The following is a 56,404-nucleotide window of genomic DNA, read 5'->3' as shown; positions in this document are numbered from 1 at the left end:
CCCCGTCGACCTCTGCCACGCCCACACCGTCGGCCTCGCCCTCACCCTCCGAGGATGACACCACCCCTGCCACGACCCCGACCGATGCCATCGGCCCCGTCTCCTGGTTCCTCGTGGCCTCCGTCGTGGTGGGCGGGTCCGCCCTCATCGCCACGGCGGTCATGGTCTTCCGTGGCGCGAAGGCCTCTCGACTCGGGGACGACGAGGGCACCTCCATCGACTTCCTCGACGACACGCTGAGCCAGACCGAGACGCTGCACGGGATGCTCGGCCCCGATCCGGCCGGCGAGGCGCCCCGGGGTCAACGGCCGGCGCGGGCCATGCCGGACGACATCTAGGCTCGGGCGGCCATCGCCTTCTCGACGGTGAGGAAGGAGCCGCAGCGGTCGCGCAGCATGGACAACGAGCCGCCGCTCACGGCGTCGCCCAGCAGCGCGGTGTCCACGCACGCCGCTGCCGACCCGGCCTTGCCCCACTCCCCCGCCGCGTAGGCGCCGAGCCCGCCGAGCGGAATCACGCGGCTCGCCATCCCCAACTCGGCCAATCGCGGCGCCATGGCGTGCCCGATCACGTCAGCGGGATACAGGAGCACTCCGGTGGCCGAGGTGTCCAGCGCCGCCCGCACCTCCGTCGGCGTCATCGCGCTGAGGTAGCAGGGCAGCTCCAGGGCCGACGCCGCGTCCGCGATCCGCCCTGAGGCCACGTCGCTGAAGACGAAGCGCGCGCCCGCGGCGGAGGCCGCCGTGACCTGGTCCACCGACGCCACCCTGAGCGCCCCCAGCGTGGCGCGCTCGCCGAAGATGGCCACCATGTCGTCGAAGGCGCCGGCCCCCACCGGGAGCGCGAAGAAGGAGAAGCCCTCCTCGATGAGGACCTCCACGACGCCGACGAGGTCGTCGGTTGGGGCGTCGGGCAGGCAGACGATGAGGCCGCGGAGGGTGAGCATGGCCCAATTCTGCCCCACCGCCCGCCGCGCGGGATCACGCCCGGCCGCGGCCGCACACCAGGGTCCCGCGCTCCCTAGACTGCGGGCATGTCTGGTCTCCTCACCCGCACGCAACGCCTCGACGAGCTGCCCTACACCCGGAAGCACAACAAGCTCCTCTTCGGCTCCGGCGTCGGATGGGCGCTCGACGCGATGGACATCGGACTGATCTCCTTCATCATGGCCGCGCTGGCCCAGGAGTGGAGCCTCACCGGCGGGGAGCTGTCGCTGCTGGGATCGGTGGGGTTCGTCGGCATGGCGTTCGGCGCCTCGCTCGGAGGGCTGCTCGCGGACCGCATCGGCCGCAGGCAGGTTTTCGCTCTGACCCTGCTCGTCTACGGCGTGGCCACCGGCCTCTCCGCACTCTCCGGCGGGCTGGCCGCGCTGATCATCTTCCGGTTCATCGTCGGCCTCGGCCTGGGCGCCGAGCTGCCGGTGGCCTCCACCCTGGTCAGCGAGTTCGCGCCCCGCAGGATCCGCGGGCGCGTGGTGGTGGCGCTGGAGTCGTTCTGGGCCGTCGGTTGGCTGGCCGCGGCCACCATCGGCTTCTTCGTGGTGCCCAACGAGAACGGCTGGCGGTGGGCGTTGGCGTTCGGCGCCATCCCGGCCGCCTACTCCCTCGTGGTCCGCTACGGCCTGCCCGAGTCCGTCCGATTCCTGGAGGGCAAGGGCCGCCACGCCGAGGCCGAGGCCGTCGTCGCGGACTTCGAGCGCGAGGCGGGCGTCACCGTCCCGGAGGACGCGAAGGCCCCCGACGTCACCCTCCAGGTGGTCGTCGTCGACAAGAGCGAGCTGTGGGGGGACAGGTTCAAGCGCCGCACCGTCGCATTGTGGCTGACCTGGTTCGGGATCAACTTCGCCTACTACGGCGCGTTCATCTGGCTGCCCACGCTGCTCTACGACGGCGGCATGACGCTGGTGAAGTCGTTTGAGTTCACGCTGTACATGACGCTGGCCCAGCTGCCTGGCTACGCGGTCGCGGCGGTGCTGGTGGAGGTGTGGGGCCGCCGGCCCACGCTGGTGACGTTCCTCGGCGGCTCCGTGGTGGGCGCCCTCGCGTTCGGCATGGCCCCGCAGGTGGCCGAGTCCGTGGCTCCAGGCTCGGAGTCCGCGGCCTTCGCCATCACGCTGGCGGCCGGCTGCATCCTGTCGTTCTTCAACCTGGGTGCCTGGGGCGCCCTCTACGCCATCACCCCCGAGGTGTACCCGACCGCGATGCGCGCCTCCGGGGCCGGGGCCGCGACGGCCTTCGGCCGGATCGCGGCGATGCTGGCTCCGCTACTGGTCCCGTGGATCGTGGCCGGCTTCGGCCGCCCCGCGCTCTTCGCCCTCTTCGGCGTGATGTTCAGCATGGCGATGGTTGCCGCCTGGTTCCTTCCGGAGTACACCGACCGGGCGCTCGACGAGACCTGACCCATCCGCCGCGGCCCTGTTCACGGCGGCGCCGGCGAGGGCGCCCAAGGCAGCGCCGAGGGTGTTGAAGGCCAGGTCGTGGCCGCTTGCGTCGCGGTCGGTGAAGTACTGAACCGTCTCGATCGCCACCGAGGCCCCCGCCCCGAGCGCCACCCAGACCCACCACCGCACGCGCGGCAGCCAAAGCGAGGCGAAGAAGGCCGACGGGAGCAGCATCAGGGTGTTGAGGACGCCGTCGGTCTGCTCCGGTGTGAGGTCCGCGCCCAACGCCACGGCCCGGCTCCAGATGTCCACCACGAGCCTATTGATCGTCCAGCCGTCGGCCACGAACACCAGCCATCCGATGGGGACGGCGGGTGCGACGGCGAGCCCGAGGGCCCACCAGCGGCGGCGCGGCGGGCGGCTCACTCCTCTGGGTCGACCTCGGCCACCTCGCCCAACGACCCGTCGAGGTTCGCGGCGTGGTACTCGTCCATGGTGTCCTCGGCGAGGGCCCGCGACAGCTCGGCCAGGCCGTCGTCATCCACGACCACCACCGACTGGCTGCCCACCATGCCCGTGCCGGAAACAGGCGCCTGCAGCATGCCGATCGAACCCGTCCCGGTGAGCCGCATGGACAGCGCGAGATCGGTGACGAACTGGTTGGTCATGCCGTCATCGACGGTCATGGTGTCCGCCATCTGGCCCACCACGTTGGAGAAGGTGACGGGGTTGGCCAGCGTGGCAGGCGTCATGATCTCGCGGATGATGGCCTTGACGACGGTGCGCTGCCGGTAGGCGCGGTCCAGGTCGCCGTTGGGGAGCGGGTAGCGCTCGCGGACGTAGACCAGAGCGCGCTCGCCGTCGAGGTGGATCTCACCCTCCTCGAACCGGGTGCCGGGGTTCTGCTCGGTGGCCCACGGGTTGTAGACGTTGATGCCGCCGACGGAGTCGACGAGCTGGATGAAGCCCTCGAAGTCGATCAGGACCGTGTGATCCATCCGGACCCCGGTGAGTTGCTCCAGGGTGCGGACGGTCAGCTGGGGGCCGCCGAAGGAGTAGGCCCAGTTGATCTTGCCCTTGCCGTGTCCGGGGATGTCCACCCACATGTCGCGGGGGAAGGACACCAGGTAGACGGCCTGCCGGTCGCCGGTGACGTGGGCGATCATGAGCGAGTCGCTTCGGCCCTCCTCGATGTCGCCGCGTGAGTCACTGGCCATGAGGACGAAGTTGAGGGGGGCCTCGGTCTGGGCCTCGCCCGACGCGGCGGGCGCGGGGGTGGCCGCCTCCGGGCGTCCCTCGTAGTCCTGGGGCGTCAGCTGCTGGTCGCGGTCGATGGAGTCCAGGGCCGAAAGGCCCCGGACCGCGTAGTACCCGGCGACGCCCAGCGCGAGCACCAGCACCCCGATGCAGGCCATGAGAAGCGCGAACATGGGGCCGCGGCGGCGCTTGTGCCTAGGCGGGGTGCCGTCGTCCAAGACGTCGAGTCCCTGCTCGTCTGCTGCTCTCTTCATGGGGCCATTGTCCACTGTCGCGGAATGCGGACCAACACGGGCGGGTCCTCGGCCGGATCGCGGGCGGCGGGGTGTTCCTTCTCGACGTGGTCCCGACTACCCTTTCTGCATGCTGGATACCGTGCTGGGCCTGCCTCTCCATCCGCTGGTGGTGCACGCGGTGGTGGTACTCCTGCCGCTCGTCGCGCTGGGTGTGATCGCCCTGGCCGCGGTCCCGAGGTGGCGTCCACGGTTTGCACTGGTGCTGCTCGGCCTGCTGGCTGTGGGGTCGGCTTCGGCGGTGGTGGCGATGCTCGCCGGCAACGCGCTGGCCGAGCGCGTGGGCTTGCCTGCCACGCATCAGACCTGGGGCACGGCGCTGGCGTTCACCTCCGTGGCCTACCTCGTCCTCGCCGGGGGGTGGCTGTGGTGGGTCCACAGTGACGAGGAGGAGCCGACGGCGGCGCAGGGCGCACTGGGGTGGGTCGCGGCGGTGCTGTCGGTGGTGATCCTGGTGCTCACCGTGGGCGCCGGCCATTCGGGCGCGACGGCGGTGTGGGGCGGGGTCGTGGCGTCGCCGGCCGCGACTGTGTCGCCGAGCGCGTCAGCCTCTGTGCCCTCAGTGACGCCGTCAATATCCTCCGCGCCGGCGGTGACCAGCGCCTCCCCTGCGAGCACGCCAGCGCCGGAGCCCAGCTCAACGCCGTCGCGGATCGGCACGCCGCCGGCCACCAGCACGTTCGTGCCCGAGGAGGGCTACTCGATGGCGACGGTCGAGGCGAACAACACGGCGGAGTCGTGCTGGGTGGCGGTCAACGGGTTCGTCTACGACGTGACGGACTGGATCCCGCAGCACCCCGGTGGTCCGGAGCGGATCATCCCGCTCTGCGGAACCGACGCCACGACGGCCTTCGGGACCCAGCACGGCGACGCGGACCTGCCGAACCAGCGACTCAGTCAGTTCCTCCTCGGCCCCCTCGCCTGACGATGGGTCAGGACGCCGCGACCCGCTCCAACGCCGCCTTGAGGCCGGCCCGGACCTCGAGCGCCACGGCTTCCATCTCCGGGTTTCCGGTCAGGGTCACCATCGTCTCCGGGTCGATCGTCTCCACCACCGTGACGCCGGCGCTGTGCCGGACCACCACGTTGCAGGGCAACAGCAACCCGAGCGACGGCTCCACCTGAATGCCGCGGTAGGCGAAGCGCGGGTTGCAGGCGCCGAGGATCACCTGGTCCTCGATGTCGACGTCGATCTTGTTCTTCAGGGTCTTCTTCAGATCGATCTCGGTGAGGATCCCGAACCCGCTCTCGGCGAGCGACTCCTTGATCATGGCCACGGCCTCGTCGAACGGGCGCTCCAGGTCGATTCGCAGTGCATAGCTCATGGGGTGCACCTCCTGAGACAGATCATGCCCGCCCAGCCGCGAACGCGCGGCGGGCGGGCATGATTCGTGCGGGTCAGGCGCGCTGTGCCTCGTCGAGCTGGGCCTCGGCGGCCTGTGCCTCGTCGAGCTGGCGGCGGACGTCGTCCATGTCGAGCGCCTCGATGGCGTCGATGACCTCTTCGAGGGCCTTCGCCGGCAGGGCGCCGGACTGGCGGAACACGAGGATCCCGTCACGGAAGGCCATCAGGGTGGGGATGGCGGAGATCTCCGCGGCGCCGGCGAGCGAGCGCTCGGCCTCGGTGTCCACCTTGCCGAAGCGGACATCGGGGTGGGCGTCGGCGGCCTTCTCGAAGACGGGGGCGAAGGCGCGGCAGGGCATGCACCAGTCGGCCCAGAAGTCGACGAAGGTGATCCCCTCGCTGGTCACGGTGGATTCGAAGTTCTCGGAGGTCAGTTCAAGAGTGGGCATGGGGGTTCCTTTCGAGGGGATTGATCAGCAGGATGCGTGGTCGGTGATGCGCTTGGCGGCGGCCATGCCGTAGCAGGCCAGGAGCACCACCATCGGGAACAGGGTGGCCGGGGCCTGAGCGAGCATGACCGGAGCCAGCAGGGTGGCCGCGGCCGGGATGATCCCGCATGAGCCGCCCGTGAGGTGCTCGCGTGCGGCAACCCCGACAGGCGGAATGTAGGTGGCCAGCGTGACAGCGCCGATCAGCGCGGCCAGCGACAGGCCGATCAGGTCCAGTGCGCCGGGCAGGGCATCAACACCCAGCGCATTCTGACGGGCAGAGATCAAGGCCACGAACAGGGCCGTGGCCGAGGCGAGCGCCGCCACCGTGTGACGCCGCGACCAGGCCGCCCGCCAATAGGCCGGCCCGCTGGCCGCGACCGTCACGTCGCCCAGAACCTGGTGCGTCCGGGGCGCGATGTCGTGTCCTGAAGTACTCACACCACCAGTATGCCATACCCCAGGGGGTATCCAAATCGTCGGTCTGAGGTCATGGCCACCCCGGGGCTGGGACCACCTTGCAGAGTGTGGGACCAAGGACGGTCTACCCTCCCCCAATCCCCACTCAAGAAAGGGGTGCCGTGCGGGGTCCGGATCCCGGGTCTAGCTCGAGGCCACCAGCCCGGTCTCGTAGGCGATGATGACCGCCTGGACCCGGTCCCGCACTCCGAGTTTGGTCAGAATGCTGCCGACGTGGGTCTTGACCGTGGCCGGGGAGACGCCGAGGTGTGACGCTATCTCGGCGTTCGTCAGGCCTCGCGCCACGTGGGCCAGGACGTCGAACTCGCGCTCGGTGAGACTGGCCAGGCGCGGATGTCGACGTGTCTGGTCCCTGTCCGCGCTGGGGAGTGGGAGCTGCTGGGCGTACTTCTCCAGGAGTCGCTTGGTGATCCGCGGCGCGAGGACGGCATCGCCGGCGGCGACGGCACGGACGGCTGAGATCATCTCTGCGGGCAGGGCGTCCTTGAGCAGGAATCCACTGGCGCCCGCCCGCAACGCCGCGTAGACGTACTCGTCCAGGTCGAACGTGGTGAGGATCAGCACTCGCGAGGCAGGGACCTGTTCGGTGATCAACGCGGTGGCCTGGATCCCGTCGCGTCCCGGCATCTGTACATCAAGGAGGACAACGTCTGGACCGAGCTGGTGGGCGAGGGCGACCGCGGTGTCGCCGTCACCAGCTTCACCTACCACCTCGAGATCCTGCTGCGACTCCAGCACAAGACGGAAACCCATCCGGACGAGCGCCTGGTCGTCGACCAGCAGCACCCGGATGGGGTCGGGGACGGGACGTGATGCGGGGTCGGAATGGTCGTTCATCAGCTCTCCTCCTCGTAGTGCAGCGTGGTGGTGACCTGCCAGCCTGCCGACGTCGGCCCTGTGGTCACCGTCCCACGGAAGGCGGCCGCCCTCTCCCGGATCCCCGCCAGGCCGTACCCGGCACCGGTGGGCTCCGTCTCGCCGCGGCCCCGTGCATTGACGACCACGATCGTCACATGATCCTGCGCCCTGTCCAGACGAACCTGGACGCTTCCGCTGTCAGGGGCATGCCGCAGCACGTTGGTGAGGCACTCCTGGACAACCCTGAAGACCGCGTGGCGGAGGTGCGGGTCCTTCGGGAGCGCCGGACCCCGCTCCACGAGAACGACCGGCAACCCTGCCTTGTCGAACGTCTCCACCAGGGCGGCAACGGTGTCAGCGGCGGGTCGCTCGTGGGCGGTGCCCGCCGCGCCAGCCCCCGGCGGAGCGGACTGCTCGTCGCGCAGCAGGCCGACGATGCGCCTCATGTCGGCCAATGCCGCCCGGCCCGTGCTGCTGAGTTCGTCCAGGGCCTCGCGCGCCCGGTCCGGGCGGTTGTCGAAGGACGCGGCTGCACCGTGGGCGAGAGCCACCATCACCGCCACCGAGTGCGCAACGACGTCGTGCATCTCCCGGGCCATCCGGGTACGCTCGGCCGCCGCGGCCAGCTGCTCGCGCTGCTCCTGCTCAAGCGCTAGTTGCCGGGCCCGCTCCTCCAGGGCAGCCACCTGTTCCCGGTGCCCCCTCACGGTGAGCCCCAGTGCAAGGGCGACGACCGTCACCAGCACCAGTCCCAACATCGTCGTCAGCAACAGCTCCAACGAGCCTGGAGGCTCAACGCCGACGGGTGGCCGCAGCGTCGCCAGGTAGGTCAGGAAGGCCGCCCCGAGGGCGACCGCCCACGCCGCCCAGGTCACGGCCGGTGGGCGTTGCGTCGCGACGCCGTAGACCGCGAAGGCCACGCCGAGCTCCGAGGCGACCGGATCACCGGTCACGACAGCCGTCACCACGAGCACCGCGACACTCACCGCGAGCACGACGATCGGGGCGCGGCGGCGGAAGAGGAGGGCCGCCGACTGGATGACGGATCCGGCCACCGCGACCGTCAACTCAGTGGCGGACAGGTCGACCCCGGGCGCGGTGCTGGTCACGGCGGCCAGCACCAGCAGCGTGCCGGCGCTCAGCAGGTCCATCCGTCGCGGGGAGGCGGTCAGCCAGGCGCGCGGCCGCGCCGTCGTCGGGCTGGACGCCGTCGATTCGGTCATGACAAGCCTTGCGGTGGGTGCGGGTCGATTCGGGAGCTGTCCCCAACCATCCTCTCAGACCGTTCCGGGGCGGGCGGGGTCCGACGGGGAACCGGCCTGGAGGGGTACCCCCGTCAAGCCCGCGTCCACCTGCAGGCGGAGACCCTGGCCCGGGAGGCGTAGGTGCGGCCGGGTGAAGCACGGCCCCCGGGGCGATGTGTGCCGGGGGGCCGTCGCCGTAGCGTCGAAGTACACGGTGGCCGCCCCCTGCGGCACCCGGTTTCCGCGAAGGAGAATGATGATCGAAGCGCGAGGGCTCACCAAACGCTACGGGGACAAGACGGCTGTCGACGGTGTGTCGTTCCAGGTGCGGCCGGGGACGGTGACCGGCTTCCTGGGCCCCAACGGCGCGGGCAAATCAACGACGATGCGCATGATCGTGGGCCTCGACCGGCCGACGGCGGGTTCAGTCACCGTCAACGGCAAGCCCTACGCCGCCCACGCGGCTCCACTGCGGGAGGTGGGGGTGCTGCTCGACGCCAGAGCCGTGGACACCGGGCGAAGCGCCTACCACCACCTGCGCGCCATGGCCGCCACCCACGCCATCCCGTCACGTCGCGTCCGCGAGGTGATCGGGATGACCGGGCTCGACGCCGTGGCCGACAAGCGCGTGGGCGGTTTCTCCCTGGGCATGGGTCAGCGGCTGGGGATCGCCGCCGCCCTGCTGGGCGACCCGGAGACGCTCATCCTCGACGAGCCGGTCAACGGACTCGACCCCGAGGGCGTGAAGTGGGTCCGCACGATGGTGCGGCAACTGGCAGCTGAAGGACGGACGGTCTTCATCTCGTCGCACCTGATGAGCGAGATGTCCCAGACCGCCGATGAACTCCTCGTGATCGGCCGCGGGAGGATCATCGCCTCCGGCCCCATCCGCGACGTGATCGCGTCGGCAACCCAGACCGTCGTCCGGGTGGTCGCCCCTCGCGGGGCGAACGTCGCAGAACTCCTCGCCACGAACGGGGCGACCGTCACCACACTGGGCCCCACCCAGCTGTCCGTCGAGGGGCTGAGTTGCGCGCAGATCGGCGACCTCGCCGCAGGTCAGGGACTGGCCCTGCACGAACTGACACCCCAACATCCCTCACTCGAGGACGCCTACCTCTCCCTCACCCGCGACGAGGTCGAGTACCAGACAACGACCACGAAGGAACTCCGATGAACACCGACCTCATCAGCCGCTCCGATTCCACCTCACGGGTGCCGGTCAAACCGGTCTCGTTCATCCGGGTGCTGCACTCGGAGTGGATCAAGATGTGGAGCCTGCGCTCCACCTACTGGACGGTGGCCGCCACGCTGGTGGCCATGGTGCTGATGGCCGTCCTGACGGGGTTCGCCGCCACGATGGCCGAGGGCCACGGGGGCCCGGACGGGCGGATGGCGATCGGCATGGGCTACACGTTCGCCCAGGTCGTCGTCGCTGTGCTCGGAGTGCTGACGATCACCGGCGAGTACGGCACCGGCATGATCCGCTCCACGTTCGCCGCGGTCCCCACCAGGCTCTCAGCGCTCGGAGCCAAGGCGGTACTCGTGGCCGTCGTCGGATTTCTCCTGGGGATCGCCGGCGTCACCGTGTCCTACCTGGCCAGCTACCCACTGCTCGGCGCTGACGGCGCGGCCCCCCTCACCGACCCGGAGGTCCAGAGGATCTTCTGGGGAAGCGGGCTGTACCTCGCGGGGGTGGGGCTGTTCGGGCTGGGGATCGGGGCCATCATCCGGCGCACCGCGGGCGCGTTGACGCTCACGCTCGCCGTCCTGCTGATGCTCACCAGCCTGTGGCAGCTGCTGATGATGACGTCGGACTGGTTCATCGCGAGCTACCCGTACCTGCCCGCGATCGCCGGGGAGAGGATCGTCGCGCCCGAGGTCACCGCCGTCGTCGACGGCGCGCCTCAGGCGCTGGGTCCCTGGGCTGGCTTCGGCGTCTTCATGGCCTACATCGCCGTAACGTTCGTCATCGCGGGATTCCTGCTCCGCAGACGCGACGCCTGAGGAGCCAGGCCACGCTCACGCCGCGTGGGCGAGCCCCCCGCCGGCCTCGTCCACGCTGACCTGCTCGGCCCGCTGGCGGGCGGCCAACCTGGCGAGGGCACCGCCCGCGGCGAGCAGCCCCGCGTAGGTGCCACGCTCCGCGATCCGGCCGGCCTCGAGGACCACCACCTGCTCCGCATGCTCGACGGTGGAGAGGCGGTGCGCGATCGTCAGGGTGGTGCGGCCCTCGGCCAGCCGGTCGAGGGCCTGCTGGACCTCGGCCTCGGTGGTGTTGTCCAGAGCGCTGGTGGCCTCGTCGAGCACCAGGACCCGGGGGTTGCGCAGGATGGTCCGGGCGATGGCCAGCCGCTGCTGCTCGCCGCCGGAGAAGCGGTGTCCGCGCGCGCCCACCATGGTGTCCAAACCGTCGGGCAGGCCGGCGATGAGCGCCGAGATCCGCGCCGACTCCAACACCTCCCACAGGCGGTCCTCAGCGGCAGCCGGGTCAGCAAGGAGGAGGTTCTCCCGGACCGTGGCGTGCACGAGGTAGGTCTCCTGGCTGACCACGCCGACGATGCCCGCAAGGTCCTCGGGCGCGATGTCACGTACATCAACGCCATCGATGGTGATCCGGCCGACGGAGGGGTCGTGGAGGCGCGGGATGAGGGCGCCGAGCGTCGACTTCCCGGACCCGGTGGGCCCGACGACGGCGGTGGTGGTGCCGGCGGGGATGGCCAGGTCGATGCCTCGCAGCACGGGGGCACCGTCGCCGTAGGAGAAGGCGACGCCCTCGAAGCGCACCTCCCCGCGGACCGCCGAGGGGTCCAGGCGGACGGGGCGGGCAGGCGGCTGGACCTCGGGGACAAGGTCGAGGAATTCGAAGATCCGGCTGAACAAAGCGGTCGCGGTGACCCACTGGACCCCGACATTGAGCAGGCCCATCACGGGCCGGAACACGCTCGTCTGCAGCGCGGTGAACGCCACCAGCGTGCCGATGGTCATGCCGCCCGAGACCGCGGGGAAGCCGGCGGCGAGGTAGATGGCGGCCGGGATGGCCGCGAAGATGATGCCCATCGTCGCCATCCGCCACTGACCGGCGAGCTGCGAGCGCAACTCCAAGCCGACGAGGCGGTCAGAAGACTCGGTGAACAGCTCCCCGTTGCGGCCGGTGGTGCCGAGCGTCTTGGCCAGCCGGATCCCGGAGACGGACAGCCCCTCCTCCACCTGCGTGTGCAGGGTGGCGAGCTCGCGCTGGCGCTGGCTGGTGATGTCGCGGCGCAGCAGGGCGACGCGACGGCTGAGGAAGATGGCCGGCGGGAGAACCACCAGGGAGATCAGCGACAGCCGGGGCGAGAGCGCCACCATGGCGGCGGCGGTGGCGACGGCGGTGGTGAGGTTGGAGGCCACCGACGTGGCGGTGCTGGTCACCACGGACTGCATGCCGGAGATGTCGTGGGTGAGACGGGACTGGACGTCGCCGCCGCTGGTGCGGGTGAAGAAGCCCAGCGACTGACGCTGCAGGTGGGTGAACAGCGACGTGCGCAGGCTGTGCATCACCTGCTGGCCCATCCGGGTGGCGAGCCAGGTCTGGATCACGCCGATGCTGGCCGTGACGGCCGCCACCGCGACCATCGCGCCGGTCAGGAGGCCGAGCAGGCCGAGGTCCCGGTTGGGGAGGGCGTCGTCGATGACGCCTCGGACGAGGAACGGTTGCGCGAGGCCGACGATCGAGGACGCGCTGATCAGCAGCACGACGATGAGGATCGTGAGCTTGTGGGGGGCGAAGAGGGCGGCGACGCGCCGCAGATCGACGGGGTGCTGGGCGAGCTGGCGCTTGTCAGCGGGGTTGACCCGGGCCGGACCGCGCCCGCCTTCGGACCCGCCGCCGGGTGAAGTGTGGGGTGCTGCCATGAGGCATCGACCTCCTGCGAGAAAGGCGTGGAGTGGTTCGCACGCATTACTGAGGTTACCTCACTATGAGGCTGGAGGGCAACTCTGCAGTAGGCTGGCGAGATGGACACCTCGCACCCGGCTCACGAGCCGCAGGACCTGGGCTCCCTGTTTCACGCAGCCTTCCGCGGGCTGCGGAGCTCCTGGGCTGACCAGCTCTCGCCGTGGGAGATCACGCCGTTCCAGTGGCGCGCGCTGCACACGCTGGCGCGTGCCGACGGCGGCCTGCGCCTCAAGGACCTGGCGGAGCGGCTGCGGATCGCGCCGCGCTCAGCCACCGAGGTGGTGGACCAGCTGGAGTCTGCAGGCCTCGTCGACCGCACCCCGGACCCGGGCGATCGCCGCGCGGTCATCGTCGCCCCCACCCCGACCGGCCTGGAGATCCACGACGCGGTGATGTCGCAGCGCAAGGAACGCTCCGAGGAGTACTTCGCGGTGCTGTCGCCGGCCGAGCAGGACCAGCTCGCCGCGCTCCTGACGCTGCTGGCTGGGCCTCATGGGGAGCATCTCCCGCGGTAAATCGCCGCCAGTGGGCACCTCCCTGCCCACCCCACCATCGCTCCCTGAGGAATCCCGCATCGCGCAGCGATCGTGGGATGTCTCGAAGGGTCGGATCGCAGGCCGTGAGCAGGACTGGGGCCTGCTGCCCCGCGGCTGGACGCTTCACACCTGCGCCGAGGGTCGCGGCTACGGTTGCGCAATGGCGTGGACGCGAAGACTGCCGGGCGCGACTCTTGTGGTGGCGGTCGTGGCCGGCGTGCTGAAGGCCGGCGGCGCCGTCGTGGCCGGGCATTGGGCCTACCTGCTGTGGCTGGTCATCGCCGCGACCCTCGGAGCGAGCCTGCTCTGGTGGGGCGCCAGGGGCTCGACGCCGAAGCCAGGCACCGCACGGACGATCCGGCGCTGGGCCGCCGCCGCGCTGGGCGCCGGCTTCGCCGCCGCGACCTTCTGGCTGGCGCCGTATCCCGTCGATGTCGAGGACGCGGCGAGCATCGAGACCCCACCGGGAGTGGTGCTCACCTCGGACTCCACCTCGATCCGCCTCGACCCCTCCGACGCGGAGCCGCAGAGCGCCGGCGTCGTGTTCATCCCCGGCGCCCTGGTGGACCCGCGCGCCTACATCCCCCTCCTCACTCCCCTGGCGCAGGCCGGCCACCCCGTCTACATCGCCAAGCCGCCGCTCGGGATCGCCTTCCTCGCGCCCGGGGTGGTCACGCGTGCCGAGGCCGCATTTCCGGACGTCGCTGAATGGGTGGTGGCAGGTCACTCGCTGGGCGGAGCGGTGGGATCACAGCAGGCCGTCGACGACGGCGCCGCGGGCCTGATCCTGCTCGGGTCGTTCCCCATCGGCGACCTCTCCGGGTCGGACCTGTCCGTGCTCAGCGTGTCGGGGAGGAACGACGGCCTCGCCACTCCCGCCGACGTCGACGCGAGCAGGGCGAACCTCCCCGCCGACACCGAGTTCGTCGTGATCGACGGCGGAGTCCACGCCCACTTCGGGAACTACGGACCGCAGAGCGGCCACGGCACTGCTGAGGTCACCCGCGAGGAGGCCCAGGCCGAAACGGTTGCGGCCATCCTGGAGTTTCTCTGAGCGGATGCCGGCGTCCTTGGACCTGACCGGCCAACGATCCGAGACGGTAGATCAGCGCGCTCAAATGCAGCCGAGCCATGGACCCGGCGGAGGATTCCGCGGCCTGCGTTCCTCCAGATCGACCCTCGACCCACTGCAGAGCCAAGAGTGCGATCTAGAGGCACAACGGCCGCGCCGGCCCCTTGACCCCGCCCCCCAGGGGGCTGATTGGCTGGGGACCAACGCGGCAGAACCCAGGGGTTGACACACAAGCCGAGTGCGTCTAATGTCTCGTTATACGCATAACCCCCGAGGAGGTGTTCGATGGAGAACCAGCCCACCATGAACGATGTCGCCGCAGCCGCCGGCGTGTCGCAGGCCACGGTATCCATGGTGCTCAACGGGACCCAGTCCGGGCGTGTCTCCGCCGCCACCGCCCAGCGCGTCCTCGACGCCGCCAAGGATCTCGGCTTCCGGACCAACGTCCACGCCAAGGTCCTCCGCGAGGGCAAGTCGCGATTGATCGGCCTCATCGGCGACGAGGTGGCCACTACCCCGTTCGCCGGCGAGATGATCCTGGGCGCCCAGCAGGAGGCCTGGCGGCAGGGGTACGTGTTGCTCACCGTCGACACCACCGGTGATCCGCGCCTCGAGAGGGCGGCCATCTCCATGATGCAGTCCTACCGCGTGGCCGGCGTGATCTACGCGTCCATGTATCACCGCCGCTTCGAGCTCCCAGCCACGCTGGCCGCGACCACCACCGTCTGCGTGAACTCGCAGGACCTGACCGGCTCGGTCACCAGCATCTTCCCCGACGAGGTGGCCGGTGGCCGCGCGGCCGCCGAGGTCCTCCTCGACGCCGGCCACCGTCGCTTCGCCATGATCAACATCGGCCCCGAGGGCTCGTCGCTCCCCGCCGCCGCCGGCCGCCTTCAGGGGTTCACCGACGCCCTGGCCGACGCCGGGCTCGTACTGGACCCACGCCAGGTCCGTTACGGCAACGGCGCCTATGAGGACGGGCTCGCGTTCGGCGCGGAGCTTCTGCGCCAGGCAGACCGCCCCTCCGCCATCTTCTGCGGCAACGACCGCACGGCGCTCGGCACCTACCACGCCGCCTACCAGCTCGGCCTCTCCGTCCCCGACGATGTCAGCATCGTCGGCTTCGACAACCAGTCACTGTTGACCCCGATGTTCTCCCCGCGCCTCACGACGTTCCAGCTCCCGCTCGTGGAGATGGGGCGCCTCGCGGTCGCCGAAGTGCTGAGCCGGAGCTCAGCGCCGAAGCGGCTCGCCGTCGAATGTTCCCTTCAGACCCGCGATTCCGTCGCGCTCGCAAAGGTGCCCGCATGACAACCACCACCGCCACCCCACCAACCCTTCCGACCGGCGCAGCCGATGCGCCCCCTCCCCCGCGAAGACGCGTCTCGCGCCGCACGTCGATCCTTCGCTCGTGGCAGTTATACGTATTACTTGCTCCCGGCCTTATCTACCTGATCATCTTCAAGTACTGGCCGATGTACGGCGCGCAGATCGCGTTCCGCAACTACAACCCGGCTGACGGCTTCACAGGCAGCCCCTGGGTGGGGCTCATGCACTTCGAGCGGTTCATCAACTCGTTCCAGTTCGAGGAGCTCCTGGTCAACACCCTGACCATCAACACCGTCGGCCTGCTCGTCGCCTTCCCGGTGCCGATCGTCCTGGCGCTGATCGTCAACCAGCTCTCCTCGCCGCGGTTCAAGAAGATGGTGCAGACCGTCCTCTACGCGCCGTCCTTCATCTCCGTCGTGGTCGTGGTGGGCATGATCTTCCTGCTCTTCAGCCCGGGCGCCGGGATCGTCAACAACGTCATCGAGCTCTCCGGCGGCGAGCCCGTCTTCTTCATGGGCGACCCGGACTGGTTCCGACCCCTCTACATCGGCTCGGACGTTTGGCAGAACGCGGGCTTCTCGATGATCATCTACCTCGCGGCACTCACCGCCATCGACCCCTCCCTGCACGAGGCGGCCAAGATGGACGGCGCCAACAAGTTCCGGCGGATCTGGCACATCGACATCCCCGGCATCCTGCCCGTGGTGACGATCCTCTTCGTCCTGGCCATCGGCAGCATCTTCAACCTCGGGTTCGAGAAGGTCTACCTGATGCAGACCCCGCTCAACCTCGAGACCTCCGAGATCATCAACACCTACGTGTACAAGGCCGGCCTCCAGCAGGCGCAGTTCAGCTACTCGGCCGCCATCGGGCTGTTCAACTCGGTGCTCAATCTCATCCTTCTCGTGACGTTCAACTTCGTCGCCAAGAAGGCCAACCAATCCTCTCTCTGGTGAGCCACATGACCACGACCACTGCACCCCTGCCCCCGGCGTCGTCACTGGCGAAGCCCCGAGACGGGTTCGCCACCCGCATGGCCGATCCGCTGTTCAACATCGTCAGCATCGGCATCCTCGTGATCGCCGTCCTGATGATCATCTACCCGCTGTACTTCATCGTCATCGCATCCGTCAGCGACCCCAACCTCATCGCACAGGGCAGAGTCTGGCTCCTTCCCCAGGGATTCACCCTCGAGGGGTACGAGACGCTGTTCGCCAACGACGCGATGCTCCGCGGCTTCGGCAACTCACTGCTCTACACCGGCGTCGGCACCCTGGTCAGCGTCTCGGTGACACTGACGACGGGGTACGCGCTGTCCCGCCGCGACATGCCGGGCCGCAGCCTCTTCATGATCCTGTTCGTCATCACGATGTTCTTCGACGGCGGCCTCATCGCCCGCTACCTCGTGGTGCGCGACCTCGGGCTGCTCGACACCATGTGGGCCGTCATCCTTCCAGGCGCCGTCGGCGTCTGGAACCTCATCATCGCCCGGACCTTCTTCGAGACCAACGTCCCCCCGGAGCTGAGGGAGGCTGCCCAGATCGACGGCGCGAACGACTTCAGGTTCTTCTTCGGTATCGCCCTTCCCCTGACCAAGCCGCTCATCGCGCTGATGGCGATGACCCACATCGTGGCGTACTGGAACTCCTACTTCGACGCGATGATCTACCTCAACGACGAGACGATGTATCCCCTCCAGCTGGTGCTGCGCAACGTGCTCGTCGAGTCGCAGGCCTCGGCCTCGCTCGACACCGGATCCATCGACTCCTACGCAGCGGCACAGCGCCTGGGCGAGCTGATCAAGTACGGAATGATCGTCGTCTCCACGGTGCCGCTGCTCATCATCTTCCCCTTCCTCCAGAAGTACTTCGTCAAGGGCGCCACCCTCGGCGCCCTCAAGTGAACCCACCCTCCCGAAAGGACACATCAATGATGATCAAGCGACGCAGCATCCTCACCGGAATCGCGGCTCTGGCTGCCTCCGGCCTCGTGGCGGCCTGCTCAAACGGCTCCGACGGCGGGGGCCTGCCCGCCGACGAGTCCGACGCCTTCGGCTTCAACCAGGAGGGCCTCCCCATCACGGACAAGGCGCTCCCCCTGGTGTTCTCCGGCACCAAGTCCGCCCTCGCCCCCGAGTACGAGGAGATGGAGCTCGTCCAGCGGTGGAAGGCCGACACCAATATCGACATCTCCTGGGACAACCTCCCGGACAACGTGTTCGCCGAGAAGAAGAACCTCATGCTGGCCTCCGGTGACCTCCCGGATGCCCTGTTCAACACCGGCCTCAGCGACTTCGATGTGGTCACCAACGGCTCAAACGGCACGCTCATCGCGCTCGAGGAGCTCATCGACGCGCACGCCCCGATCCTCAAGGGCATCCTCGACGCCCGCCCCGATATCCGGGGCGCCATCACCGCGTCCGACGGACACATCTACACCCTGCCCGCCGTCGAGGAGCTCGGCATCCTCGCCTTCCCGAACTTCCTCTTCGTCAACAAGACCTGGCTCGATGAGGCAGGCCTGCCGGTGCCCACCACCATCGACGAGTACGAGGAGGCCCTCCGGGCGTACAAGGCCCGCGGCGCGATCCCGTTGTCGTTCCGCGTCGACTCGTTCTGCGCCAACGTCGCCGACCTGATCGCCGCCATCGGCGGCCTGCCGGACAACAACGACCACCGCATCGTCCAGGACGACAAGGTCATCTTCACCGCCGCGCGCGAGGAGTGGCGCACCGCCGTCAAGCGCCTCGGCGAGTGGTACAAGGAGGGCCTGATCGACCCCGAGAGCTTCTCTCAGGACGACCCCACCTACCTGGCCAAGGGCAAGGCCGACCCGATGAGCCTCGGCTCGTTCATCTGGTGGGAGATGAAGGAGGCCGTCGGCGAGGACCGCGCCGGCGACTACGCCCACGTCGGCGTCCTCAAGGGCTTCGACGGCAAGCAGCGCGCGTCGGTGTCCAACTACGCGGAGATCAACCGCGGCGCCTTCGCCATCACCAGCGCCAACAAGTACCCGGCCGCTACCATGCGGTGGGCCGACCGCCTCTACGACCCCGTCATGTCCGCTGAGACCCGCTGGGGCCCGATCGGGGTCACGCTGCAGAAGGACGCCTCCGGCATCCTCGTGCAGATCCCGGCCAAGGAGGGCGAGTCGGAGGGCGAGCGCCGGCAGAAGGTCGCCCCCGGCGGACCCTGCATCACCACCCGCGAGCACTTCGAGACCGTGGTGGCGCCCGAACCCCGCGCCAAGGAGCGCCAGGACATGTGCCGCGAGTTCTACGAGCCGCACCGCGCGAACGACGCCTACCCACCGGTCATGCTGAGCAACGAGGAGCTCCAGCAGATCGCCGACGCGCAGACCGAGATCAACACCTACGTGGGTCGGCAGTTCGCATCGTTCATCGTCGACGGCAACATCGACACCGAGTGGGACGGCTACGTTGCCCAGCTGGAGTCCATGGGCCTGTCCAAGGTGGTCGAGGTCTACCAGGGCGCCTACGACCGCTACAAGAGCGCCTGATCCCCGCCCCTCCCACTCCGACGAGGTTCCACCACATGAGCGACACTCCCCAGTACCGCCCCACGCTCCACTTCACGCCGATGTCCACCTGGATGAACGACCCCAACGGCCTCATCCGCCACAAGGGTCTGTACCACCTGTTCTTCCAGAACAACCCGGACGGCCGCACCTGGGGCAACATCGGCTGGGGGCACGCAGTGTCGTCGGATCTCGTGGAGTGGGAGGAACTACCCGTGGCCATCCCCGCCACCGCAGAGGAGATGGCCTTCTCGGGGTCCGTCGTCTGGGACCGGCACAACACCTCCGGCCTCGGCGACGGGCGCGAAGGCCCGCTGGTGGCCCTGTTCACCAGCTCCTACACCCCCGCGCATCCCGAGCGAGCGGGGCAGCAGGCGCAGTCGCTGGCCTACAGCGTCGACGACGGGCTCACCTGGACCCGCTACCACGGCAACCCGGTCCTCGACCGGGGGTCGGCGGACTTCCGCGACCCGAAGGTGTCGTGGCACGCGCCCACCCGCCGGTGGGTGATGGTGACGGTGGAGGCGGTGGACCGGCAGGTCCTGATCTTCTCCTCCCCCAACCTCATCGACTGGACCCACGAGAGCAGCGTCGGCCCGCTCGGGGAACCAGGGCTGCTGTGGGAGTGCCCTGATCTCATCGAGGTGCCTGTTGAGGGCCTAGGGGTGTCGCGGTGGGTGCTGCTGCTCAGCACCAACCCCGGCGGCTTCGCGGGTGGGTCCGGCATGCAGTACCTCGTCGGAGACTTCGACGGCGCCGCCTTCACGCCGGGAGCGCGCGGTCTGAGCTGGTTCGACCACGGCCCGGACATGTACGCCGCAGTCTCGTTCCAGGGCACGGAGCAGCCCACCGTCCTGGGCTGGATGAGCAACTGGGCCTACGCCAACGAGACGCCCACCCACCCGTGGCAGTCGGCGATGACCCTGCCTCACACGCTCACGCTGGTGCCCGCCGACGGCGGCCCCGCGCTCCGGCATGCGCCGGTGCTCCCCGCCGTGATGCCGTCGGGCACGCACAGGGTGGAGTTCGAGTTCCTCGGCGTGGGCGAGATCGCGCTGGAGACCGGCGAGGACGACGCGATCAGCCGGTTCGTGCTGCGGCGCCTGCCGGACGGCGACCTGCAGGTGGACCGGAGTGGGGCGGACCCGCACGGGGTGCACGCGGGGATCCACGTGACGCCCCCCATCCCGCTGCCTCCTGGCCCGGTGGCCGGACTTCTCGTCGAGGATCACGGGTTGATCGAGGTGTTCCTCGACGGGGGCAGGGTCGCGGTGACGTCGCAGACCTTCCCCCACGTCGGCCCCGTCAGGGTGACGAGCTCCGGCCTGGCTGAGGTGAGCTCCTCCCCCGTCGGGGCGCTTGCCCGCTGAACCAAGGCCGGCCTCGGGCGCCTCTCCGTTGAGCTACGGAGAGGCGCCCGAGATCAACCGGTGAAAGGCGGGGACGGCCCCTGACCTCAGCCGGCCGGCCGACCGTGCTCAGCTCTCCAGCGACATCAACCACGCCAACAGGTAGGTGCGCGTGTTCCCATCGTCGACGGCGTCGAGCGTCCGCGCCTCGTCCAGCGCCGCGACCCTCGCCTCCTCCCCCGCCAGGGCGGAGTACATGAGCAGGTAGTCGCCGTAGGTCTGGTTGAACCCTGCCGTCGATGTCGCCTCGGCGACGTTGCGTTCGATCCGCTCGGGATCTCCCGCCAGGTGGTCCGAGGAGGGGCTCACCGGGATCAGCAGGATGGCCAGCATGGCCGCGGGCTCGGGCGAGAACCAGGTGGCATAGTCACGCTTCCCGCCGAAGTTCAGCGGGATCACGGTGTGGCCGTAGCCCTCGTAGACCGGGTCCGACTCGTCGAAGTCCGTCCAGTACGCCCGCGCGGACTGCGCCTCGAGCGCGTGGAGCCAGGTGGCCTCCCGCTCGAGATCGTCCTGCCCGGAGGCCTTCGCCCACAGCGACAGCCCCGCCCAGGCGAGCACCGCCTCCGACGACGACTCCTGGTTGTTCCCGTCCGCGAACGGCGAGGTCCCCGAGGCCCACGAGTGCGACGCGTAGACGTCGAACGTGCGCCGGCCGGGGAAGTACTCGTTGGCCGGAGACGACGCGATGTCCGCGGCGAGCAGGTCCATCACCGGACGGATCTCCTCGACCAACTCGGGGTCGTCTGCGCCCAGCACGCCTGCGGCGTAGAGGAAGTAGCCGTAGTGGAAGTGGTGGTCGTTGAACTCGTCCGACCCGAACGACGGGGTGAGCCCGACGATCCCGCGGTTGACCTCGTCGTAGCCGAAGCAGAACGCGGCCTCCGTGGTGCAGCCCTCGGGGTTGGCCCAGCGCACCAGGGTCTCCCGGACCCGGTCGCGCACCGCCGTCGCCTCCTCCTCGGCACCCAACTGACGGGCGATCGAGTACAGCTGCGCGTCGCGGTAGAGGGCCTTGCCGCCGAAGTAGGTGTCGGCCGGGTAGTCCTTCGCGGCCGCGATGTCGGCCGTCAGGGCCTCCCGCAGCTCGTCGGCGTCGCCGTCGGAGAGTCCGGACAGGTCCAGCTCACCCCGGGCCTCGTAGGCGTTGGTCTCCCACGAGATCTCGTTGCCCTCGCACGCCTGCATGGTGCCGAAGCTGCTGGCATAGGTGCCGAGCTCGCAGGTGGCGGCGTCGTCGCTCTGGTGCGGCATCCGCGCCACGACGGTGGGCTGGTCCGCCTCGTAGGTCAGCGTGGTCCGCACCTCGGAGTCCACCTCGTAGGAGGTGCCTGTGGCCGTCACGGGGCCCGCCAGCTCGGCGATCCGTGCGGGGTCGCCGCCTTCGGGGACGGCACCCCAGGTGATCGAGGCGCCCTCGGGGAGGGTGACGTTCCCGCCGTCGACGGACCCGCCGTCGGTCACGGCCACGTACCGGTCGTCGCCGACGGTGAGCTCGGCATGCTCACCGCTGGCCTCGAACGGGAGCTGCGTGCTGAGCTCGTGGTCGCGGGTCGCCGTGTAGGTGACGTAGGGCGAGCCCTGCACGACCGTGACCCTGCCCAGCGGCGAGCCGTCGGCCGACGCTTCGGCCGTGACGGACAGGTCGTCATAGGCGACGACCTGCCAGGTGGGCTGCCCACCCAGGGCCACCTGCACCACGGGGGCGTTGGTGCCCATGATGGTCTTCTCGGTGGTGGTCACCTCGGGCAGGCCGAAGGTGAGCCCGTCGTCGGTGAGCGCGAACGACAGCGGCAGCGGGTAGACCGGCTGCGGCGCGTCGCCGAAGACGAGGCCGGAGAACCAGCGGTTCGTGGGCGGGATGACCCCGTCGGCCAGACGTACGGCCTTCAGGTCCTTGCTCGGGACGGTGCCGATGCTCTCGATCGTCTCCGCCATGCCTTCGGGCGCCCAGGCGACGCCCTCTCCGGCCGCGGGTCCGACGGAACCCTCATCCGACGGCGGGCCGGTGCAGGCGGTCAGCAGAAGCGTGGCCGCGACACCCGCGGCCAGAGCACGTGCGCCCCTCATCAGCGCAGCCCGATCTTGGTGAGGAATGCCAGGGCTGCGGCGGTGGGCCCGGCGAGGATGCCGTCATCGCGCAGGGTCACCTGCGCCGTGACGGGCGTGCCGTCGCGGGTGAGGGCGGCGAGCGCGGGGTCGACGAGGGTGTCACTGGTCATCCGGATGACGGCCACCGCCTCCCCGTCCTCGGTCTCCACCTGAACGCTCTCGACGGTGGCCTCCAGCTTCTGCATGTTGGGCAACACGATGGTGGCCGGGGCCCCGTCCTCCACCCGCCCGTAGTCGACGGGGCTCAGCTTGTAGAAGCCCTCGACGGCGCGCTGCTCGCTGACCACCCGGGCCAGGACCGCGCCGTCGGGGACGTAGGAGCCGTGGGTCGCGGCGAGGTCGACGACGTACCCGTCGCTGACGGCGGTGTAGGTGATGGTGCCCGTCTCGAGGTCGAGGTCGTAGGCCACCGTCGATCCGGGCGCCGAGCCCTGGCTGACCGCCTGCTGCAGCGAGCTGCTACTCACCACGAAGAGGATGTCGCCGGCGGTCACCGGGTCTCCGTCCTCGACCAGCTGTTCGGTGACGATGCCGCCGTAACCGGAGCCGATGTCGAAGGTGGGGGCAGTGACGGACGCGGACAGGCTGTGGGCCTGTGTCATCCGCTGGTTGAACAGAAGGGTCAGCCCGAAGGCGAGAGCGAGCACGGCGAGAATGCCGCCGAGCATCTTGAGTCTGGTGAGCCAGGTCATGAGACCGCCTCCTTGGTGTGGGCGTGGGCCGCGACGAGGGCGTCGCGGTCGAGGACGGGGGTGGGTGCGGGCTGGGTCTCGTGGGAGGCAGCCGGGTGGAGCGCGCGCGAGGCCTGCGGCCGGGACCGCAGACGGTCCTCGCGCCAGGCGGTCCAGACGAACAGCCCGAGCACGAAGGTGTTGACCACGCACCAGAACGTCGCGATGTTGAGGGTGGACATCAGAAGGTCGCGCCAGATGCCCACCGCCGAGGTGACGAGCAGGAAGACGAAGGTGAGCACCTGCGGCATGATGAAGTTGAACGCCGATGCGCGTCCGCCCGTGGTGCCGGTGACCGACCACTTGACGTCGATGCCGTAGAGCGCGTTGCGGAAGGCCTTGATGTAGATCGGGAACGACGCCGCCGAGAGCAGCAGCACCTCAGGGCGGAAGGTGCCCAGGATGAGCGCCGACAGCAGGATCTGCAGGATGTAGAAGCCCGAGTAGTACAACGCCCACTCCAGCGGACCGACTGCGACAGCGATGGGCCGCAGGTCGAAGAAGATCTCCAAGGCCGGCACGAACAGCAGCACGCCGGTGGCGATGCCGCTGAGGTAGTGCGTGGCGGTGACGAAGTACATGAGCCGCTGATCCAGGGTCAGCCGACGGCGCGGTGAGAACGGGTTGTGCGTCAGCAGGATCTCGAAGCCACCGGTGGCCCAGCGCAGCTGCTGCTTGCTGTAGGCCTCGACGGTCTCCGGGGCGTCGCCGATGGCGAGCGTCTGGGGCAGGAAGAGTGACTTCCAGCCGCGCTCGTGGAGCAGGAGCGACGTCCACACGTCCTCGGACTTCGAGCCCGTGTACATGCCGCCGATCTCCTTGACGGCCTTGCGACGGAAGAGCACGTTGGTGCCCACGCAGAAGGCGGCGTTGAACTCGTTGCGGCCCGGCTGAATGTAGCGGTAGAACATGGACTGCATGTACGCCGCGCCACGCGCGATGGTGGTGTGGAGGTTGCCGTAGACCTGGGGGGTCTGCACGAAGGCGACGGTGTCGTCGGCCATGCCGGGCAGGGTCTCCTCGAGCATCTCGGGCTTGGCCACGAAGTCCGCGTCGAGGATGAGGAAGTACTCACCGTGCGTGATCGACAGCGCGTGGTTGACGTTGCCGGCCTTGGCACCGGAGCTGCCGAGGCGGCGGATGTAGCCGGCCCCGAGCTCAGCGGCGAGGTCGCGGACCTCGTCGGAGTCGCCGTCGTCGAGCACGTAGGTCTCGTGCCGGCCGTGCATGGCCAGCGCCGCAGAGACGGTCTGGCGGATCACGTGGAGGTCCTCGCCGAAGACGGTGATGAACACGTCGACGTCCACCTGGCGGCGGTTGATGAACATCGGCCACGCCGTGGGGTCGTCGGCGATGCCGAGTTCCTCGTTCAGGCGAGGGTTGTAGAGGCGTCGCTGCGCCTCGTGGAAGGCAAAGGGGGGCTGCTTGTTGTAGCCGGCCAGCATCGTCCACATGCTCATCAGGCCGAGGAAGACCAGGATCAGCTCCGCGCCGATGACGAGCAGCCACGGGAGCAGGTCTCCGCGGTTGTCGATCTGCAGCAGGAAGACGGTGTAGGCGACCACGCCGATGGTGGCCAGGATGGTCAGGGCGAGGACTGCGGGAGAATGCCGGTTGCGGCTCGCCTCGCGTCGCAGTTCGACCGGACCGGACTCGGAGAGCTCGCTGGCGATGTTCAGGTCGGAGAGATTGGTCGGCGCTTGGCGCCGGGCACGGGGGTGGTTTCGTCTTGTCGGCACGAGGCCTCCGAACGTCAGGGACGCCGAGGTGCCGGGTACGACCGTGAGGCCTCCCGATCGGCGGCCATTGGCGGGGTACGTATCCAAAGGTGCGTCATGAAAAGTGAAATGTCAATCTCACGACATCGAGACACTTGGACCATCTGGGCTCTGCTTTCCCATCAAACAGCTCTGACGAGGCGCTCCGTGTCGACCCCTACAGGTAGCGTCACGGGGATTTCCCAGTGGAGAGCTCGCGACCCAGTGGGGTTGTCCCGGCACACCACTTGAGAACCTTGACGGATCCGTCGAGGGCGGAATCATGCCCGCTGTGCGGGTGTTTCCGCTCAGCCCTGATCGGGGAGGGTGCCGCTGGGGCACGATTCCGCGGTCACGCCGACTACTTTCGAGAGCCCCCGGCCCTCCAGGCCTCGAGCGAGGGATCCCAGGCCCACTCCACCGCGACACCGGTCTCCCGCGGCCGCGACGTCAACCAGAACGCGGCGTCGGGGTCCCACCCGGCCAGCACCGAGGCCACGCCGTCGCTCACCTCCACCGCGACACCCGCAGTCCGCAGCCATCCCGCGACACTCACATGCACGACGTCGGCCTCCACCGCGACTCCGGCCCAGTCCGGCACCACCCACTCCACGTCGCCCCGGCCTGTGGTGCGGAACCAGTCGTGACGCCGCGACGCCGTCACCGAGAATGGGTGCCGACGGCACAGCGCGGCCCAGTCCTCGGGGCCGCAGATCTCCAGCACCCGCATCCCGGCCGGCGCCTCCACCGTCGAGGTGCGCACATCCGTCCCGGAGGCGTCCTCCACCAGCCACATGCCCACCGGCCCTCTCCCTGGGAGCGAGCGCGCGGTGCGAGGCAGCCCGTGCGGCGGGATGGACCACCACTCGCCCGAGCAGTTCGCCGTCGGGTCCGATGACCGCTCCCTGGACGCCCGCGACTCCTCCTCGGCGGCGGCCCTGCGCCACTGCCGCAGTACGTCACCCGGCGACGTCGGACCGTGCCGCGGCCGGCCGAGCATGGTCGTGAGACTCTGGCCGGCAGCGTCGAAGGGCTCGCTCCACCACGCGCTGTCGGGCGATTCGACAACGGCGCGGGCCAGCGGGCCCAGGCTCCGCCGGACTGCGGGTGTCGCGGCGAGGACGTCCTCGCCGTCGGGCTCCTGCCAGTAGCGGGCACTGTCGATGGCGGCGCGGAGCGCCTCCCACAACTGCCCGCCCGCCAACTCCGGCAGGTCCGACCGCCCGATCGCCGACGCGACATCGTCCGCATTCACCCTCGGGTGGACGAGTTCGCCGCCGATCGCGAACATCGCCCGGGAGGTGCCCGCACCCGGATCCAGGTCGTGGGCGGCATGGAGGATCGCTTCGGCCACCCCCTGCCCGAGGAGCCGGCTCGCCAACTCCAGGCACAGCCGCCTTCCCCGCGGCCCCGACAACAGGTCCGCCGCCGTCAACCCTGACGCCTTCGACATGCGACGAGGCTACCTCCGGCAGGAGTCTTCAGGCTGAGCCAGTTGTCGCCCCCGCCACCGTCGGGTCCTCTCCCCTGCAACTTGCTATCCAGAGCGCGGTTTGTGTGCATATACGCAGAAGCCGCGCTCTGGATAGCAGGTTGCAGACACTCCCGCTCGCCGAGGCGCCCTCCCGGCGATCTCGCTCGCCTTGCCGCGGCAGAATGGCGCCATGGAGAAGCATCTCGACGCCGAGGACCTGGTGTGCGGGATTGTCGCGGGCGATGTGACCGCCGAGGTGGTCTACCGCGACCGTCACGTCATCGCGTTCCTCGACCACCGGCCGGTGTTCAAGGGCCACGTCCTCGTCTGCCCCGTCCAGCACGTCGACACCTTCACCGACCTGCCGCCCGAGCTCCTCGCGCCCCTGTTCGCCGTCGTCCAGCGGGCAGCTGCCGCCGTTACGGCCGCGTACGGCGCCCAGGGATCCTTCACCGCCATCAACACTGTGGTCAGCCAGTCCGTCCCCCACCTGCACGTGCACGTGGTGCCGCGGACGAAGGGCGACGGCCTCCGCGGGTTCTTCTGGCCCCGGACCCGGTACGCCGACGGCGAGCAGGCGGCCTACGCCGCCCGGCTGCGCGAGGCCCTCGCAGCTCCCCAGGACGCGTCGGACGGGTAACCTCGCGGGCGTGAGGATCGCCACCTGGAACGTCAACTCCGCCAAGCAACGGCTGCCCCGACTGCTGCCCTGGCTGGAGGAACGCAAGCCCGACGTCGTCTGCCTGCAGGAGACCAAGCTCACCGACGCCGCCTTCGACGCGCTCCTCGCGGGCCCCCTCGCGGAGCTGGGTTACGAGGCCGCGCATCACGGGCTGGGCGGATTCAACGGCGTGGCCCTGCTGTCCCGGGTGGGCCTTGACGACGTCGAGCGTAACTTCCCCGGCCAGCCGGAGTACGCGGGCGTCACGGAGGCCCGGGCCATCAGCGCCTCCTGCGGCGGGGTGCGCATCCACAGCCTGTACGTGCCCAACGGCCGCGAGGTGGCCTCAGACCACTACGCCTACAAGCTCGACTGGTTCGACGCGCTGGCGGCGGCCGTCGCAGCGGGTCCGGCCGAGGTGGCGCTGTGCGGGGACATGAACGTCGCGCCCGCCGACGCCGACGTGTTCGATCCCGCCGCCTACCTCGGCCACACCCACGTGACCGGACCCGAGCGGCAGCGGCTGGAGGCCTTCGGGCTGGTCGACGTCGTGCGGGCCCGCTGGCCGGAGCGCGAACGCGTGTTCTCCTACTGGGACTACCGCGCCGGAATGTTCCACCAGGATCTGGGAATGCGGATCGACCTGGTGCTGGCGTCGCAGCCGGTGGCGGACCGGGTCACGGCCGCCTGGGTGGACCGGGCTGCCCGGAAGGGCAAGCTGCCCAGCGACCACGCGCCGGTCATCGTCGACCTCGATGAGGCCCCCGACGGCGACATCGGCCCCGTCGTGCCCCCACCGTCGAACCCGAAGCGGGGTGGCCGTACGAGGCTGCCCCAATCGAAAGACTGACGCGACGACAGCGCCGGTCAGGCCCTCATACCTGAGACGTTTCGGGACGGCCGAGGCCGGTCCCGAGCCGCGCGATCCCCCGGTGCACGGCTCCCCGGAGGTTGCCGGCCCCCGACCGGTCGCCCGAGCCGATCAGGCTGGCGCTGACAATCCCGAACAGGGCGCCGACGGCCAACCGGACCGTCTCCACGTCGTCGTCGCCCGCCCCGGGCAGCACGTCGAGGACCCTGTCCCCCACCGCCACCCAGAGCTGCCACTGAGCCTCCCGGACGAAGGGCACCAGCTGGGGATGCCCCACCGCGAGCGCCGCGACCTCGGTCAGCGACCGGAAGGCGCCCACCCGGATCTGGTGGTCGACGAGGTCGCTGACCAGCGTGAGGGGATCGGCTGCGGCGGGCGGCTGCCACTCACGCAGCGCCGCCTCCACCCGGTGCACGACCACCGCCGCGACCGCCGCCTCCTTGCACGAGTAGTAGTTGGAGAACGTCCGCCGCGACACCTCCGCCTCGGCCACCACGTCGTCCACCGTCACCTCGCCGAACCCGCGCTCGCGCACCTGGTCGAAGGCGGTGGCGGCGAGCCGCTGCGCCACGGCGGTGCGCTTCGCGTCGCGTAGTCCGGGTGCCATGGGTTCAGTGTCCCACCCCGGCCCCGACGGGCGCCTCCTCACGCGGGGCATCCTCCACCACCGCGTCGGCCACCTCGAGACGCGTGCCCTCGACGTCGACCTCGGGAAGGATCCGGTCCAGCCACCCCGGCAGCCACCAGGCGTGGTCCCCGGCCAGGTGCAGCACCGCCGGGATGAGCGCCATGCGGATGACGAAGGCGTCGATGAGGATGCCGACGGCGAGCGCGAAGCCGAACTGCCGGATCATGGAATCCTCGCTGAGGACGAAGCCACCGAAGACGGAGACCATGATGATGGCCGCCGCGACGACGACCCGGCTCGCGTGATGGAAGCCGTCCACCACGGCCAGCCGCGCGGTCTCGCCGTGCACGTAGGCCTCGCGGATCGACGTGCCGAGGAACACCTGGTAGTCCATCGCCAGGCCGTAGAGGATGCCGGTGGCCATGATCGGCAGGAAGCTCAGTACCGGACCGGCCCGATCCACCCCCACGAGCCAGGTGAAGCTGGGATTGCCGAAGGCCGTCACGACGAGCCCCATGGTGGCGCCGATGGACAGGAGGAAGCCGGCGGTGGCGGCCAGCGGCACCACCACGGACCGGAACACCACGAGCAGCACGATCAGCGACAAAGCGGCCACCAGGGAGAGGTAGACGGGAATGGCCTCTGCCAGCGACTCGGACAGGTCGATGTTGATGGCGGTGAGACCTGTGACGCCGATCCGCTCAACCCCGTCGAGTTCGGCGGCACGCACCGCCGTGACCAGGGTGGCCGTGCTTTCATCGGTGGGTCCGGCGTCCGGGACGACCGTGTAGAGCACGAGCGAGCGGTCCTCGGAGGTCCCCATCAGCTGGACGTTGGCCGCCGTCTCGTGCGTGGCAAGTTCGGACTGCCAGGCCTCCAGGCGGTCCTGATCCACAGCGGCCGCATCCGAGGGCGTCAGCGCGACGATGAGCGGCGCGTTCGCCCCCTCCCCGAGGGCGTGGGTCACGGAGTCGTAGGCGACCCGCTGATCCGAGCCGGGCGCGGCCACCGCCCCCGACGGCATGCCGAGCTGCATCTGCGCGGCCGGCAGCGACAGGGCGCCCAGGCCCAGGACGATGAGCACGATCGTGAGGATCGGGCGCGCGGTGACGGCCTCGACCCAGCGCTTGGCCATCCGGCCGAACCGGGAGTGCTCGTGGCCGCGGTGGGCGCGCACCGGCTGGGTGCGTGCCCGACGCCCGCGACCGAGCAGCCCCAGCAGGGCCGGGAGCGCGGTGAGCGACAGGGCGATGGCCAGGATGACGGTGACGGCTGCCGTGACCGCCATCGTGGAGACGAACCCCATGCCGAGCGTCAGCAGCCCGAGGAGCGCGATGACGACAGTGAGCCCGGCGAACAGGACGGCGCCGCCGGCGGTGGCGACAGCGCGGGCGGTGGCCTCGACCGCGTCGAGCCCCAGCCTGGCCCGCAGGGAGCTGTGCTTGTGGATGATGAAGAGGGCGTAGTCGATCCCCACGGCCAGGCCCAGCATCAGCCCGAGCGCCGGCGTGGAGGTGGTCATCTCGAAGTTCGCGGACAGCGCGTAGGCGCCGCCCACCCCGATGAACACGCCGACCAGGGCGAGCAGGATGGGCAGGCCGGCCAGCGTGAGCGAGCCGAGGGTCAGAAGCAGCACGACGGCGGCGATGGCGAGGCCGATGGCCTCACTCCCGCCGATCGGTGGCTCCATCGGCTGAAGGGCGCTGCTCGCGGCCACCGCGAGGCCCTCCCCCGCGACCTCTCCGTCGACGGCGGAAAGCAGGTCGTCGAGGCTCCCGTCGGGGAGATCGGAGATCTGCTCGGTGAGCTGGATGGAGGCGATGGCGACGGTGCCGTCGTCCGAGACGACGACCGTCCGACGCTCCCCGTCGGAGGCCACCAGTGAGGTTCCGCTCGGCGACGTGCCGTCCAGGAGTCCGTCCAGGCGGCCAAGCGCCTCGTCAGTGGCGGCCATGGCCGCGTCATCGACGGCCGCGGCAGGGTCGGTCATGCCCGGCTCGGGAGCCGGGAACCCGTCGACGGGGACGCCCATGGCCTGCAGCTCGGCCCGCAGCTGCCCGACCTCGGCGAAGAACGCGCCGGATTCGGCGATGAGCTGCTGGTCAGGGGCGGCGACGAGGGCGCGGGCGGTCGTCGTGACCTCGTTCAGCCGCGCGCCGAGCGCCGCCATTGATTCCTGTTGCGCCGGCGACGCGGCAGGTGCCCCGCTGGGGACTGCCCCTTCGAGGGCGGTGATCAACGACTCGAGCTGGGCACGGACCTCGTCGGCCACCTTGCCCTCGACGGTCGCGCGGACGGTGGTCTCCACCTCGGCGCGCTGCTCCTCCAGCCGGGCATCCCGGTCAAGGACGATACCGGTGCCGACGGCCGCGTCGAGCGCTCGGGAGATCGCGTCGGCGCGGTCGGGGCTGTCCACGCGCCCGCCGTCGTCGGCGGAGAAGACGAGGGTTCCCTGCGTGCCACCCGCCTCGGGGAGCGCCGCGGTGACCTCGTCCAGCACCAGCTGCGCGGGGGCGTCGTCGAGGGTGAGGCGCGAGGAGATGGACGGGCTCTGCGTGAGGAGCAGGCCGACCACGGCGGCGATGACGAGCAGCCAGGCCGCGAGGAAAGCCAACGGCCGGGTGGCCGCCGTCCTGCCGAGGCGGTAGAGGAAGGCGGACATGCGGGGCCCTTCGGTCGATGACGGAGACGTCCCCACAGTAGGTGTCTTATTGCCCATTAGGCAAATTTGCCCATTGAGCATTCGGTTGCCGTTCTGCGCGCCCCGAGCCCGCTGACAGCTACACGCGGATCACCTCGAGCGCGCCCAGCTCAGCGAGCACGTCGAACCCCGAGTCCTGAGTGACCACCGGCAGTCCGTTGGCCAGCGCCACGGCCGCGATCCACAGATCATTGATCCCCATTGATCGACCGGCCTCGTGCAGCTGCACCCGCAGCGACGCCCACTGCCTGGCCGCCGCCCCGTCCACCGCCAGCGGCTCCAGGCCGGCGAGTCTCTCGACGGTGGCCAGCCTGGCCACGCGCGTCCGCGTGTCGGGCGCCGCCAACACGCCCGCCTGAAGCTCGGCGAGCGTCACGACGCAGACGTACGCCTCATCGGGAAGCGCGGCGGTGTCGAGTAGCCGACCCACTTCCCCAGCGATCCACACACTGGTGTCCAGCAGACCGGCGCTCACCTGATGGGCCCGAGGTCTTCCGTGGAACCCGCGGAGATCCACCCGAGGTCCGACTCAATGGTGACGTCTACCCGCTGGGCGTGCACCAGGTCGATCAGGTCGGAGCGCTTCATTGCGACCGGCCTGCGCCTCGTGGGGCTCCGGATCTCGGCAACCGGCTCCCCATTCACCGTCACGGTGACGACGTCCCCAGCAGCGACGCGGTCCAGGACTGAGCGGGTGTGGTTGCGGAGGTCCCGGGAGGCGACGGTCGACATGTGCGCAACTGTAGCACTATCGCCACAGTCGCCCGGATCAGCGCAGCGGGCGCCCCTCCACGGAGGGACGCCCGTGCGTTCCTATGACCTGACCACGCGCCGGTCGCGGGGTCAGAGCCGGGAGCGGAACTCCTCGTGCTGCCGCCTCACGGCCGATGGCACCTTGGTGCCCATGCGGGCGAGGAAGACGTCGGTGTCGTCGGCCTCGGCGCTCAAGGCGGCGGCGTCGATCGCGAAGAGCGCGTCCCAGTCCTCGCCGCTCACGCCCGCAGCCTGGTAGTCGATCGCTCCATGGACAGGCACCAGACCGTACGGCGACTCCATCGCCGAGGTCTTCCCCTCGATGCGCTCGGTGATCCACGCGAGGGCGCGGGAGTTCTCGGAGAACCCGGGCCACAGGAAGCGGCCGTCCTCCCCCCGGCGGAACCAGTTGACCTGGAAGATCTGCGGCGCGTTGCCCGTCTCGCCGAGCCTCTTGCCGACGTTCAGCCAGTGCTGCCAGTGGTCCGCCATGTGGGTGCCGGAGAAGGGCAGCATCGCGAACGGGTCGCGGCGAAGCTCGCCGAGGGTTCCCTCGGCGGCGGCGGTGCGCTCCGAGGCGAGCGTCGCACCCATGTAGACGCCGTGCTCCCAGTCCCTGGCCTGCGCCACGAGCGGGACGTTGGTGGCGCGTCGCCCGCCGAAGATGATGGCGTCGATCGGCACGCCCGCCGGGTCATCCCACGTGTCCGCGATGGACGGGCACAGGTGGGCGGCGACGGTGAAGCGCGAGTTGGGATGCGCCGCCGGGGTTTCGGAGTCGGGGGTCCAGTCGCGGCCCTGCCAGTCGGTCAGGTGCGACGGCGCCTCGTCCGTGAGGCCCTCCCACCAGACGTCGCCGTCGTCGGTGAGGGCGACGTTGGTGAAGACAGTGTCGCCCTCGATCGTCGCGATCGCGGTGGGGTTGGTGGAGTGACCGGTGCCGGGGGCCACCCCGAAGAAGCCGGCCTCAGGGTTGATGGCCCGCAGTCGGCCGTCGGGGCCCTGCGCCATCCAGGCGATGTCGTCACCGATGGTCTCGACCCTCCAGCCGGGGATGGAGGGACGCAGCATCGCGAAGTTCGTCTTGCCGCAGGCGCTGGGGAACCCGGCGGCCACATGGAACGTGCGGCCCTCGGGGTTCGTCGCCTTGAGCAGGAGCATGTGGGCGGCCAACCAGCCCTCCTCCTCGCCGATCTTCGAGGCGATACGCAGCGCGAACCCCTTCTTGGCGAGGATGGCGTTGCCCCCGTAGGCCGAGCCGAAGGACCAGATCTCGCGGCTCTCCGGGTAGTGGACGATGTACTTGGTCTCGTTGCACGGCCAGACCACGTCCTCCTCGCCGGGCAGCAGAGGCGCGCCGACGGAGTGCACCGCCGGGACCCACTCCGTGCCCGGGCCGATCTGCGCAAGCGCGGCGGCGCCCATCCGCGTCATGATGCCGGTGCTGATCACCACGTAGGGCGAGTCGGTGACCTGGACACCCAGGCGGGCGAGTGGGCTGCCCACCGGCCCCATGGAGAACGGGACGACGTACATGGTGCGCCCACGCATCGCCCCCCGGAACAGGCCGCTCAAGGTCTCGCGCATCTCCGACGGCGGGGCCCAGTTGTTGGTGGGGCCGGCGTCATCCTCGCGCTCTGAGCAGATGAAGGTCCGGGACTCCACCCGGGCCACGTCGCTCGGGTTGGAGCGGGCCAGGTAGCTGTTGGGGCGCTTGGCGGGGTTGAGCTTGATGAGGGTGCCTGCCGCCACGGACTCGTCGAGCATCCGCTGGCGCTCCTCGGCGGAGCCGTCGCACCAGAGGATGCGCTCCGGCTGGGTCAGCTCGGCGATCGAATCCACCCACTCGACGATGCGGGAGTCGGCGTTATCGGGTGCGTGGCGGGTGAACGTGGCGGTGGCGGTCATGAGATTCTCCAACCTTGTGGGTGTCGCTTCGGTGCGGGATGAGCTTGTGGCTTCACCATACGGAAGGGGACCCGGGGTTCTACTGGTCAGATTGCTGTGAACTTCGGCAGTTCTTCGCGTATGGTGAACTGCATGGCAGATCTCTCCACGCTGGGGCGGCGCATCCGGCATTTCCGCACCAAGGCCGGCCTGACGCTGGAAGAACTGGGAGAGATCACGGGGACGGCTCCCAGCCAGCTGTCCATGGTGGAGAACGGCCACCGCGAACCCCGCCTGTCGCTGCTGGAGGCCATCGCAGCAGCCCTGAGCGTGACCGCCTCGGATCTGCTGGCCGCCGAGCCCCCGTCGCCGCGGGCCGCGCTTGAGATCGAACTCGAGAAGGCCCAGGCCTCCCCTGCGTACCGGGAGCTCGGCCTGCCCCTCCTGCGCCCTTCGCGGGCGATGTCCGACGCGACGCTGAAGACGATCGTCGGCCTGCACCGCGAACTCGACAGGCGCGCCCGGATGGCCATCTCAACGCCCGAGGAGGCGCGGCGAGCCAACACCCAGCACCGGACGACGATGCGGGAGCGGAACAACCACCTGCCTGAGATCGAGCTGATCGCGGAGCAGGCAACCAAGGCAGTGCGGCACACGTCTGGCGCCCTGACCCACCGCACGGTCGCGGAGATGGCCAAGCGGGTGGGGCTGACCATCGTGCACACCGACGACCTCCCCCACTCGGCGCGTGCCGTCGTGGACCTCGAGCACGGCCGCATCTACATCCCGCCGGCCTCCATCCCCGGCGGACACGGGCTGCGATCGCTGGCGCTGCAGGCCATGGCCAACACCGTGCTCGAGCATGAGGCGCCGGCCGACTACGCCGACTTCCTCCGCCAGCGCCTCGAGGCCAGCTACTTCGCCGCGGCGTGCCTGATGCCCCGCGCCGCCTCCGTCGACTTCCTGGAGCGCGCGAAGCGGGAGCGCAACATCGCGATCGAGGACTTCCGCGACACCTTCGGGGTCACCCACGAGGGCGCGGCGCTGCGGTTCACCAACCTGGCCACCCACTACCTGGGGATCACGCTTCACTACCTGCGGGTCAACGGCGACGGCACCGTCGTGGGTGCCTATGAGAACGACGGTCTTCCGCTGCCCCAGGACGCGACCGGTTCGACGGAGGGCGAGGTGGTCTGCCGCCACTGGAGCGCGCGAAAGGCGTTCGCGCGTGCCACCCGCACCAGCGAGCACTACCAGTACACGGACACGCCTGCCGGCACCTTCTTCGAGTCGACCCAGACCGGGACCGGCGCAACGGCGGAGTTCTCCATCACCCTGGGCGTGCCCTATGCCGAGTCGAAGTGGTTCCGGGGGCGCGAATCACAGCAGCGCGCGGTATCGACGTGCCCGGACGCGCGGTGCTGCCGCAGGCCGGAGGATGGGCTCTCGGAGCGCTGGAGGGGGCAGGGGTGGGCGTCGCCCAGGGTGCGGACCCACCTGTTCGCTCCCCTGCCCCAGGGGACCTATCCGGGTGTGGACGATCGCGAACTCTACGAGTTCCTCGAGGCGCACGCGCACGACTGAGCCGTCGGCGTGGCCCACCGACGGCACCTCACGTCTGGGCGTTGGCCAGATCCTCCGGGTACACAACGTCGATCTCGTCGATCGCGGTGGGGAAGTCCCTGCGATTGTTGGTGAGGAACCGGTCAGCACCTGACGCGACGGCAGTGGCCAGATGTACCGCGTCCGCCGCCCGTAGTCTGTAGGTGACGGCCAGCGCGACGGCGAGTCGCGCCGTCGCCTCGTCCACCGGGCGAAGCTCCAGCCGACCGAGGAGGCCGGCCAGCGCCTTGACCTCGGCGGAGTCGGGGTCTTCCCTCAGTGGCTTGGTCAGCACCTCTGGCAGGAGCAGGACTGAGCCGATGCCGACGGGCCCCTCACCTTCAACGGCGAACAACGAGGCCACGGGCACCCCAAGAGGGTGACCATCGGCTGCCGCGTAGATGAGCACATCGGCGTCGAAGGCAGTGAGGAGTGTCATCGGCCGGACCGTGCGTCACGGACCGCATCAGCGAGCTCCTCCGCCCGCTCGGGCGAGATGACGGGGCGCTGCAGCGGCTCGCTGCGGGTCGAGTCCAGGAGGCCCGCGATCCGCTCAGCCTCATCCCATACCTTCGACGCACGGCGCGCTTTGAGCACGTCCGGACGAACCAGGACGGCGACCACCCGGCCGTGCCTGGTGATCGACACCTCCTCGCCGGCCTCGACACGGTCGAGCTGCTCCGGAAGGGTCTGGCGTGCAGTGCTCACGCTGATTCTCGACATGGCGCAATCGTACACGCTTGTACATATCTGTACCTACGGTTTCCGGTCGTGATCCGTCACGCTCCCAGAAGCCCCAGGGGAATCACGGCCACCCCGTCTGGTCTGCGGTAGGCGTACTTACCGGTGGTGACGACCACCAGGTCCGCGACATCGTCGGGCATCTGGTCTCGAAGCCATAGCAGGTGGCGAACGTCGGCATCCCCCACCGTCGCAGACAGCTTGACCTCTATCGCGACGACCTGGCCGTCCGGTCCCTCGACGACAAGATCGATCTCCCTGTCCCCTCGCGATGTGCGCAGGTGCCCGATCCGGGCGCGGTGGACCTGAGCTGCAACCCGGACCGTCAGCGTCACAAGGGACTCGAACAGAGGGCCCGTCATGGACGCGCCGCGCGGGCTCAGCAGGGCGTCGCTTGCCTCCCGACTCTCTACGCTACTGTTTTTCAGTCTTCTACGCTACTGTTTCTCGGCCCTCTAGGCTATCGTTCTTCGCCTCAGTACCGATCTCGCGGGCACCGTAGGCTGGAGCGTGTGAGCATTGAAGTCATCGCCGCCATCGCGGCCGTCGTTCTGGTCCTGGTGGGCCTCGTGGGCATCGTCTTCCCGGTGCTGCCGGGCAGCATCATGGTCGGCGCCGGGGCCCTCGTCTGGGCGATCTGGGGCGCCTCGAGCTGGGGATGGGTCGCGTTCGGCGTGGCCGCGGTGCTGCTGGTCGTCGGCGGGCTGAGCAGCTGGCTGCTCACAGGCCGGTCGCTGCAGCAGCGGCAGATCCCGAAGTGGCCGATCACGGTCGGACTCCTGCTGGGCATCGTCGGGATGTTCGTGCTGCCGGGCTTCGGTCTGCCGATCGGTTTCGTGATCGGCCTGCTGCTTGCCGAGTGGTACCGGGTGCGCAATTTCCGCCAGGCGGCCGTCACGAGCTGGGAGACGGTCAAGGCCCTGGGGCTCGGGATCCTGATCGAGCTCGGCTGCGCGATGCTGGCGACTGCGGTCGTCGCGGTGAGTGTCGCGACCGCCTGGTGACGGCGAGCGGCAGACTGGGTCCATGGACCACCGGTCAGACCCCCCTCACCTGGCCCCTGCCTGGGCGACGGCGGTGGGACTCGGCGTGGTGGCCGCCGTCGCGACGTGGCTGGCCAACCAGGTGATCGTCGGATCCTTCGCCGACGCTCCCCGCCCCGACGACCTGCTGTTCGAGCTCCTCCCCTACGTCTCCCCAGCACGCTGGCTCACGGTGGTGGCCCTGGCTGCGGGGATAGGCGTCTACCTGTGGGCGACATGGCGCGCGGCGCCGTCGACGTTGCCCGCTGCTGCCACGGCCGTGGCGCTGATGTACCTCCTGCGGGCGGGAATGATCGTCCTGACCCCGTTGGCGCCGGCCTACGGGGAGGGCATCTTCGTCTTCCCCCAGGAGCAGTTCGGCACGTTCCCCTCCGGCCACACGGCCCTGCTCACCCTGCTCGCCCTCCGGGTTCCCGACGATCGGCCGCGACTTCGTCTCTTCCAATGGGCCATGGTCGCGCTCATGGTCGCCGGCCTGCTTTTGGCGCAGGGGCACTACTCCATCGACATCATCGGAGGCCTGCTGCTCGCCTACTTCGTGGCCACCGTCTGGCGGCACGGGAGGCTGTTTTCGCCCATCACGAGAGTCACCGGCCCCTGAGCCCCGCCCCTGACCTAAGGTGAGCGGATCAACCGAAACCGCCACGCCAACGAAGGACGCGATGATCTCCACCGGGGCACGACCCGCCAAGGGGCGGCGTGACGGCCGCCTGGTCGACGACCTTCCCGCGATGCGTCGCGTGGTGCCCCACCTGATGCCCACCCGGCTCGACGCCACGGTCTACTACCCCCAGTATCTGGAGGTGGAGCGGCTGATGTCCTGGCTGGACGACGTCAATCTCCATCGCCCGGCCGAGCAACAGATCCGCTTCTTCCACGTCTTCCTCACCGCGCTGGCCCGGCTCTTCCACCAGCGCCCGGAGCTCAACCGGTTCATCTCCGGGCGGCGCACCTACGAGCACCGCGACATCTCCTTCGCGTTCACGGTGAAGAAGGCCCTCACCGACGAGGCCGACGAGGTCCAGGCGCAGATCACGTTCACGGGACTCGAGACCGTCGACGAGGTGCGCACCATGGTCGACGAGGCGCTGACCCGGGCGCGCAACCACACCCGCAACGAGAGCGACAGGCTGGTGTCGCAGCTTGTCCGGCTCCCAGGCCCGGTGATCGCCGCCGTCGCCAGAACGGCATGGGCGCTGGACTCCATCAACCGGCTGCCGAAGATACTGCAGGATGCCATCCCCACGTACGCCAGCGCCTACCTCGTCAACATGGGCTCGCTGAAGGCCGAGGCGCCGTTCCACCACCTGTATCGACACGGAACCGCGGGCGTGTTCGTCTCTATCGGCACCATTCGTCCCGAGCCGGTGGTCGACGAGTCTGGCGCCATCGTCGCCCGGCGCCGCGTGGACGTCGTCTACACGATCGACGAGCGGGTCACCGACGGCTTCTACCTCGTGCGGTCGGCCCACATACTTCAGCAGATGGTCGACGACACGGACGCGCTGCTCCACCCCCCGGCCGAGCGAGTGCCACCTGGTCCGTGACTGGGTGGGGGATCTGGTCGCGACTACGCCACCAGATCCGCCGGTCAAAGGGCGGCGCCGCTCTCCACCACTCAGGCGAGCAGAGCCGACCAGGTGACGGGCCCGACCAACCCGTCGACGGGGATGCCCCGCCACATCTGGAACGCCCTGACTGCGGCGTCGGTCTGCGGGCCGAAGTCACCGTCGACCACTGTCTCGTAACCCCAGTAGTTGAGCATTCGCTGCAGCACCTTCACGCCGTCGCTGTCAGAGCCCTGGCTGAGCGTCGGCAGCAGTGAGGCCCACGTCGTGTCGTCGACCACCCCGGTGACCGCCAGCCCTTGTTGGGCCTGCCACAGGCGCACCGACCGCTCCGTCGCGGGCCCGAAGTCGCCGTCGGCCAGCGTGCGGATCCCCCTCCACGCGAGCAACTCCTGCAGTGCCGTCACCACCGTGCCCTGGTCACCCCGATAGAGCGGGTAGTAGCGCTCGAACACCTGCGGCGCCGCGGGCGGGGCATCACCCACCGGCTCCTCGACGATGGGCTCGACGGCTGCCTGGGTCGCGGCGGGCGCGGGCAGATCCGGGCTGGATGCGACGGTGGTCGCGGGCGCGGCGACCGGCTCGGGCTCTGGCTCTGACTCTGGCGACGGCTCCACGGAGACGAAGACCGTCGTCACTGGGGCGGGTGTCGCGACGGCGGTGTCCGCGGCCAGGTCGGAGTCACCTCCCAGCATCATCATCACCATGCCGACCCCCGCGGCCAGGACGAGCACCACGAGACCCACGACGATGGCCACCGTTGCCCGGCCAGTCTTCGCGGGCTCCGGGGGCGGTGGTGTCGCGGCGTACGCCCACGGCTGCGGGTAGCCCTGCTGCGGAGGCGGAGTCTGTGGGTAGATGAACCCGGGGCCTTGGCCGGGCGGTGGCTGCTGGCCCTGGGGCAGTTGGGCGGAGGGCTGCTGGCCCGGCGGACCGAACCCCGCCTGGCACTGCGGGCACAGCTCGCCCACGGTCGGATTCCCACACGATCGACAGCGCCTCATCGTCGCCCCCCTGCTCCCGAGCATCATGGCATACGCTCAGCCGCCCGGCTGGGCGAGGGCGATTCAGGCCACCGTCAGGGTCAGCCGCACCGGCTCCAGCCCGTCGGCCGACACCGTCACGGTCATTTCTCCCGCCCCGGAAGGCCGCACCACGGCCAGTGCCCGGCCGTCGAACGTGCGCCACGTGTCGGCGTCGAAACGCTCGGCCGTCTTCGGGTTTGCGCTGCACATGCCGGCCAGCACCCCGGCCCCCTCCACCTCGACGGTGACCGCCCGGTCCGCCGTCGTGACGAGAACGCCGTTGTCATCGCGCAGTTCGATGGCGACGAACGCGAGGTCGGCGTCGTCGTTTCGCAGGTCGGCGCGGTCTGCGGTCGCGGTCAGGCGGGCGGGCGTCGTCGCGGTGGCGATGCTGGTGCGGCCCGCCTCCTCGCCGTCCCGGTATGCGACGGCGGTCAGCTCGCCGGCGCGGTAGGCGGTCTCCAGCGTGGCCACGCTCGGGAGCTTCTCCCCCGTCGTCGCCCGCGACACCTCCACCCCGTCGAGCAGCAGCGCCACCTCGTCGGCATCGGCATAGACCTCGACGACGATTGGCTTGCCCTCGAAGCCCGGCCACGTCCACGACGAGACCGAATCGCTCCAGCCCCACGGCGACTGCATCGTGATGGTGTGCCCGTGGTGCTCCGGCCGCTGGACGGCGAGGTAGGGCTCGGTGCGGAGGCCGAACACGACCTCGCGGTAGTAGGAGACGGGGCGCCGCCAACCGGTGATGTCGAGATCCCCGCACCACGCCGTCAGGTACGGGTACTCGCGCTCCAGCCCCGGGACCGCATCGGGGTCTTCGGCGTACGCCGTCGCGCCGATCCCCACCTCGCCGAGATAGTCCCAGCCGGTCCAGGTGAAGTCACCGATCACGTTCGGCGCATCCTTGACCATTGGCCACAAGCGGCCGATCTGGGACGGGAAGGTCTCCGACCCCACGATCACGCGGTGCGGGAACAGGTCCTCGTCGATGGCGTAGCGCGACTCCGCGTAGTTGAGTCCAAGCACGTCGAGCGGGGCGCTGGACTCCGCGGTGCGCCTTCCGGCCGACTCGCTGGCGCTGACAATGGCGAACGGGCCCCCTTCCGCGGCCATCATCTCGTTCAGACCGCCGGACTCCTCGGCGATCGCGGGCACCTCGTCGATCACCGCCAGGAACGGGTTGATGCCGTTGGTGACCAGCCGCGTGGGGTCGAGGTCGCGGACGTGCTCGGCCATCCGCCTGGCCCAGCGGGCGCCGTGCGGGGTGCCCACCTCGGCGATCTCGTTGCCGATGGAGTACATGATCACGGATGCATGGTTGCGGTCCTTGGCCACCATTGCCTCGAGGTCGGCAGCCCACCACTGCGGGAAGTCCGCGGCGTAGTCGTACGGGGTCTTGAAGCGGGTCCACATGTCAAAGGCCTCGTCCATCACCATCATCCCAAGCCGGTCGCAGGCGTCGAGCATCGCGGGCGAGGCTGGGTTGTGGGCGGTGCGGATGGCGTTGAATCCGGCCTCCTTGAGCAGCTCGATGCGGCGCTCGTCGGCGCGCCCGATGGCGGCGGCGCCGAGGGGCCCGTTGTCCGCGTGGAGGCAGGCGCCGCGCAGCAGGACGGGCTCGCCGTTGATCCGAAGGCCCTTGCGGGGGTCGACGGTGACGGTGCGGATGCCGAACCTCACCTGTGTGGGAGCGCCGTCCAGCGACACCTGGGCGGTGTAGAGCCACGGGTGGTCCGGGCTCCACAGGCGGGGCTGCTGGACGTAGAACCGTTGCCTGACTAGGGCGGTCTCCCCCGGGGCGAGCGTCGACGGCGTGGCGTCGCGCTCAACCTCCCCGCCGTCGGCGTCGCGCAGCACCGTCTCAGCGACCACGGTGGCCGTGGCCATGCCGGCGTTCCGCATCGTGGTCACGACGTCGACCACCGCCTGGTCGTCCTCCACGCGCACTGTCGTCACGGCCACACCGTCTGGAACGACGTGGACGGGCTCGTCGACGTGGAGGACGACCGGCCGGTGCAGGCCAGCGCCGGAGTACCAGCGCGAGTCCTGGCCGGAGCGCACCTCAAGGCGTAGCTCGTTGTCCTGGCCATAGCGGAGGTACGGGGTGAGGTCGACGAAGGCGCGGGCGTACCCGTCGGCACGGTTGCCGGCGAACTCATCATTGAGGAAGACCTGGGCGCGACGGTAGGCGCCTTGGATCTCGAGGCGCACAAGCTTCCCGCGCCACTCCTCTGGAACCTGGAAGGTCTTGAGGTAGGTGAAGCCGGCCTGCGGGTAGTAGGCGCCGGCACCCCTACCGGGAGCATCGGGGGTGCGTTCGGTGTCGCGGAGGGCGTCGTGCGGGAGCCGGACCGGCGTGGGCTCGGCGCCCTCGCCGTTGGCCGCGGCGAACGGGCCGAGCGGCAGGCGGTAGGACCAGCCGTCGTTGAAGGGGATCGCGTTCATGGTTCTACTCCTGCTCAGGGGCCGACGGCTGGGTGGGGGGTTCGGGGATCAGCGCTAGGAAGACGTGCCGCACGATGTCCTCGGTCACCTCGTCGGGGGCGAGCCAGCGCTGTAGGCCGAGGCCCTCCTGGACCGCGTCGATGGCACGGGGGCTGACCCCGTCGACCCGCTGCGCGATGGCGTCGCGGGACCGGCGCATCCACTGGCGCATCAGGTCCGCGTAGCGCTCCTGCCGGAACGCCAGCACGTAGAGCTCGGCCAGAAGGACCTTCGTCCGGACGTCTCCGTCGTCCTCGAGGACGAGGTGGGTGAGCGCGTCGACGGGGTCGGTGCCCGGTGTGGCCATGGCGCGGTCGAGGGGCGAGAAGCTCTCGTCGGCGAACCGCTCGAAGGCGGCAAAGATCAGGTCCTCCCGAGTGGGGAAGTGGTAGGTCATCGAGCCGAGGGGAATGTCCGCAGCCGCCGCGACCGTCCGGTACGTGGCCCCCGCCACTCCGTGCTCGGCGATGAGATCGAGGGTCGCGGCGATGATCCGGCCGCGACGCTCGGGGTCGTGCCGTCGGGTCGCGCTGCGCTCCATGGTGTCCCCTCGCCGTCGTCGACTGGCGCGACTCTATCAGAACGTACGTATATGACTCGCCGCGCGGGCCCAGAACAGGACGGGGACGAGCAGCAACGCCAACAGCCCGCCGGACAGCGACAGGAAGGCATAGTCGGTTGCCGCGACCACCACGCCGGACATCACCCCGCCGCCGGCGCCGGCCAGGGCGATGAGCACGTCGACGCTCCCCTGCACCCGCGCCCGGTTGCCGGGCGCCGTCGCGTCGATGACCAGAGCGGTGCCCGAGATCAGACCGAAGTTCCATCCCAGCCCCAGCAGGACGAGGGCGAGAATGAGGGGGCCGAGCGAGTCACCCGGCGCCAAAGCCGCGACCCCTCCAGCCGTCAGCAGAGTCACCCCGGCCGCGACCGCCATCGGTGTCCGCCCCAGCCTGTCCACCAGCATTCCCGTCAGCGGTGAGGGGAGGAACATCGCCGCGATGTGCAGCCCGATCACCAGGCCGACGGACCCCAGCTGGTGGTCGTGCGCGCGCATGTGCACGGGGGTCATGGTCATGATCGCCGTCATCGCGACCTGCGTGAGCACCATGACGGTGGCGCCGACGTAGGCGCCCACGGCCACTGGCGGCAACGTCGACGCTGACCCCTCGACGCTCTGGCTGGGGTTCTCGAGCACCTTGGCGAGCAGGTAGGGGTCTGGGCGGAGGAACATGAAGAGCACCAGACCCGCCCCGAGGAAGGCCGCAGCGGCCAGCAGGAACGGCCCGGCAAGGGCCGGGATACCGAGGGACTCGGCGAGGACGCCCAGCGGCTGGACCAGGTTCGGGCCCGCCACCGCCCCGAGCGTCGTGGACACCATCGCGATGCTCACGGCGGTCCCACGCCTGTCGGGGAGGGCCAGGTCCGCCCCGGCGTAGCGGGCCTGGAGCGTGGTCGCGGTGCCGGCGCCGTAGACGAACAGGGACGCGAACAGCAGGGGCACGCTCCCGACGACCGCCGCGACCACCACGCCGATCGCTCCGAGCCCGCCCGCCCCGAATCCGAGGCTCAGGCCGGTGCGTCGACCCCACCGGTCTGTTGTGCGCCCGACCAGGAAAGCGGTCAATGCCGCGCCGAGGGTGAACAGCGCCGTCGGGATGCCGGCGAGGCCCTCGGAACCCAGCATCTCCTGGGCCAGCAGCGCCCCGACGGTGACCCCGGCAGCAAGCCCCGCTCCGCCGAGCACCTGGCTGGCGACGACGACGGTGAGCGTCCGCTTCTGGATCCGGGCGCGCTCGGCACCGTCCGGAAGGTTCAACTCTGGGGCGGTGGGCATGGGTGGCTCCAGCCGAAGGATCTTAACGATCGAGCCTACCCCCGCGGAGGTCGCTTGTAGAGGGGGCCGGCGACGGCCACTTCGCCGCCGCCTGCGACGCACGAGCCCTAGCGGTGCTGGCGGCGGCTACGAGGAGCGGGCTGAACGCGCGGTGGGCTTATCCGTGGCTCAGGACGCTGCTTTGGGCTCCCCACCTCTGCAACTTGCTATCCAGAGGGCGGCAAGTGTGTATATACGCAGAAGGCGCGCTCTACGTAGCAGGATGCAGAGCCCCCGTGGCCGGGGACCCAGTTCCTCACCCACCACCGACCGCCCGCTTCCCAGCACCGGTTCATCGCGGACTGCCGTCAGACGGCAAGTTGACCAGTGCCCGACAGCCTCAAGGAAGCGTTATCGAACTGTGACCAAGATTGGTCCCGATGGGGCGCCCCGGGGGCCGTTTCTGTCAGTGGGGGACGATGTAATAGTGCGTATGAACGACGCGGGGGTGTGGGAGCTTGAGCAGCAGTTCATGGCTGCCGCCTGGGATTCCGCCCGCGCCGCCACAGCCGCCGGCCCGGAGAGCGTCAGCGGTTTCCTCGAGGCCCTGGCCCAGACCGAAGCACACCTGGCCGGGCTCCGGCTGGCCGTCCTGGACCAGGCCCGCTTCATGCCCGAGGCCACCAAGGTCCTCGACGCCGTCACCTCATCCACCCGTCACACCCCCACGCAGGCCAAGGCCACGATCCGGCTCGCCGCGGACCTCTCCGAACGGTTCCGCCTGATCCTGAACGCCCTGCAGGCCGGGCTGATCTCCCCCGCACAGGCCGAAGCGATCACCGACGGGCTGCGCCGACTGCCCGCCCGGCTGAGCCCCGCGGAGCTCGAGCAATGCCAGACGGAGATCCTGTCGTGGGTCGACGAACTGGGCCCCTCCGAGCTGCGGACCCTCGCTTCGCGGATGGCAGAGATCATCGACCCAGACCGCGCCGACGCCGACGAGGCCAAGCGCCTCGCGCGGGAGGAGCGCGCCGCGCACCGGAACAGGTTCCTGCGCCTCGCCCCGGACCACCACGGCTCGATGCGGATCACGGGCGCCCTGGACATCCTTGAGGTGCGCCACGGGACGGGCACCTTCGTCGGGCAGATGTCGCTGCGGCCGCTGGTCGAGGGATTGGCGTTCCGGGGCGTGGTGCTGCCGGGCCAGGATTTCGAGTCCCTACGGCAGATCGTCGAGGTGCGCAGCGGACTGGACCACACGCTGGCTCCGACGGTGGTCGAGCACATGGACGACGACGCTGCCGTTGAGCTGAGCCGGCTGTGTGACGCGATGGCTGAACACAGCAGGCTCAGCGAACCATTCGCCGCTGAGGATCGCGCCTTCCACCTCACGCTGGCCTCGATGCTGAACAACGAGCTCTACGCGGAGCTGGTGGGGGCCTTCTGGGACGTGCACACGCGTCTGGGCCCCCGCCTGGGCGTTCCGACGCCGCGAGACATCGCGGACACGGTGGCGGCCCACCGGGCAATGCTGGACGCCGCCGTCGCCCGGGACCTGCCGGCCTATCGGGCCGCCATCGAGAACCACTACGCCCCTCTCTTGAGGGTTCTGGGCTCCGCCCACACCTGACGACTCGGCCGCTCCCACCGTCAGCGCCTGTAATTGGCTTCCGACCATCTGCAACCTGCTATCCATAGCGCGGCTTCTGTGTATATGCGCAGAAGCCGCGCCATGGATAGCAAGTTGCAGGTCGGGGGCATCCATCCCACCCCGATTCCGGGCTGGTTGCGCCCGAAAGCCGTGGATCGGCGCACGCACCCCCTGAATCAGGGCCTGCTCTGCATACCTATTCGATACCGCAGTGTTATGCTGTCGCTGTGCAGCACATCCCAGCCCCGCAGTCGGTCCCGCCAGCCTCGCGTCCCCGGACGATCATCACCACAGACAGCGAAGCCGACGACATCAACTCGTTCCTGCGGCTCCTCTACTACGCCAACGAGCTGGACATCGTCGGACTGATCTACAACTCGTCGGTCCACCACTGGCAGGGCGACGGCCTCCACACCCTCCGCGAGGCGCAGGAGGCGGGGGTGCTCACCAGCTTCATGGGCGAGACCGCCGGCAGCGAGGCCCGCTCCGACGATGCCCTGACCTGGCGCTGGGAGCCTATGGGCTGGATGGAGCGGATCATCCTCGAGGACTACGCCCAGATCTACCCGAACCTTCTGCGGCACGACCAGTCGTACCCCTCCCCCGCCGACCTCTGGGCCACCGTCGCGGTCGGCAACATCGCTTTCGAGAGCGACTTCAGCGCCGACACCGAGGGGTCCAACCTGATCAAGGCGGCCCTCCTCGACGACGACCCGCGCCCGCTCTACCTGCAGGTCTGGGGCGGGACCAACACGATCGCCCGCGCACTGCTCAGCATCGAACTCGAGCACATCGACTCAAGCGACTGGGCGGAGATCCGCGCGGCCGTCGTCCGCAAGGCGGTCATCCTCAGCATCGGCCAGCAGGACACCGCCTACGCCGACTACATCGCCGAGGCGTGGCCCGACATCCCGCTGCTCGACTTCGACGGAGCCTTCGGCGGGTTCACGTCGTTCTCCCGCAGGTTCGCCTCCCCCGAGGTCCTGCCCTACTACCAGGCCTCGTTCTGGGCGCCCAACATCAAGTACGGCCACGGCCCGGTGCTCGCCCACTACGGGCTGATCGGCGACGGCACCTACTTCGAGGGCGAGGGCGACAACCCCGGCTGGCAGCCCGGCATGGCCAAGGACCCGTCGCGTTTCAAGATGTTCGACCTCATCGGCGGTTTCGAGCGGCTGGACTGGACCGGCGAGGGCGACACCCCTGCTTTCATGGGCCTCATCCCCACCGGCCTGCGCTTCGTCGAAGATCCGAGCCTGGGCGGTTGGGGCGGCCGGCTCGTGGCCACAGAGGCGAACCCGCACACCTTCGTCGCCGGGGAGGACCACAATCCCCACGCCGGGCTCGACCAGCGTCTCCACACGGTCGCCCGCTGGACTGCCGCTTTTCAGAACGACTTCGCGGCGCGCGCCGACTGGGGCATCACGCCGGACTACCGCGGAGCAAACCACGCGCCCGTGGTGTCGGGCCCGGCCGATGTGACCCTCGCCCCGGGCGGATCGGCGACCCTGGTCGCCACGGCCAGCGACCCCGACGGGGACGCGCTCTCGGTGAGGTGGTGGGTCTACGCGGAGGCCGGCACGCTGAGCGACGAGCCGACGCTGGAGTCAGACGGCTTCGAGGCGACGATCACCCTCCCGTCGACGGCGCAGCCGGGTCAGCGCGCGGTGGTCGTGATCGAGGTCACCGACGACGGCACCCCCGCTCTCACGAGGTACGCCCAAGTGGTGGTCACCGTCGGCTGAGCGTCCCTCCCGGCGACTCAGCTGAGCAGCCCGTCGACGACCCACTCGCACTGCCGTCGGACCTCATCCTCGGGCGCCGGGTCGTACAGCAGCTGGCTTGACATCCCCTGCATGAACGCCAGCACCCCCCACCCGACGGCGTCCGCGTCCACCCACCCCGGCACCTCCCCCTCTGCCCGGGCCCGGTTCACCAGCCCGGCGATCGCAGCCCTCAATTCCCGGTCCGACGACGCCACCGCGTCGGCGATGGCGGGGTCGAAGGCGGCCCGCTCGGCGAACGCGGCACCCTGCAACTCGGCGGCACGACGGGGCCCGTCGAGGGGCAGAACCGCGACCATGAGGTCCACCAGCCAGCCGCTCAGCGTCGGCCTCCCGGGCTCGGACAGGACAGGGGCGGACGCCGTCGCCCGCAGCCGCGCGAACATCGCGCGCAGCATCTCGTCCTTGGTGGGGAACGCCTTCTGCACCGCCCCCACCGACATCCCCGCCTCCGCCGCGACCGTCCGGAAGCTCACCGCCGCCATGCCCTCGCGCACCAGCATCCGCAGGGCGGCGTCGGCGAACTCGGTCTGTCGCGGAGTCAGCTGCACCGGGTCAGCCTGCCACCGCGACACGCGGCCCGTCCACAGGGAGCGCCCGCCATAGCCAGGCAGCGTAGGCGGTCAGAATCACGACGATCACCGTCAGCCCCACCAACCCGCGGTCGGTGAAGTCGTCGACGACGGTGAACGCCACCGCGTCGTAGACCACGTGCCACACGATTCCGACCCACAGGCTGCCGGTCAGCGCGACGACCTCGGCCAGCACGAAGCCGACCAGGCAGGCGAACGCGAACTGCGCCAGCAGGTGGGGCAGAGGTTGACCGGTGAAGACGTTGGTCAGATGCAGGGCACCGAAGATCGCCGAGGACGCGATGATGGAGCGGCGCGCACCGAGCTGGCGGAGGGCGGCCAGAAGCAGGCCGCGGAACCAGATCTCCTCGTTGAAGCCGACGGCGACCGCCAGCAGGGTTGAGGCGGCGAGTGTCGCGGGGACCAGCCGGATGTCAGAGGTGGCGATCACGATCACCACCACGGCAATCAGCGGGAGAGCCCAGAAGACCCGGTTCACGCCCTCGGGCCGACGGAAGCCGTAGTCAGCCATCGGCGGACGGGACCGCCACATCACCAGCAACCCCAGAATGGCGGAGAGTCCGACGAACGCGGCCGGGACGATCAGAGCTGTCGCGCCGTCCAGCCCCCGCGCGTCGACGATCCCCATGCCGAACGCCGTCAGCAGCACCCCTCCCAGCCCGACGGCGGCAGCGACCCGCCACGGGTGGCGGGTGTCCCAGGTGGCCAGCGGGCGGGCCGTGGCGGCGGGATCGGTTCTGGGTGCGAGATGGATGGACACGAGGCCTCCTGGAATACGAATGTATTCAGGATACGCCCGTATTCCGTTGCGTCAAGCCCGAGGCCGAGTCCCCGGCCCCCGGCCCCCGGGGGGTCGAGCACATCTCCTTCGAAGTCGCGGACCATCGCGTCGGCTACTTGGCGGACCGGGCGGCCAACGTCCCGACGCGGGAGGATGGGCGCATGGACGCCCTGCTGGCCACCGCCACCCCTCGCACCTGGCGGCGGGTGGCGCTGGCCATGCTGGCCGCGGGCTGGGGCGCCAACCAGTTCGCGCCGATGCTGCTTGTCTACCGGGACGAGCGAGGGCTGTCCGAGCAACTGGTGACGGGCATGTTCGCCGCGTACGTCGGGGGCCTCGTGCCCGCCCTGCTCGCCGCTGCGTGGATGTCGCAGCACCAGGGCAAGCGCCTGATGGTGCGGATCTCCTCGGTGCTGATGCTGCTGGGCAGCGCCCTGTTGCTGCTCGGCGCCGACTCCCCCGGGCTGCTGTTCGCCGGGCGCATCGCGTCCGGGATCGGGGTCGGGTTCGTCATGGCGCCCGGCACGGCGTGGGTGAAGGAGCTGTCCGCCGGGCTGCCGCTGGGGACGGGCGCCCGCCGTTCCACGGTGGCGTTGACGGCCGGCTTCGCGATCGGACCCATGGTCGCCGGCCTCCTCGCGCAGTGGTTCCCGGCACCGCTCCAGCTCGCCTACGCGGTGCACCTGATCGTGCAGGCCGTCGCCGCGGCCATCGTCTGGAACGCGCCCGAGCTCGACACGTCCGACCAGCCCACCCCAACGGTCGCGGCCGCCGCGCGGCACTTGATGCACGGCTGGTTCTGGAAGCTGATCGTGCCCTCCGCGCCCTGGGTGTTCGGGGCCGCGACGGTCGCCTTCGCCGTGACCCCAGCCCTAGTGGGCCCTGTCCCTGGCCTGCCCCGCGTGGCCGCCGCGGGCCTGACCGCAGGACTCACCCTCGGCACCAGCGTGATGGTGCAGCCGTCGGTCCGACGCTACGCCCACCATGACCCGGGCCGGACGCCACCGCTGGGCATGGCCGTGCTGACCCTCGGCATGATGGTCGCGACCGCCGCCGCGTTGTTCCCCCACCCCCTGTGGCTGGTTCCCGCCGCGGTGGTGTTGGGGGCGGCGCACGGCCTCCTCATGGTCGGCAGCATCACGATCGTCGAGCACCACACGCCGCCGCACCTGATGGCCCCGACGACCGCCGTGGTTTACAGCCTCACCTACATCGGATTTCTCGCGCCCTACGCAGTCAGCACCGCGTCGCTGTTGATCCCCGCGTGGACGTTCCTCGCCGCGGGCGTCGGCGTCGCGGTCCTGACGACGGCCTGGCTCTGGTTCGAGCGCAGGGACGCCTGAAGCCCCCCGGGGGATCCCACACGGATGGGCCCAGTCCACACTCGGACGCATGACAACCGGAGGTTCGATGTCTTCGTTCCGGAACCTCCGGCGCGGCGAGTCAGGCTTCAGCGAGTGCACCCTCCGCAGCAAGGTCTGTGGTGCCCGGACCCAGCGGAGACGGGTCCCTAGTGGTGGCAGCCACGCTGAAGGCAGGGTGGGGTGGGTGTCAGTCCTGGCACGTTTCCGCGCTTCGCGCCCGATCACCCCAGCCGCGACACCAACTCCGCCACCAGTGCGCCCACCCGAAGATCCTCCCCCGCGACATCCGGGCTGAACCCCAACCGCACCACCACCAGGCCAGCCGACGGCACCACGTACATCCGCTGCCCGTCGTGTCCCGTCGCCCAGTAGGCATCAGCCGGGAGCGAACCATCGACGAGCGACCCGTCGGGCAGCTGATTGACCCACCATCCGGCCGCGTACCCCACCTCCTCGCTCTCGGCGACCTCCGTCACCGTCGTGGACGCCGCCATCCACCCCTCCGGCAGCAGCCGGCCCCCCTCCCACACACCGTCCTGCAGCGCGAACTGCCCCATGCTCGCCCAGTCGCGGGGGGTCGCCCAGAGGTAGGAGCTGCACACCGGCGTACCGGTCGCGTCGGCCTCCCACACCGCCGACGACAACCCCAGCGGCACCAGCAGCCCCCGTCGGGGCAGGTCGGCGTCGACCCCGGCCCGCTCGGTCAGCACCGCGCACAGCAGGTTCGTGCCGCCACTCGAATACTGCTGGTAGTCGCCCGGGGTGTGGGCCAGCGGCAGCCCCGCGACATAGTCCGCCATGTCCTCTTCCAGGTACAGCATCCGGGTGATGGGTGTGCCGAGATCGTAGGTCTCGTCCCACTGCAGTCCGCTCGTCCCGCGCATCAGGTCGTCGACGGTGATGTCGCGGCGGGCGTCGGTCCACTCCGGTCGCAGCGCGTCGTCGTCGACGGCGACCCTGTCGTTGGCCACCATCACCCCGGTCAACAGGTTGGCCACGCTCTTGGCCATCGACCAGCCGAGCTGCGGGGTCTGCGCGGTGAAGCCGTCGGCGTAGCGCTCGGCCACGAGTTGCCCGTCGTGGAGGACGACGACAGCGCGGGTGCCCAGGTCGTCGCGGGCGGCGGCGTCGAGGTCGTCACCGAACGCCAGGCCGACGGCGGCGTCGAGCTCCGCGGAGGGGGCGGGCGCGGGCGCCGAGGTGAGTGCGTTGGGGCTGGCGGGTGTGGGGTCGCCGAGGTCTGGGGCGCGGTCGGCGAGGGTGCAGCCGAAGCCGGTGGAGTACCAGGCCCGCTGCCCGGCGATCGCTCCCAGGACGGAGGTGCGGGCGCCGTCGTCGGTGGTGCTGGTGCGCAGGTAGGGAACGAGTGGGTTGGGTGGGAGGTCGTCGCTGGCGGGTCGGTCCGCGATCCGTGTGAGCGCGCACGCGTTGTGGGCGGCGTAGCCGGTGCCGGTGAGGAGGAGCGGGCGCGCGTACCAGTAGCCGGCGGCGCCGGCGATGACCGCGAGTGCGACGAAGGCCAGCAGGATCCGGATCACCCAACGCATGCCCCGAACCTACCAATCCGCACGATGTGGTGGCGCAAGGTGGCCCACCTCCGCAGGCTGAGGCGGGCGAAGCGGCCGCCCTGACAGCCAGCCGAGCGGCCACGAAGTCACCTGGATTCCTCAGAAATCACACCGGCCATGCTGCGTTCTTGACGATGGCGAGGAGCGCCGCTGTTCACGCCTCAGCCCGCGGTGTCCTCAGCGGCGGGCGGGGCGGCGTCCCCCGTTGCGTCGAAGGGGTCCGACCCCTCGTCGGCCATCCACTCGTAGCGCACCGTCTCACTGCCCGATCGCCATAGCGACGGGGTCGACGTGTGCAGCCAGTCGAGCGGCTCCACTCCCCCGGGCGCCCCGCCGTCGAGCGCCAGCCGCAGCGCCGCCGACAGGTCGGCGTCCACCGCATCAGTCCTTGTCACAGGGTCCACCGAGACGAACAGCGCCGTCCCAGACCGTGCGATCAGGTCCAGGAACTGGCGGTTCTTCCCCCAGTCCGTCCCGGGCGTGCTGGGCACGCAGTCCGCGTCGACCGTGAAGAACCGCCCGTGCTGGGCCGCCCGAAACGCCAGGGTGTTGACCCCCACGCGCCGGGTCCGCTCCCACACCAGACCGGAGGTGTCGTCGCCGGTGCGCTGCGCCTCGACGAGGCCGGCCGCCAGGTGCCCGACCACGTTGCAGCCCAGCACCACCCCGCCGTCGCCCGCCGCGACCCTGATCGCCCGGTAGAAGTCCACCAGCACCTCGGCGGTGGTCCGGGTCCGGTCGTGCACGTGGACGCCGTCGGCGATGGGTCGCGGGCCCATCGTCGGGCCCCACTGGCCGAGCGCCTCGAAGGTGGAGAAGTCGTGCTTGATCAGCTCGAAGCCCCAGCCGCGGATCCGACGCACGTCATCGGCGACGCGCTCGAGGGTCGCGGGGTGGCTGGGGTCCAGCGCCCAGCCGCCCTCCCACGGACGCAGCCCGCCGGCCTCGGGCTGCCAGCGGTGCTGCAGCGGCCGGAACCAGATCCCGGGCCGCACGCCCTCTGCCGCGATCCTCGCCGCCACCTCCGCCATGTCCGGGAACTCGATCGCGCGGCCCACGTCCCACGGGCCGCCGGAGGCCGGCAGTCCGTCGGCGGTGCCGTCGAGGCTCCACCCGTCGTCGACGACGCCGAAGGGTCGGACGGGATGGTCGCCGACGAGCTCGGCGACGGTCCTCGCGTCGCGCACCACCGCGTCGGCGTCGAACCCGCGACCGTAGGCGTAGTACCAGTTGTTGGCGCCGACGAGGGGTCCGGAAGGGCGAGGGTCGCGGCAGAGTGCCGAGGCCAGCTCGCCCTGGGTCGCGAAGGCGGGCCCACCGTCGACGAAGCGGACGACGGCGGCGGTCAGCTCGCGGTCCCCGAGCTCGACGGGGTCCGAGCCGGCGCGGAGGTCGAGCCAGAGCGACACCCCGGCGTCGTCCACCGTCCAGAACGCGAACGATCCCGCGCGGACGTCGACGCCCGCGCCCCAGGTGGTGGCGGCCGACGGTGAGTGGATCAGCACCATCCATGGATGGACGGCCTCGGCGCGGAGCGGCTGCCAGCAGGCGTCGCCGTAGCTGCGCTCCCACTCGTCACCGAGGACCAGCGCGTCGGATGGCACCGGGCGGCGCCAGCGGAGATGGACCCGGCTCAGCACCACGCCGGTCGCGACGGAGACGTTGACGGCAAGTCCCCCGCCGTCAGGACGCAGGTCGACGACGGCGGCCTCGGACGGGCTGCGCCAAGCGCCGCGGGGCCCCCGCTGGACCCGGATCAGGTCGGGCGTCGGGACGCTCAGAGTTGCCATGACTTCTCCTGTGGGGTGGGGTGGTTTGAGCAAATGGCAGGGGTCGCGGAGTCCCCCACGCGTGACCTGAGCGTGGGCCTCACCGCGACCCCTGCCATTTGCTCAACTCGGACCAGACGAAGGGGCCGGGCGGTCACCCGCCCGGCCCCTCGTCAATCAGTAGATCAGCCGTTGAACAGGGCGTTGACCTGCTCGTTTGCCGCATCCAGGGAGTCGGCGTCGGCCGCACCGGTGAACACCGCGTCGACCGCCGGCTGCATGATGCCGGTGATCTGCGAGGCGTAGTCGGTGATCGGGAACAGGAAGGTGGTGCCCTCGTTCACGTGCACCAGGAACGGCTCCACGTCGATCCCACGATCCGCGAAGGCAGCCTGCGCCTTCTCGGTGGCCGACGGGATGGCCGGGAAGACGACGCCGGCCTCGCCGACGATGTCCTGGCAGGCAGCCGAGCCGAGGTACTCAACCCACTTGATGGCCGCGGCCTTGTTGTCCGAGCCGGCCCACACGGAGTCAGCCAGGCCGTTGTACATGGAGGCGCGCTCACCGGAGGGGCCGGTGGGGGTGGGGGCCAGGCCGGTCTCGATGCCGGTGTAGCCGAACATCTGGTTGATCATCCACGAGCCGTTGGTGATCATGGCGTACTTGCCGGCGCCGAAGATGTCGCCGGAGCTCTGACCGGTGACGGCCTCGACGGTGGGCATGTAGCCCTTCTCGGCCAGCGAGGCCATCCAGGAGATGGTGTCCTTGAACTCGGCGGCGTCGTAGTTGTACTTGGTGCCCCAGGGGTTCTTGTCGGTCATGGTCCAGTCCGTGGTGCCGGTGTACATGCTCCACTGCGTCTGGCCGTTGCCGCCGCCCGAGCCTCCGTCGAGGCCGAGGCCGTACACCGCGACCCTATCCTTGTCGAAGCCGGGCTCGTCGCCGCGAACACCGTTGGTGTCGATGGTGAGGTGGGCGATCATCTCCTCGTAGGTGCCGCCGTCCTCAGGGTTCCATTCGAGGGTGGCCAACTCGGCCTCGTCGACGCCGGCGTCGGCGATGAGGGCCTTGTTGTAGAAGATGGCGACGGTGTCGAAGTCCTTCGGCAGGCCGTAGCGCTCGCCGTCCTGGCCCACCCAGAGGTCCGCGAGGCCCTCCTGGTAGCCGTCGACATCCACGCCGTCGGCCTCGAGGGTGGCAGTCAGGGACTGCAGCTGGCCCTGGGTGACGAACTCCGGGTACCGCGACAGGTGGTTGGTGAACACGTCCGGGGCGGTGCCGGCCACGAAGCCGTTGGTGATGCCGGACCAGTAATCGTCCCAGGCGTACTGGGTGATGGTGACGGTGACGCCGGACTCAGCGGCGAAGTCGGCGGCGCACTGCTCGTAGGCGGGCTTCTGGTTGTTGTCCCAGAGCCAGTAGTCGATCTCGCCGGAGGCGGCGCTGGTGTCGATGGCCTCGCCGCCGCCGGTGGTGGCGGTGGGCTCGGTGTCGCCGCCACAAGCGGTCAGCGACAGGGACAGGGCGGTGACTGCCGCGAGGGCGGTGCCGGCCTTGCGGAGGGTGAACTTCGGCATTGCTGTTCCTTTCGGGAAGGGGTGGGGAGAGAGGGCGGACGGAGGGAGGGTGACTACCGCGGGCTACTTGCTGCCCGAGTAGCCGATCGAATCGATGATCTTGCGGGCGAACATGAAGAACAGGATGAGGACGGGGACCGCTGCCACGAGGGTGGCGGCCATGAGGCCGGCCCAGTCCGGCGAGCCGGCGGGGGTCTGAGACCTGAACACGCCGAGCGCGACGGTGAGCACCTTGGTGCCCTCTGAGTTGCCCACCAGAAGCGGCCAGAAGTAGTCGTTCCAGGTGGTGATGAAGGTGAGGATCCCCAGGGTGGTGATGGGCGCGGTGCTCATCGGCAGGATGATCTTGAAGAACGTGCGCCAGGGCCCTGCCCCGTCGAGCGAGGCAGACTCCTCGATCTCCCGGTTGATGCCCAGGAAGAACTGGCGCAGGAAGAAGATGGCGAACGGAGTCATGAGGAACGTCGGCAGGATCATGCCCGGGAAGGTGTTGAGCAGGCCGAGGTTCTTGATCAGCAGGAAGTTGGGGAGGCTGGTGAAGATCGGCGGCACCAGCAGTGCGCCGAGGAAGATGCCGAACACGAGGTTGCGTCCGGGCCAGCGGAGGCGAGCGAAGGCGTAGGCGGCCATCGCGGAGAAGAACACCTGGCCGAGCGTCACCGCACCGGCGTAGATGACCGAGTTGCGCAGGTAGAGCCAGAAGTTCACCGACGCGCCGGAGCCGCCCTCGGCGATGGCCTCCTCTTGGGTGGCGAGCCCGAGCACGCGCTCGAAGGCGCCGAACGTGAAGTCGACGGGTAGCAGGGACGACGGGTCCGACGACAGCGACCGGCTGGTCGACAGTGCGGTGCGCAGCATCCAGTAGAACGGGAAGAGCGAGAGGATCAGGAAGGCGATCATCACCGCCCAGGCGAGGATCCGCCCAGCGCTCATCTTGTTGCGTTTCCTCACCGGTGCGTCGGTGGTGGTGTCAGCGTGATTGGCCATGATGGGACTCCTTTACGCCAGGTCCGACTCGCCGGCACGCAACATCCGCAGTTGGATGGCAGCCAGGACGGCGAGGATGATGAAGAGGATGACGGCCAGGGCGCTGCCGTAGCCGAACTGACCTTCACCGAAGGCCTTCTGGTAGATGTAGTACTGCATCACGCGGGTGACGTTGACGGGTCCGCCGCGAGTGGTCACTGCCACGGTGTCGAACACCTGGAACGAGCCGGTGACCGTGATGACCAGGATCATCGCGAGCACGGGGCGAAGCAGCGGCAGCGTCATCTTCCAGAACGACGTCCACT

General features: G+C 69.9%; 52 protein-coding genes and 1 pseudogene (2 of these 53 cut by a window edge). 21 read left to right on the top strand and 32 right to left on the bottom strand.

Features of this window, described 5'->3' with window-relative positions:
- Positions 1-338: the end of a carboxypeptidase-like regulatory domain-containing protein gene (locus H5399_RS12400; RefSeq protein ID WP_182783352.1), read on the top strand. Its footprint begins 889 nt before the window's first position; only the last 338 of its 1,227 coding nucleotides appear in the window; its start codon lies beyond the left edge, outside the window; its stop codon occupies positions 336-338.
- Here the strand turns inward: H5399_RS12400 and H5399_RS12395 are convergent.
- Positions 335-946, bottom strand: a complete 612-nt coding sequence (locus tag H5399_RS12395) for a hypothetical protein (RefSeq protein ID WP_182783351.1) — start codon at positions 944-946, stop codon at positions 335-337. The two genes, H5399_RS12400 and H5399_RS12395, sit on opposite strands and share 4 nt — an antisense overlap.
- Positions 947-1,033: 87 nt before the next feature.
- On the opposite strand from H5399_RS12395, the gene H5399_RS12390 reads away from it, so the two are divergent.
- On the top strand, positions 1,034-2,398 hold the full coding sequence (locus tag H5399_RS12390; protein ID WP_182783350.1) for an MFS transporter: 1,365 nt from the start codon (positions 1,034-1,036) through the stop codon (positions 2,396-2,398).
- Between the two features lie 45 nt (positions 2,399-2,443).
- On the opposite strand, the pseudogene H5399_RS18120 reads toward H5399_RS12390, so the two are convergent.
- Both H5399_RS18120 and H5399_RS12385 read right to left on the bottom strand, forming a co-directional pair.
- Positions 2,444-2,671 (bottom strand): annotated as a pseudogene (locus H5399_RS18120) (VanZ family protein); the annotation flags it as partial.
- 131 nt (positions 2,672-2,802) lie between these two features.
- Positions 2,803-3,891 carry an LCP family protein gene (locus H5399_RS12385; RefSeq protein WP_182783349.1) on the bottom strand — a complete coding sequence of 363 codons (1,089 nt, stop codon included), beginning with the start codon at positions 3,889-3,891 and terminating at the stop codon, positions 2,803-2,805.
- Between the two features lie 109 nt (positions 3,892-4,000).
- On the opposite strand from H5399_RS12385, the gene H5399_RS12380 reads away from it, so the two are divergent.
- Entirely contained in the window at positions 4,001-4,855 is an 855-nt protein-coding gene (locus H5399_RS12380) for a cytochrome b5-like heme/steroid binding domain-containing protein (protein ID WP_182783348.1), read from the top strand.
- A gap of 7 nt (positions 4,856-4,862) precedes the next feature.
- On the opposite strand, the gene H5399_RS12375 is transcribed toward H5399_RS12380, so the two are convergent.
- From H5399_RS12375 to H5399_RS12355, 5 genes are all read right to left on the bottom strand, one after another.
- Positions 4,863-5,255, bottom strand: a complete 393-nt coding sequence (locus H5399_RS12375) for a DUF302 domain-containing protein (RefSeq protein ID WP_182783347.1) — start codon at positions 5,253-5,255, stop codon at positions 4,863-4,865.
- 73 nt (positions 5,256-5,328) lie between these two features.
- Positions 5,329-5,724: a thioredoxin gene (gene trxA / locus H5399_RS12370; RefSeq protein ID WP_182783346.1), complete on the bottom strand. Its 396-nt coding sequence runs from the start codon at positions 5,722-5,724 to the stop codon at positions 5,329-5,331.
- Between the two features lie 24 nt (positions 5,725-5,748).
- Positions 5,749-6,204, bottom strand: a complete 456-nt coding sequence (locus H5399_RS12365) for a hypothetical protein (protein WP_182783345.1) — start codon at positions 6,202-6,204, stop codon at positions 5,749-5,751.
- Positions 6,205-6,366: 162 nt separating this feature from the next.
- Positions 6,367-7,080, bottom strand: coding sequence for a response regulator transcription factor (locus H5399_RS12360; protein ID WP_182783344.1), 714 nt, complete (start codon positions 7,078-7,080; stop codon positions 6,367-6,369).
- Positions 7,080-8,324, bottom strand: coding sequence for a sensor histidine kinase (locus tag H5399_RS12355; protein ID WP_182783343.1), 1,245 nt, complete (start codon positions 8,322-8,324; stop codon positions 7,080-7,082). The genes H5399_RS12360 and H5399_RS12355 overlap by 1 nt, the downstream gene beginning before the upstream one ends.
- A gap of 277 nt (positions 8,325-8,601) precedes the next feature.
- On the opposite strand from H5399_RS12355, the gene H5399_RS12350 reads away from it, so the two are divergent.
- Positions 8,602-9,522 (top strand): ABC transporter ATP-binding protein, encoded by a 921-nt coding sequence (locus H5399_RS12350; RefSeq protein ID WP_182783342.1) that lies wholly within the window; start codon positions 8,602-8,604, stop codon positions 9,520-9,522.
- A complete protein-coding gene (locus H5399_RS12345; RefSeq protein ID WP_182783341.1) occupies positions 9,519-10,352 on the top strand; it encodes an ABC transporter permease in 834 nt (277 codons plus the stop codon). The genes H5399_RS12350 and H5399_RS12345 overlap by 4 nt, the downstream gene beginning before the upstream one ends.
- A gap of 15 nt (positions 10,353-10,367) precedes the next feature.
- On the opposite strand, the gene H5399_RS12340 is transcribed toward H5399_RS12345, so the two are convergent.
- Positions 10,368-12,242 carry an ABC transporter ATP-binding protein gene (locus H5399_RS12340; protein WP_182783340.1) on the bottom strand — a complete coding sequence of 625 codons (1,875 nt, stop codon included), beginning with the start codon at positions 12,240-12,242 and terminating at the stop codon, positions 10,368-10,370.
- Positions 12,243-12,344: 102 nt separating this feature from the next.
- Between H5399_RS12340 and H5399_RS12335 the strand changes: the two genes are divergently transcribed.
- From H5399_RS12335 to H5399_RS12305, 7 genes are all read left to right on the top strand, one after another.
- Positions 12,345-12,800, top strand: coding sequence for a MarR family winged helix-turn-helix transcriptional regulator (locus tag H5399_RS12335; protein WP_182783339.1), 456 nt, complete (start codon positions 12,345-12,347; stop codon positions 12,798-12,800).
- Positions 12,778-13,875, top strand: a complete 1,098-nt coding sequence (locus tag H5399_RS12330) for an alpha/beta hydrolase (protein WP_182783338.1) — start codon at positions 12,778-12,780, stop codon at positions 13,873-13,875. The genes H5399_RS12335 and H5399_RS12330 overlap by 23 nt, the downstream gene beginning before the upstream one ends.
- 303 nt (positions 13,876-14,178) lie before the next feature.
- Positions 14,179-15,204 (top strand): LacI family DNA-binding transcriptional regulator, encoded by a 1,026-nt coding sequence (locus H5399_RS12325; RefSeq protein ID WP_182783337.1) that lies wholly within the window; start codon positions 14,179-14,181, stop codon positions 15,202-15,204.
- Complete coding sequence (locus tag H5399_RS12320; protein WP_182783336.1) at positions 15,201-16,178, top strand: sugar ABC transporter permease; 978 nt, start codon at positions 15,201-15,203, stop codon at positions 16,176-16,178. Before H5399_RS12325 ends, H5399_RS12320 begins: the two co-directional genes overlap by 4 nt.
- Positions 16,179-16,183: 5 nt before the next feature.
- Positions 16,184-17,125 carry a carbohydrate ABC transporter permease gene (locus tag H5399_RS12315; protein ID WP_182783335.1) on the top strand — a complete coding sequence of 314 codons (942 nt, stop codon included), beginning with the start codon at positions 16,184-16,186 and terminating at the stop codon, positions 17,123-17,125.
- A 26-nt stretch (positions 17,126-17,151) separates the two neighbouring features.
- Positions 17,152-18,741, top strand: coding sequence for an extracellular solute-binding protein (locus tag H5399_RS12310; protein ID WP_220489137.1), 1,590 nt, complete (start codon positions 17,152-17,154; stop codon positions 18,739-18,741).
- A gap of 35 nt (positions 18,742-18,776) precedes the next feature.
- Positions 18,777-20,129 carry a glycoside hydrolase family 32 protein gene (locus H5399_RS12305; RefSeq protein ID WP_182783334.1) on the top strand — a complete coding sequence of 451 codons (1,353 nt, stop codon included), beginning with the start codon at positions 18,777-18,779 and terminating at the stop codon, positions 20,127-20,129.
- A gap of 108 nt (positions 20,130-20,237) precedes the next feature.
- On the opposite strand, the gene H5399_RS12300 is transcribed toward H5399_RS12305, so the two are convergent.
- From H5399_RS12300 to H5399_RS12285, 4 genes are all read right to left on the bottom strand, one after another.
- A complete protein-coding gene (locus H5399_RS12300; protein ID WP_182783333.1) occupies positions 20,238-22,238 on the bottom strand; it encodes a glycosyl hydrolase in 2,001 nt (666 codons plus the stop codon).
- Positions 22,238-22,972 carry an HlyD family efflux transporter periplasmic adaptor subunit gene (locus H5399_RS12295; protein WP_182783332.1) on the bottom strand — a complete coding sequence of 245 codons (735 nt, stop codon included), beginning with the start codon at positions 22,970-22,972 and terminating at the stop codon, positions 22,238-22,240. Before H5399_RS12295 ends, H5399_RS12300 begins: the two co-directional genes overlap by 1 nt.
- Entirely contained in the window at positions 22,969-24,750 is a 1,782-nt protein-coding gene (locus H5399_RS12290) for a glycosyltransferase (protein ID WP_182783331.1), read from the bottom strand. Before H5399_RS12290 ends, H5399_RS12295 begins: the two co-directional genes overlap by 4 nt.
- Positions 24,751-25,129: 379 nt before the next feature.
- Positions 25,130-26,221 (bottom strand): hypothetical protein, encoded by a 1,092-nt coding sequence (locus H5399_RS12285; RefSeq protein ID WP_182783330.1) that lies wholly within the window; start codon positions 26,219-26,221, stop codon positions 25,130-25,132.
- A 211-nt stretch (positions 26,222-26,432) separates the two neighbouring features.
- On the opposite strand from H5399_RS12285, the gene H5399_RS12280 reads away from it, so the two are divergent.
- Both H5399_RS12280 and H5399_RS12275 read left to right on the top strand, forming a co-directional pair.
- A complete protein-coding gene (locus H5399_RS12280) occupies positions 26,433-26,882 on the top strand; it encodes an HIT family protein (protein WP_182783329.1) in 450 nt (149 codons plus the stop codon).
- A gap of 10 nt (positions 26,883-26,892) precedes the next feature.
- On the top strand, positions 26,893-27,753 hold the full coding sequence (locus tag H5399_RS12275; protein WP_182783328.1) for an exodeoxyribonuclease III: 861 nt from the start codon (positions 26,893-26,895) through the stop codon (positions 27,751-27,753).
- Positions 27,754-27,778: 25 nt separating this feature from the next.
- On the opposite strand, the gene H5399_RS12270 is transcribed toward H5399_RS12275, so the two are convergent.
- The 5 genes from H5399_RS12270 to H5399_RS12250 form a co-directional block, all read right to left on the bottom strand.
- A complete protein-coding gene (locus H5399_RS12270; RefSeq protein ID WP_182783327.1) occupies positions 27,779-28,381 on the bottom strand; it encodes a TetR/AcrR family transcriptional regulator in 603 nt (200 codons plus the stop codon).
- A gap of 4 nt (positions 28,382-28,385) precedes the next feature.
- Complete coding sequence (locus H5399_RS12265; RefSeq protein WP_182783326.1) at positions 28,386-31,064, bottom strand: MMPL family transporter; 2,679 nt, start codon at positions 31,062-31,064, stop codon at positions 28,386-28,388.
- 118 nt (positions 31,065-31,182) lie between these two features.
- Positions 31,183-31,578, bottom strand: coding sequence for a type II toxin-antitoxin system VapC family toxin (locus H5399_RS12260; RefSeq protein WP_182783325.1), 396 nt, complete (start codon positions 31,576-31,578; stop codon positions 31,183-31,185).
- A complete protein-coding gene (locus tag H5399_RS12255) occupies positions 31,575-31,835 on the bottom strand; it encodes a type II toxin-antitoxin system Phd/YefM family antitoxin (protein ID WP_182783324.1) in 261 nt (86 codons plus the stop codon). The genes H5399_RS12260 and H5399_RS12255 overlap by 4 nt, the downstream gene beginning before the upstream one ends.
- 111 nt (positions 31,836-31,946) lie before the next feature.
- Positions 31,947-33,764: a phosphoenolpyruvate carboxykinase (GTP) gene (locus tag H5399_RS12250; RefSeq protein WP_182783323.1), complete on the bottom strand. Its 1,818-nt coding sequence runs from the start codon at positions 33,762-33,764 to the stop codon at positions 31,947-31,949.
- 132 nt (positions 33,765-33,896) lie between these two features.
- Here H5399_RS12250 and H5399_RS12245 point away from each other — a divergent pair, with 132 nt between their 5' ends.
- Positions 33,897-35,327, top strand: a complete 1,431-nt coding sequence (locus H5399_RS12245) for an XRE family transcriptional regulator (RefSeq protein ID WP_182783322.1) — start codon at positions 33,897-33,899, stop codon at positions 35,325-35,327.
- Between the two features lie 28 nt (positions 35,328-35,355).
- Here the strand turns inward: H5399_RS12245 and H5399_RS12240 are convergent, their stop codons facing one another.
- The 3 genes from H5399_RS12240 to H5399_RS12230 are packed head-to-tail and all read right to left on the bottom strand — an operon-like array spanning position 35,356 to position 36,448.
- The gene (locus H5399_RS12240) at positions 35,356-35,784 is read right to left on the bottom strand and encodes a PIN domain-containing protein (protein WP_182783321.1); all 429 of its coding nucleotides are present in this window, start codon (positions 35,782-35,784) and stop codon (positions 35,356-35,358) included.
- Positions 35,781-36,068: a type II toxin-antitoxin system Phd/YefM family antitoxin gene (locus H5399_RS12235; RefSeq protein WP_182783320.1), complete on the bottom strand. Its 288-nt coding sequence runs from the start codon at positions 36,066-36,068 to the stop codon at positions 35,781-35,783. Before H5399_RS12235 ends, H5399_RS12240 begins: the two co-directional genes overlap by 4 nt.
- Before the next feature lie 56 nt (positions 36,069-36,124).
- On the bottom strand, positions 36,125-36,448 hold the full coding sequence (locus tag H5399_RS12230; protein ID WP_182783319.1) for a DUF4143 domain-containing protein: 324 nt from the start codon (positions 36,446-36,448) through the stop codon (positions 36,125-36,127).
- 150 nt (positions 36,449-36,598) lie between these two features.
- Here H5399_RS12230 and H5399_RS12225 point away from each other — a divergent pair, with 150 nt between their 5' ends.
- Genes H5399_RS12225 through H5399_RS12215 form a run of 3 tightly spaced genes read left to right on the top strand, consistent with a single transcriptional unit; the run spans position 36,599 to position 38,676 of the window.
- Positions 36,599-37,090, top strand: coding sequence for a DUF456 domain-containing protein (locus tag H5399_RS12225; protein ID WP_220489138.1), 492 nt, complete (start codon positions 36,599-36,601; stop codon positions 37,088-37,090).
- 22 nt (positions 37,091-37,112) lie between these two features.
- Positions 37,113-37,730, top strand: coding sequence for a phosphatase PAP2 family protein (locus H5399_RS12220; RefSeq protein ID WP_182783318.1), 618 nt, complete (start codon positions 37,113-37,115; stop codon positions 37,728-37,730).
- A gap of 19 nt (positions 37,731-37,749) precedes the next feature.
- Positions 37,750-38,676 (top strand): hypothetical protein, encoded by a 927-nt coding sequence (locus H5399_RS12215; RefSeq protein ID WP_182783317.1) that lies wholly within the window; start codon positions 37,750-37,752, stop codon positions 38,674-38,676.
- Between the two features lie 71 nt (positions 38,677-38,747).
- Here the strand turns inward: H5399_RS12215 and H5399_RS12210 are convergent, their stop codons facing one another.
- From H5399_RS12210 to H5399_RS12195, 4 genes are all read right to left on the bottom strand, one after another.
- Entirely contained in the window at positions 38,748-39,668 is a 921-nt protein-coding gene (locus H5399_RS12210; protein ID WP_182783316.1) for a peptidoglycan-binding protein, read from the bottom strand.
- 96 nt (positions 39,669-39,764) lie between these two features.
- A complete protein-coding gene (locus H5399_RS12205; RefSeq protein ID WP_182783315.1) occupies positions 39,765-42,170 on the bottom strand; it encodes a glycoside hydrolase family 2 TIM barrel-domain containing protein in 2,406 nt (801 codons plus the stop codon).
- Positions 42,171-42,174: 4 nt separating this feature from the next.
- On the bottom strand, positions 42,175-42,750 hold the full coding sequence (locus tag H5399_RS12200) for a TetR/AcrR family transcriptional regulator (protein ID WP_182783314.1): 576 nt from the start codon (positions 42,748-42,750) through the stop codon (positions 42,175-42,177).
- A gap of 36 nt (positions 42,751-42,786) precedes the next feature.
- The gene (locus H5399_RS12195) at positions 42,787-44,046 is read right to left on the bottom strand and encodes an MFS transporter (protein ID WP_182783313.1); all 1,260 of its coding nucleotides are present in this window, start codon (positions 44,044-44,046) and stop codon (positions 42,787-42,789) included.
- Between the two features lie 472 nt (positions 44,047-44,518).
- Here H5399_RS12195 and H5399_RS12190 point away from each other — a divergent pair, with 472 nt between their 5' ends.
- Complete coding sequence (locus H5399_RS12190; protein WP_255422313.1) at positions 44,519-45,655, top strand: FCD domain-containing protein; 1,137 nt, start codon at positions 44,519-44,521, stop codon at positions 45,653-45,655.
- A 248-nt stretch (positions 45,656-45,903) separates the two neighbouring features.
- Entirely contained in the window at positions 45,904-47,421 is a 1,518-nt protein-coding gene (locus tag H5399_RS12185; protein ID WP_182783311.1) for a DUF1593 domain-containing protein, read from the top strand.
- A gap of 17 nt (positions 47,422-47,438) precedes the next feature.
- Here H5399_RS12185 and H5399_RS12180 read toward each other — a convergent pair whose 3' ends face one another.
- Together H5399_RS12180 and H5399_RS12175 are read right to left on the bottom strand one after the other, a co-directional pair.
- Entirely contained in the window at positions 47,439-48,011 is a 573-nt protein-coding gene (locus H5399_RS12180) for a TetR/AcrR family transcriptional regulator (RefSeq protein WP_182783310.1), read from the bottom strand.
- 4 nt (positions 48,012-48,015) lie between these two features.
- On the bottom strand, positions 48,016-48,813 hold the full coding sequence (locus tag H5399_RS12175; RefSeq protein ID WP_182783309.1) for a CPBP family intramembrane glutamic endopeptidase: 798 nt from the start codon (positions 48,811-48,813) through the stop codon (positions 48,016-48,018).
- A gap of 182 nt (positions 48,814-48,995) precedes the next feature.
- Here H5399_RS12175 and H5399_RS12170 point away from each other — a divergent pair, with 182 nt between their 5' ends.
- Entirely contained in the window at positions 48,996-50,177 is a 1,182-nt protein-coding gene (locus H5399_RS12170; protein ID WP_182783308.1) for an MFS transporter, read from the top strand.
- Between the two features lie 242 nt (positions 50,178-50,419).
- Here the strand turns inward: H5399_RS12170 and H5399_RS12165 are convergent, their stop codons facing one another.
- The 5 genes from H5399_RS12165 to H5399_RS12145 all read right to left on the bottom strand — a co-directional run.
- The gene (locus H5399_RS12165; protein ID WP_182783307.1) at positions 50,420-51,745 is read right to left on the bottom strand and encodes a serine hydrolase; all 1,326 of its coding nucleotides are present in this window, start codon (positions 51,743-51,745) and stop codon (positions 50,420-50,422) included.
- A gap of 182 nt (positions 51,746-51,927) precedes the next feature.
- Positions 51,928-53,556: a hypothetical protein gene (locus tag H5399_RS12160; RefSeq protein ID WP_255422284.1), complete on the bottom strand. Its 1,629-nt coding sequence runs from the start codon at positions 53,554-53,556 to the stop codon at positions 51,928-51,930.
- 164 nt (positions 53,557-53,720) lie between these two features.
- Positions 53,721-55,112 (bottom strand): sugar ABC transporter substrate-binding protein, encoded by a 1,392-nt coding sequence (locus H5399_RS12155; RefSeq protein ID WP_182783306.1) that lies wholly within the window; start codon positions 55,110-55,112, stop codon positions 53,721-53,723.
- 63 nt (positions 55,113-55,175) lie between these two features.
- The gene (locus H5399_RS12150; protein ID WP_182783305.1) at positions 55,176-56,099 is read right to left on the bottom strand and encodes a carbohydrate ABC transporter permease; all 924 of its coding nucleotides are present in this window, start codon (positions 56,097-56,099) and stop codon (positions 55,176-55,178) included.
- A gap of 12 nt (positions 56,100-56,111) precedes the next feature.
- Positions 56,112-56,404, bottom strand: partial view of a carbohydrate ABC transporter permease gene (locus H5399_RS12145; protein WP_370585765.1) — the 3' end only. Its footprint extends 619 nt past the window's final position; only the last 293 of its 912 coding nucleotides appear in the window; the start codon falls outside the window, past its right edge; it ends in the stop codon at positions 56,112-56,114.

This window comes from Tessaracoccus sp. MC1627 (assembly GCF_014164725.1).
Classification (GTDB): domain Bacteria; phylum Actinomycetota; class Actinomycetes; order Propionibacteriales; family Propionibacteriaceae; genus Arachnia.
The sequence above is the reverse complement of the archived record's forward strand: the minus strand, read 5'-3'. Positions and strand labels throughout refer to the sequence as shown.

Bases quoted from the DNA above. Each gene is read 5' to 3' on its own strand.
- H5399_RS12395 (WP_182783351.1), bottom strand. From the start codon at position 946: ATGCTCACCCTCCGCGGCCTCATCGTCTGCCTGCCCGACGCCCCAACC.
- H5399_RS12390 (WP_182783350.1), top strand. From the start codon at position 1,034: ATGTCTGGTCTCCTCACCCGCACGCAACGCCTCGACGAGCTGCCCTAC.
- H5399_RS12385 (WP_182783349.1), bottom strand. From the start codon at position 3,891: ATGAAGAGAGCAGCAGACGAGCAGGGACTCGACGTCTTGGACGACGGC.
- H5399_RS12380 (WP_182783348.1), top strand. From the start codon at position 4,001: ATGCTGGATACCGTGCTGGGCCTGCCTCTCCATCCGCTGGTGGTGCAC.
- H5399_RS12375 (WP_182783347.1), bottom strand. From the start codon at position 5,255: ATGAGCTATGCACTGCGAATCGACCTGGAGCGCCCGTTCGACGAGGCC.
- trxA (WP_182783346.1), bottom strand. From the start codon at position 5,724: ATGCCCACTCTTGAACTGACCTCCGAGAACTTCGAATCCACCGTGACC.
- H5399_RS12360 (WP_182783344.1), bottom strand. From the start codon at position 7,080: ATGAACGACCATTCCGACCCCGCATCACGTCCCGTCCCCGACCCCATC.
- H5399_RS12355 (WP_182783343.1), bottom strand. From the start codon at position 8,324: ATGACCGAATCGACGGCGTCCAGCCCGACGACGGCGCGGCCGCGCGCC.
- H5399_RS12350 (WP_182783342.1), top strand. From the start codon at position 8,602: ATGATCGAAGCGCGAGGGCTCACCAAACGCTACGGGGACAAGACGGCT.
- H5399_RS12345 (WP_182783341.1), top strand. From the start codon at position 9,519: ATGAACACCGACCTCATCAGCCGCTCCGATTCCACCTCACGGGTGCCG.
- H5399_RS12340 (WP_182783340.1), bottom strand. From the start codon at position 12,242: ATGGCAGCACCCCACACTTCACCCGGCGGCGGGTCCGAAGGCGGGCGC.
- H5399_RS12335 (WP_182783339.1), top strand. From the start codon at position 12,345: ATGGACACCTCGCACCCGGCTCACGAGCCGCAGGACCTGGGCTCCCTG.
- H5399_RS12330 (WP_182783338.1), top strand. From the start codon at position 12,778: ATGGGGAGCATCTCCCGCGGTAAATCGCCGCCAGTGGGCACCTCCCTG.
- H5399_RS12325 (WP_182783337.1), top strand. From the start codon at position 14,179: ATGGAGAACCAGCCCACCATGAACGATGTCGCCGCAGCCGCCGGCGTG.
- H5399_RS12320 (WP_182783336.1), top strand. From the start codon at position 15,201: ATGACAACCACCACCGCCACCCCACCAACCCTTCCGACCGGCGCAGCC.
- H5399_RS12315 (WP_182783335.1), top strand. From the start codon at position 16,184: ATGACCACGACCACTGCACCCCTGCCCCCGGCGTCGTCACTGGCGAAG.
- H5399_RS12310 (WP_220489137.1), top strand. From the start codon at position 17,152: ATGATGATCAAGCGACGCAGCATCCTCACCGGAATCGCGGCTCTGGCT.
- H5399_RS12305 (WP_182783334.1), top strand. From the start codon at position 18,777: ATGAGCGACACTCCCCAGTACCGCCCCACGCTCCACTTCACGCCGATG.
- H5399_RS12300 (WP_182783333.1), bottom strand. From the start codon at position 22,238: ATGAGGGGCGCACGTGCTCTGGCCGCGGGTGTCGCGGCCACGCTTCTG.
- H5399_RS12295 (WP_182783332.1), bottom strand. From the start codon at position 22,972: ATGACCTGGCTCACCAGACTCAAGATGCTCGGCGGCATTCTCGCCGTG.
- H5399_RS12285 (WP_182783330.1), bottom strand. From the start codon at position 26,221: ATGTCGAAGGCGTCAGGGTTGACGGCGGCGGACCTGTTGTCGGGGCCG.
- H5399_RS12280 (WP_182783329.1), top strand. From the start codon at position 26,433: ATGGAGAAGCATCTCGACGCCGAGGACCTGGTGTGCGGGATTGTCGCG.
- H5399_RS12270 (WP_182783327.1), bottom strand. From the start codon at position 28,381: ATGGCACCCGGACTACGCGACGCGAAGCGCACCGCCGTGGCGCAGCGG.
- H5399_RS12265 (WP_182783326.1), bottom strand. From the start codon at position 31,064: ATGTCCGCCTTCCTCTACCGCCTCGGCAGGACGGCGGCCACCCGGCCG.
- H5399_RS12255 (WP_182783324.1), bottom strand. From the start codon at position 31,835: ATGTCGACCGTCGCCTCCCGGGACCTCCGCAACCACACCCGCTCAGTC.
- H5399_RS12250 (WP_182783323.1), bottom strand. From the start codon at position 33,764: ATGACCGCCACCGCCACGTTCACCCGCCACGCACCCGATAACGCCGAC.
- H5399_RS12245 (WP_182783322.1), top strand. From the start codon at position 33,897: ATGGCAGATCTCTCCACGCTGGGGCGGCGCATCCGGCATTTCCGCACC.
- H5399_RS12240 (WP_182783321.1), bottom strand. From the start codon at position 35,784: ATGACACTCCTCACTGCCTTCGACGCCGATGTGCTCATCTACGCGGCA.
- H5399_RS12235 (WP_182783320.1), bottom strand. From the start codon at position 36,068: ATGTCGAGAATCAGCGTGAGCACTGCACGCCAGACCCTTCCGGAGCAG.
- H5399_RS12230 (WP_182783319.1), bottom strand. From the start codon at position 36,448: ATGACGGGCCCTCTGTTCGAGTCCCTTGTGACGCTGACGGTCCGGGTT.
- H5399_RS12220 (WP_182783318.1), top strand. From the start codon at position 37,113: ATGGACCACCGGTCAGACCCCCCTCACCTGGCCCCTGCCTGGGCGACG.
- H5399_RS12205 (WP_182783315.1), bottom strand. From the start codon at position 42,170: ATGAACGCGATCCCCTTCAACGACGGCTGGTCCTACCGCCTGCCGCTC.
- H5399_RS12200 (WP_182783314.1), bottom strand. From the start codon at position 42,750: ATGGAGCGCAGCGCGACCCGACGGCACGACCCCGAGCGTCGCGGCCGG.
- H5399_RS12195 (WP_182783313.1), bottom strand. From the start codon at position 44,046: ATGCCCACCGCCCCAGAGTTGAACCTTCCGGACGGTGCCGAGCGCGCC.
- H5399_RS12190 (WP_255422313.1), top strand. From the start codon at position 44,519: ATGAACGACGCGGGGGTGTGGGAGCTTGAGCAGCAGTTCATGGCTGCC.
- H5399_RS12170 (WP_182783308.1), top strand. From the start codon at position 48,996: ATGGACGCCCTGCTGGCCACCGCCACCCCTCGCACCTGGCGGCGGGTG.
- H5399_RS12165 (WP_182783307.1), bottom strand. From the start codon at position 51,745: ATGCGTTGGGTGATCCGGATCCTGCTGGCCTTCGTCGCACTCGCGGTC.
- H5399_RS12160 (WP_255422284.1), bottom strand. From the start codon at position 53,556: ATGGCAACTCTGAGCGTCCCGACGCCCGACCTGATCCGGGTCCAGCGG.
- H5399_RS12155 (WP_182783306.1), bottom strand. From the start codon at position 55,112: ATGCCGAAGTTCACCCTCCGCAAGGCCGGCACCGCCCTCGCGGCAGTC.
- H5399_RS12150 (WP_182783305.1), bottom strand. From the start codon at position 56,099: ATGGCCAATCACGCTGACACCACCACCGACGCACCGGTGAGGAAACGC.